The 57,671-nt window shown below is 45.9% G+C and carries 53 protein-coding genes (2 of these 53 cut by a window edge); 46 read left to right on the top strand and 7 right to left on the bottom strand.

The window, feature by feature from the left end:
• The 9 genes from ACLTWA_RS17635 to ACLTWA_RS17595 all read left to right on the top strand — a co-directional run.
• On the top strand, positions 1-130 hold the end of the coding sequence (locus ACLTWA_RS17635; protein WP_412329212.1) for a class I SAM-dependent methyltransferase. It extends 569 nt beyond the left edge of the window; 130 of the gene's 699 nt are visible here — the last part of the coding sequence; the start codon falls outside the window, past its left edge; it ends in the stop codon at positions 128-130.
• A gap of 141 nt (positions 131-271) precedes the next feature.
• Positions 272-1,180 (top strand): amidohydrolase family protein, encoded by a 909-nt coding sequence (locus ACLTWA_RS17630; protein WP_412329211.1) that lies wholly within the window; start codon positions 272-274, stop codon positions 1,178-1,180.
• A gap of 19 nt (positions 1,181-1,199) precedes the next feature.
• On the top strand, positions 1,200-2,063 hold the full coding sequence (locus ACLTWA_RS17625; RefSeq protein ID WP_412329210.1) for an MBL fold metallo-hydrolase: 864 nt from the start codon (positions 1,200-1,202) through the stop codon (positions 2,061-2,063).
• Between the two features lie 27 nt (positions 2,064-2,090).
• Positions 2,091-4,028, top strand: coding sequence for a sigma 54-interacting transcriptional regulator (locus ACLTWA_RS17620; RefSeq protein WP_412329209.1), 1,938 nt, complete (start codon positions 2,091-2,093; stop codon positions 4,026-4,028).
• 206 nt (positions 4,029-4,234) lie between these two features.
• Positions 4,235-5,380: an enolase C-terminal domain-like protein gene (locus tag ACLTWA_RS17615; RefSeq protein ID WP_412329208.1), complete on the top strand. Its 1,146-nt coding sequence runs from the start codon at positions 4,235-4,237 to the stop codon at positions 5,378-5,380.
• Between the two features lie 20 nt (positions 5,381-5,400).
• Positions 5,401-6,339, top strand: a complete 939-nt coding sequence (locus ACLTWA_RS17610) for a carbohydrate ABC transporter permease (RefSeq protein WP_412329207.1) — start codon at positions 5,401-5,403, stop codon at positions 6,337-6,339.
• A 5-nt stretch (positions 6,340-6,344) separates the two neighbouring features.
• Positions 6,345-7,193 (top strand): carbohydrate ABC transporter permease, encoded by an 849-nt coding sequence (locus ACLTWA_RS17605; RefSeq protein WP_412329206.1) that lies wholly within the window; start codon positions 6,345-6,347, stop codon positions 7,191-7,193.
• Between the two features lie 56 nt (positions 7,194-7,249).
• The gene (locus tag ACLTWA_RS17600; protein ID WP_412329205.1) at positions 7,250-8,626 is read left to right on the top strand and encodes an ABC transporter substrate-binding protein; all 1,377 of its coding nucleotides are present in this window, start codon (positions 7,250-7,252) and stop codon (positions 8,624-8,626) included.
• A 23-nt stretch (positions 8,627-8,649) separates the two neighbouring features.
• On the top strand, positions 8,650-10,233 hold the full coding sequence (locus tag ACLTWA_RS17595) for a glycoside hydrolase family 43 protein (protein ID WP_412329204.1): 1,584 nt from the start codon (positions 8,650-8,652) through the stop codon (positions 10,231-10,233).
• 24 nt (positions 10,234-10,257) lie between these two features.
• Here the strand turns inward: ACLTWA_RS17595 and ACLTWA_RS17590 are convergent, their stop codons facing one another.
• Both ACLTWA_RS17590 and ACLTWA_RS17585 read right to left on the bottom strand, forming a co-directional pair.
• Entirely contained in the window at positions 10,258-11,598 is a 1,341-nt protein-coding gene (locus tag ACLTWA_RS17590; RefSeq protein WP_412329203.1) for an MATE family efflux transporter, read from the bottom strand.
• A gap of 24 nt (positions 11,599-11,622) precedes the next feature.
• Complete coding sequence (locus ACLTWA_RS17585; protein ID WP_412329202.1) at positions 11,623-11,949, bottom strand: ArsR/SmtB family transcription factor; 327 nt, start codon at positions 11,947-11,949, stop codon at positions 11,623-11,625.
• A gap of 368 nt (positions 11,950-12,317) precedes the next feature.
• Between ACLTWA_RS17585 and licT the strand changes: the two genes are divergently transcribed.
• From licT to ACLTWA_RS17530, 11 genes are all read left to right on the top strand, one after another.
• On the top strand, positions 12,318-13,157 hold the full coding sequence (gene licT, locus ACLTWA_RS17580) for a BglG family transcription antiterminator LicT (RefSeq protein ID WP_412329201.1): 840 nt from the start codon (positions 12,318-12,320) through the stop codon (positions 13,155-13,157).
• Between the two features lie 208 nt (positions 13,158-13,365).
• The gene (locus tag ACLTWA_RS17575) at positions 13,366-15,237 is read left to right on the top strand and encodes a beta-glucoside-specific PTS transporter subunit IIABC (protein WP_412329200.1); all 1,872 of its coding nucleotides are present in this window, start codon (positions 13,366-13,368) and stop codon (positions 15,235-15,237) included.
• A gap of 17 nt (positions 15,238-15,254) precedes the next feature.
• The gene (locus ACLTWA_RS17570) at positions 15,255-16,691 is read left to right on the top strand and encodes a glycoside hydrolase family 1 protein (protein WP_412329199.1); all 1,437 of its coding nucleotides are present in this window, start codon (positions 15,255-15,257) and stop codon (positions 16,689-16,691) included.
• Between the two features lie 73 nt (positions 16,692-16,764).
• On the top strand, positions 16,765-18,411 hold the full coding sequence (locus ACLTWA_RS17565) for a nucleoside hydrolase-like domain-containing protein (protein WP_412329198.1): 1,647 nt from the start codon (positions 16,765-16,767) through the stop codon (positions 18,409-18,411).
• An 87-nt stretch (positions 18,412-18,498) separates the two neighbouring features.
• The gene (locus ACLTWA_RS17560) at positions 18,499-18,663 is read left to right on the top strand and encodes a hypothetical protein (RefSeq protein ID WP_412329197.1); all 165 of its coding nucleotides are present in this window, start codon (positions 18,499-18,501) and stop codon (positions 18,661-18,663) included.
• A 127-nt stretch (positions 18,664-18,790) separates the two neighbouring features.
• Positions 18,791-20,419: a response regulator transcription factor gene (locus ACLTWA_RS17555; RefSeq protein WP_412329196.1), complete on the top strand. Its 1,629-nt coding sequence runs from the start codon at positions 18,791-18,793 to the stop codon at positions 20,417-20,419.
• A complete protein-coding gene (locus ACLTWA_RS17550) occupies positions 20,403-21,842 on the top strand; it encodes a sensor histidine kinase (protein WP_412329195.1) in 1,440 nt (479 codons plus the stop codon). The genes ACLTWA_RS17555 and ACLTWA_RS17550 overlap by 17 nt, the downstream gene beginning before the upstream one ends.
• A gap of 157 nt (positions 21,843-21,999) precedes the next feature.
• Complete coding sequence (locus ACLTWA_RS17545) at positions 22,000-23,073, top strand: substrate-binding domain-containing protein (RefSeq protein ID WP_412329194.1); 1,074 nt, start codon at positions 22,000-22,002, stop codon at positions 23,071-23,073.
• Positions 23,074-23,229: 156 nt separating this feature from the next.
• Positions 23,230-24,750, top strand: a complete 1,521-nt coding sequence (locus ACLTWA_RS17540) for a sugar ABC transporter ATP-binding protein (protein ID WP_412329193.1) — start codon at positions 23,230-23,232, stop codon at positions 24,748-24,750.
• Entirely contained in the window at positions 24,743-25,798 is a 1,056-nt protein-coding gene (locus tag ACLTWA_RS17535; RefSeq protein ID WP_412329192.1) for an ABC transporter permease, read from the top strand. The genes ACLTWA_RS17540 and ACLTWA_RS17535 overlap by 8 nt, the downstream gene beginning before the upstream one ends.
• Entirely contained in the window at positions 25,799-26,812 is a 1,014-nt protein-coding gene (locus tag ACLTWA_RS17530; protein WP_412329191.1) for an ABC transporter permease subunit, read from the top strand.
• A gap of 14 nt (positions 26,813-26,826) precedes the next feature.
• Here ACLTWA_RS17530 and ACLTWA_RS17525 read toward each other — a convergent pair whose 3' ends face one another.
• Positions 26,827-27,519: a response regulator gene (locus tag ACLTWA_RS17525; RefSeq protein ID WP_412329190.1), complete on the bottom strand. Its 693-nt coding sequence runs from the start codon at positions 27,517-27,519 to the stop codon at positions 26,827-26,829.
• Positions 27,512-29,107 carry an ATP-binding protein gene (locus tag ACLTWA_RS17520; RefSeq protein WP_412329189.1) on the bottom strand — a complete coding sequence of 532 codons (1,596 nt, stop codon included), beginning with the start codon at positions 29,105-29,107 and terminating at the stop codon, positions 27,512-27,514. The genes ACLTWA_RS17525 and ACLTWA_RS17520 overlap by 8 nt, the downstream gene beginning before the upstream one ends.
• A 183-nt stretch (positions 29,108-29,290) precedes the next feature.
• Between ACLTWA_RS17520 and ACLTWA_RS17515 the strand changes: the two genes are divergently transcribed.
• From ACLTWA_RS17515 to ACLTWA_RS17415, 21 genes are all read left to right on the top strand, one after another.
• Complete coding sequence (locus ACLTWA_RS17515) at positions 29,291-30,463, top strand: NADP-dependent malic enzyme (RefSeq protein ID WP_412329188.1); 1,173 nt, start codon at positions 29,291-29,293, stop codon at positions 30,461-30,463.
• A 31-nt stretch (positions 30,464-30,494) separates the two neighbouring features.
• A complete protein-coding gene (locus ACLTWA_RS17510) occupies positions 30,495-31,811 on the top strand; it encodes a 2-hydroxycarboxylate transporter family protein (protein ID WP_412329187.1) in 1,317 nt (438 codons plus the stop codon).
• A gap of 260 nt (positions 31,812-32,071) precedes the next feature.
• On the top strand, positions 32,072-32,524 hold the full coding sequence (locus ACLTWA_RS17505; protein ID WP_412329186.1) for an AraC family transcriptional regulator: 453 nt from the start codon (positions 32,072-32,074) through the stop codon (positions 32,522-32,524).
• Positions 32,525-32,963: 439 nt separating this feature from the next.
• Positions 32,964-34,349: an MATE family efflux transporter gene (locus ACLTWA_RS17500; protein WP_412329185.1), complete on the top strand. Its 1,386-nt coding sequence runs from the start codon at positions 32,964-32,966 to the stop codon at positions 34,347-34,349.
• A 507-nt stretch (positions 34,350-34,856) separates the two neighbouring features.
• The gene (locus tag ACLTWA_RS17495; RefSeq protein WP_412329184.1) at positions 34,857-35,807 is read left to right on the top strand and encodes a LysR family transcriptional regulator; all 951 of its coding nucleotides are present in this window, start codon (positions 34,857-34,859) and stop codon (positions 35,805-35,807) included.
• Between the two features lie 82 nt (positions 35,808-35,889).
• Positions 35,890-37,533, top strand: coding sequence for a nickel ABC transporter substrate-binding protein (nikA, locus tag ACLTWA_RS17490; RefSeq protein ID WP_412329183.1), 1,644 nt, complete (start codon positions 35,890-35,892; stop codon positions 37,531-37,533).
• Positions 37,508-38,569, top strand: coding sequence for a nickel/cobalt ABC transporter permease (gene opp1B / locus ACLTWA_RS17485; RefSeq protein WP_412329182.1), 1,062 nt, complete (start codon positions 37,508-37,510; stop codon positions 38,567-38,569). Before nikA ends, opp1B begins: the two co-directional genes overlap by 26 nt.
• A 1-nt stretch (position 38,570) precedes the next feature.
• The gene (gene opp1C, locus ACLTWA_RS17480; RefSeq protein WP_412329181.1) at positions 38,571-39,395 is read left to right on the top strand and encodes a nickel/cobalt ABC transporter permease; all 825 of its coding nucleotides are present in this window, start codon (positions 38,571-38,573) and stop codon (positions 39,393-39,395) included.
• Positions 39,395-40,225 carry an ABC transporter ATP-binding protein gene (locus ACLTWA_RS17475; RefSeq protein WP_412329180.1) on the top strand — a complete coding sequence of 277 codons (831 nt, stop codon included), beginning with the start codon at positions 39,395-39,397 and terminating at the stop codon, positions 40,223-40,225. The genes opp1C and ACLTWA_RS17475 overlap by 1 nt, the downstream gene beginning before the upstream one ends.
• Positions 40,222-40,596 carry an ATP-binding cassette domain-containing protein gene (locus ACLTWA_RS17470; RefSeq protein WP_412329179.1) on the top strand — a complete coding sequence of 125 codons (375 nt, stop codon included), beginning with the start codon at positions 40,222-40,224 and terminating at the stop codon, positions 40,594-40,596. The genes ACLTWA_RS17475 and ACLTWA_RS17470 overlap by 4 nt, the downstream gene beginning before the upstream one ends.
• Positions 40,586-41,041: an ABC transporter ATP-binding protein gene (locus ACLTWA_RS17465; protein ID WP_412329178.1), complete on the top strand. Its 456-nt coding sequence runs from the start codon at positions 40,586-40,588 to the stop codon at positions 41,039-41,041. The genes ACLTWA_RS17470 and ACLTWA_RS17465 overlap by 11 nt, the downstream gene beginning before the upstream one ends.
• Positions 41,038-42,006, top strand: a complete 969-nt coding sequence (locus tag ACLTWA_RS17460) for a M14 family metallopeptidase (protein WP_412329177.1) — start codon at positions 41,038-41,040, stop codon at positions 42,004-42,006. Before ACLTWA_RS17465 ends, ACLTWA_RS17460 begins: the two co-directional genes overlap by 4 nt.
• 122 nt (positions 42,007-42,128) lie before the next feature.
• Positions 42,129-44,330, top strand: coding sequence for a DNA topoisomerase III (locus ACLTWA_RS17455; protein ID WP_412329176.1), 2,202 nt, complete (start codon positions 42,129-42,131; stop codon positions 44,328-44,330).
• Positions 44,331-44,492: 162 nt separating this feature from the next.
• Complete coding sequence (locus ACLTWA_RS17450; protein ID WP_412329175.1) at positions 44,493-45,467, top strand: LacI family DNA-binding transcriptional regulator; 975 nt, start codon at positions 44,493-44,495, stop codon at positions 45,465-45,467.
• Between the two features lie 49 nt (positions 45,468-45,516).
• Positions 45,517-46,626, top strand: coding sequence for a phosphate/phosphite/phosphonate ABC transporter substrate-binding protein (locus tag ACLTWA_RS17445; RefSeq protein WP_412329174.1), 1,110 nt, complete (start codon positions 45,517-45,519; stop codon positions 46,624-46,626).
• A gap of 83 nt (positions 46,627-46,709) precedes the next feature.
• A complete protein-coding gene (gene phnC / locus ACLTWA_RS17440) occupies positions 46,710-47,465 on the top strand; it encodes a phosphonate ABC transporter ATP-binding protein (protein ID WP_412329173.1) in 756 nt (251 codons plus the stop codon).
• On the top strand, positions 47,462-48,283 hold the full coding sequence (phnE, locus tag ACLTWA_RS17435; protein WP_412329172.1) for a phosphonate ABC transporter, permease protein PhnE: 822 nt from the start codon (positions 47,462-47,464) through the stop codon (positions 48,281-48,283). The genes phnC and phnE (ACLTWA_RS17435) overlap by 4 nt, the downstream gene beginning before the upstream one ends.
• 12 nt (positions 48,284-48,295) lie before the next feature.
• Complete coding sequence (gene phnE, locus ACLTWA_RS17430) at positions 48,296-49,105, top strand: phosphonate ABC transporter, permease protein PhnE (protein WP_412329171.1); 810 nt, start codon at positions 48,296-48,298, stop codon at positions 49,103-49,105.
• A 4-nt stretch (positions 49,106-49,109) separates the two neighbouring features.
• Positions 49,110-50,630 carry a bifunctional metallophosphatase/5'-nucleotidase gene (locus ACLTWA_RS17425; protein WP_412329170.1) on the top strand — a complete coding sequence of 507 codons (1,521 nt, stop codon included), beginning with the start codon at positions 49,110-49,112 and terminating at the stop codon, positions 50,628-50,630.
• A gap of 214 nt (positions 50,631-50,844) precedes the next feature.
• Entirely contained in the window at positions 50,845-52,080 is a 1,236-nt protein-coding gene (locus ACLTWA_RS17420; RefSeq protein WP_412329169.1) for an ammonium transporter, read from the top strand.
• A gap of 17 nt (positions 52,081-52,097) precedes the next feature.
• A complete protein-coding gene (locus ACLTWA_RS17415; protein ID WP_412329168.1) occupies positions 52,098-52,439 on the top strand; it encodes a P-II family nitrogen regulator in 342 nt (113 codons plus the stop codon).
• A 495-nt stretch (positions 52,440-52,934) separates the two neighbouring features.
• Here the strand turns inward: ACLTWA_RS17415 and ACLTWA_RS17410 are convergent, their stop codons facing one another.
• Positions 52,935-53,726, bottom strand: coding sequence for an amidohydrolase family protein (locus tag ACLTWA_RS17410; protein WP_412329167.1), 792 nt, complete (start codon positions 53,724-53,726; stop codon positions 52,935-52,937).
• A gap of 117 nt (positions 53,727-53,843) precedes the next feature.
• Between ACLTWA_RS17410 and ACLTWA_RS17405 the strand changes: the two genes are divergently transcribed.
• Positions 53,844-54,200 carry a winged helix-turn-helix transcriptional regulator gene (locus ACLTWA_RS17405; RefSeq protein ID WP_412329166.1) on the top strand — a complete coding sequence of 119 codons (357 nt, stop codon included), beginning with the start codon at positions 53,844-53,846 and terminating at the stop codon, positions 54,198-54,200.
• Positions 54,201-54,231: 31 nt separating this feature from the next.
• Here ACLTWA_RS17405 and ACLTWA_RS17400 read toward each other — a convergent pair whose 3' ends face one another.
• Complete coding sequence (locus ACLTWA_RS17400; protein WP_412329165.1) at positions 54,232-54,762, bottom strand: NAD(P)H-dependent oxidoreductase; 531 nt, start codon at positions 54,760-54,762, stop codon at positions 54,232-54,234.
• Between the two features lie 197 nt (positions 54,763-54,959).
• Here ACLTWA_RS17400 and ACLTWA_RS17395 point away from each other — a divergent pair, with 197 nt between their 5' ends.
• Both ACLTWA_RS17395 and ACLTWA_RS17390 read left to right on the top strand, forming a co-directional pair.
• Positions 54,960-55,313, top strand: a complete 354-nt coding sequence (locus ACLTWA_RS17395) for a winged helix-turn-helix transcriptional regulator (protein ID WP_412329164.1) — start codon at positions 54,960-54,962, stop codon at positions 55,311-55,313.
• A gap of 111 nt (positions 55,314-55,424) precedes the next feature.
• Positions 55,425-55,772, top strand: a complete 348-nt coding sequence (locus ACLTWA_RS17390) for a winged helix-turn-helix transcriptional regulator (RefSeq protein ID WP_412329163.1) — start codon at positions 55,425-55,427, stop codon at positions 55,770-55,772.
• Between the two features lie 24 nt (positions 55,773-55,796).
• Here the strand turns inward: ACLTWA_RS17390 and ACLTWA_RS17385 are convergent, their stop codons facing one another.
• Positions 55,797-56,348: an NAD(P)H-dependent oxidoreductase gene (locus tag ACLTWA_RS17385; RefSeq protein WP_412329162.1), complete on the bottom strand. Its 552-nt coding sequence runs from the start codon at positions 56,346-56,348 to the stop codon at positions 55,797-55,799.
• A 196-nt stretch (positions 56,349-56,544) separates the two neighbouring features.
• Here ACLTWA_RS17385 and ACLTWA_RS17380 point away from each other — a divergent pair, with 196 nt between their 5' ends.
• Together ACLTWA_RS17380 and ACLTWA_RS17375 are read left to right on the top strand one after the other, a co-directional pair.
• Positions 56,545-56,931 (top strand): LytR/AlgR family response regulator transcription factor, encoded by a 387-nt coding sequence (locus tag ACLTWA_RS17380; RefSeq protein ID WP_412329161.1) that lies wholly within the window; start codon positions 56,545-56,547, stop codon positions 56,929-56,931.
• 111 nt (positions 56,932-57,042) lie between these two features.
• Positions 57,043-57,671, top strand: the 5' portion of a protein-coding gene (locus ACLTWA_RS17375; RefSeq protein WP_412329160.1) for a DHH family phosphoesterase. The gene runs 1,432 nt beyond the window's last position; 629 of the gene's 2,061 nt are visible here — the first part of the coding sequence; its start codon is at positions 57,043-57,045; the stop codon falls past the right edge of the window.

Below are 57,671 nucleotides of genomic sequence, written 5' to 3'. Positions count from 1 at the left end.
GGGTAGAACGGATACATTTCATATGTCAGTTCAGGAATTTGATGATATGCTGATTGATTATTTTGAAATAGAAAAAACGGAAAAAGTGGGACCCATGATACAATATTTTCTAAGATGCAAAAAGGAATAAAATGAACAAGAGGCGAGTCTTTCCTGAATTTTTATTTTATTTGAGAATGACTTGTTTCAGACGATCCATCTTCCCTACAACACAGTTGCATTTTTCACAGGCTTGTATGATAATTAAAGAAAAAAAGAAAGAGGACAAGGTATGAAGATTATCGACAGCCATGTACATCTGGTACAATACATTGCAGGCACTGGGGCGGGCGGAGAGCTGCGTTCCTGCGGGAATGGAGATGCGGTATATGCAAGCGGTGAAATCGTTCCGCAGATGATTCCGGCTCAATTCGGGGGAGAGCAGGTGACGGCAGAGCAGGTCTTGGCAATCATGGATGAAAATCAGGTAGAAAAAGCAGTGCTATTGCAGGGCAACTATTATGGGTTTCAGAACCTGTATACCTACGATGCGGTCAAACGGTATCCAGACCGTTTTGCAGGTGCAGCGTCTTATGACCCATTTTCCAGAAAGAAAGACCAGATATGCAGGCATTTGTTTGAGGAACTGGGATTTAAAATCGTAAAATTTGAAGTGAGTACAGGTTCCGGACTTATGAGCAACCACCACACCCTTCCGTTGGATGGAGATATCATGGAGGAAGCGTATTCTTATGCAGATGAAAAGGGGCTTGTTTTCGTTATTGATATTGGAAAATGCGGAAGTGAAAGCTGGCAGGTGGAGGCGCTTAGGCGGTCTGTACTGGGTCATCCGGGGCTGAAATTTGTGGTATGCCATCTTTTAGCAGCTTCCATGGCTCAGGAGGAAGAGTTAAAACGAGGGCTTGGGCTTCTGTCTCTTCCCAATGTATGGTTTGATTTAGCTTCAGTGCCTCATAACTGCGGCCCGGACCAGTATCCATATGAGAATGCCCGCTCTTATCTAAAGCTGGGAAAAGAAATCGTTGGAGCGGACCGGATGATGTTTGGTACGGATCTTCCGTCGGCGCTGAAAAAGGAAACATATGAGAATTATGTAAATTACATTGCAAAAAGTGATGTTTTTACGGAGAAGGAAAAGCAGATGGTATTTTATGATACCGCTGATAAATTGTTCTTTTAAAGAGAAGGGGCAGCAAAACATGAGATCAAAGTACGAATTTAATATAAAATCCAGGGAGGATTTTTACCGCCATCCGGAGAGATACCGGGTGGAGCCCTTCCGGATATACGGCAATCTGTATTTTGTTGGAAATAAAAGTGTGGGGGCACATTTGATTGATACCGGGGAAGGGTTGCTGCTAATCGATACCACTTATCCCACCACAGCAGCCATGCTGATCCAGTCCATATGGGAGCTGGGATTTAATCCAGGAGATATTCGCTGCATTTTACATACTCACGGTCATTTTGACCATTTTGGTGCAACGGATCTTTTAAAGGAGCTGTCGGGGGCAAAGACCTATCTGGGGGAGAGAGATGTGGTCATGTTCCGGGAGAGGCCGGAGCTTGCTCTTACAGAAGGCAGCGGCTGCCAATACTTTGGGCCTTTTGTGCCTGATGAAGCCATGAGGGACGGAGATGTGATCACATTGGGAAATACCAGTGTCAGGATCGTGACGACACCGGGGCATTCCGATGGGGTGATTTCCTTTTTTACGGAAATAGAAGAAGATGGGGTCCGCCTTACCGCAGGAATGCATGGCGGGGCAGGGATGAATACCATGTGCCGCACATTTATTGACAGATACAAAAACGGGCACTGCCGGAAGGAGTTTTTAGAAGGTCTTAACAAGGTGTATGAGGAACGGGTGGACATTATGCTGGGAAATCATACCGGGCACAACCGGACCGTGGAAAAACGCCGGTTTATGTTAGAGCATCCGGAGGAGCCAAACCCCTTTATTGATCCCGGAGAATGGAAACGGTATCTGGATTTTGTAAGAAACCGGTATGAGGTCATGCTTCAGGAAGAAGCGGAAGGAACGGATCTTGTTGAGGATTGATGGTTGCAGAAAGGTGGTAGGACAAACATGTCAGGGATTGCAATATTCGTTCCAAGCGATGAAATGTATGAACAGACAAAGGAGATCTTAAAAGAAAAAGATCATCATGTGGTAATGGTAAAGAAGATTAAAACCGAGGATGCGGTCACAGAAGCCCAGAAGGCCATATCGGAAGGGGTCAATATCATCATTGCCAGGGGGCGGCAGGCGGTTGAAATCAAGCGTCATACCAATGTGGCTGTGGCAGAGGTGGTGATGACGGCTCAGGAACTGGGACTTTTGGTGAACCGGGCCAAAAGTATTGTGGAAAAGGAATGTCCCAGAATCGGCATTTTCGGCTGGGGCCATATGCTCAGTGATACCACCTATTTCAATCAGCTGTATCATGTGGATTTGAGACGGTACATTTTAAAAGATTTTAAAGAGTGGAGAACGACCATTGAAAGGGCAACCAACGATAAGCTGGACATCATCATCGGGGGAAATGCGGCACTGGATGGAGCCTACCAGATGGGAATTCCGGGAATTTATATCTCTTCCACGGGAGAGGCCATGCGGGTCGCCTTAAACAATGCGGAATCTCTCTATTATATGGCCGAGATCGAGCAGCATAATTATGCCCAGTTCTCCACTGTTTTAGACAGCGCCTTTAACGGCATCATCAAGATCAGCGTGGCAGGGAAGATTCTGGTGCTGAACCGGGCCATGGAACAGATTCTTGGATGTACGACGGAAACATGCATCGGCAAACCTGTGGACCAGTTTCTGTGCGGGCTGGACAGGAATGTGCTGGATCAGATCTTAAAGGGAGAGATGGACAACTATTCCACATTTTTGACCTTACAGGATCAGTCAATCGTCGTATCCATGGAGCCGATCGTGGTGGGAAAACGGGTGGATGGGGCCATAATTTCCTGTAACCGCTTAAAACGGATGGATATGAACGATAAGTCGGTGATGAAGGAGCAGTACTTAAGAGGATATGTGGCTTACGGAACCTTTGATGATATCAGCAAGAATCTAAAGGATATGCGCAAGGTGGTGGAGCTTGCCAAGCTATATGCCCAGTCCTCAAGTCCTATGCTGATCGAGGCTATTTCCGGGCCGGAGCTGGAGGCCATTACCCAGGGGATTCATAATTACAGCATGAGGAAAAACGGACCGTTTATCATGATCAATATGGCGGGCCTGTCTCAGGACCAGCAGATGAGGACTCTGTTTGGCAGCTGGAGTGATGAAGAGGGGGAGAAAGAGCCGGGTGCTCTTGCACAAGCCAATCACGGCACTCTGGTCATACAGAGCATCGATAAGCTGACGCTGCCCACCCAGTATAACCTGGCAAGAGTCATCCGTACCAGGCGGCTGATGAGAAGCAGCCGGATCGAAGATACACTGCTGATCGATACCAGGATCATTGCCTGTACTGCGAAGAATCTGACGGCTCTGCGCAGAGAGTTCCTGTTCCGGTCAGACCTTTATTTTACCCTGAAATCTCTGCGTTTAAAGATTCCCAATCTAAAAGACCGCAGAGAAGACGTGGAGTATCTTCTGGACCTTTATACAAGCAAGTACATGGAGCAGTACTCCAGATATCATGTGATGACTGCCGGGGCGAGAAAGGCCCTGTTAGAGTATCCCTGGGAAGGAAACAGCATTCAGCTGGAGGCTTTTTGTGAACGGATGATCCTGACCGTGGGCAAAAGAGCCATTACCGAAGAATATGTGAGAGATTTACTGGATGAGCTGTATCACAGGGATACCAGTATCTATGCGGTGACTCTGGAGGAGGAGGAACAGCTGGCTCTAAGTCCTCATCCGGAGACAGATGAGAATCCGGAACGCCAGCGGCTGAAAGCCGTATTAAAAAAGTACAATGGAAACCGTTCCTTAAGTGCCAGAGAGTTAAATATCAGCACCACCACGCTTTGGCGAAAAATGAAGAAATTTGGCCTGGATGAAAAATAAGCGGCTGTATATTTTCAAAATGAAATGATTTTGCAATGAGAAACCCCATTAATGAAATGAATTTTAAGATAAATGAAAGGCATGCATAATATGTAGATTGTGCATGCCTTTTCTAGGTCATTCTGTCAATTGTCTGCCATAAATCATCCGGTTATACTGTGCTTAACAGATAGTAAAAATTTGAAAACAGCACGATGGAGGAACTTATGAAAGACATATTTAACTATCAGGATCCCATTAAATTTGTGAAAGCGGTTTATTATAACTTTCGGCCCATTCCACTGCCAAAGCCTTTTAAAGACGGAACCGGCGGCATGGGGAAAAACGCACCGGAGCAGGGCTGCCTGGAACTTTATGATTCGGAAGGGGCTTGTGCTCATCTGAGCGTCGGCAGAAGCTTTGTAAAGAACATTCTTCCTCTGATTTTAAACGGAGAAACCAAAAGCTACAGCCAGTGGAGAGACAGTCTGTACTGGAGGATGAGAAATTCCGGTTTTCAGAGCGGGCAGGCCGTGGAAGTGGGGCAGCTGGATCTGATGATGCTGGACATTCTGGCACAGAGAGCAGGTAAGCCTCTTCATCGTTTCCTTGGGGCGGAGAAAGACTGGGCGGCAGCCTATAAGGGCGGAGGCTCCCTTTTGCTTGAGGACGAAGAGCTGGTAGAGGATATGACCCGTTACGTGGAAGAGGGGTATAAAACAGTCAAATTTAAGGTGGGAAGTGATGACGGCACCAACATGGAACGGGATATCAGAAGGCTTGAAAAGGTAAGAAAGGCAGTAGGTCCGGACATCGGAGTTGCCGTGGATGCCAATCAGAGGTGGGAGGTGGAAGAAGCCTTTCAGTTTGCTAAGCTGGCAGAGCCTTATAATCTTGCCTGGTTTGAGGAGCCGATCCATTCCCACGATATGAATGGAATCAAACGCTTAAAAGAAATGGGAGTTTCCATGCCCATAGCATTTGGAGAGTCCATGCGGATTTACTATGCTTATGAGACTTATGTAGAAAAGGGAGTGGATCATCTGCAGCCTTCCATCGGGCGGATGACCCGGATCGATGATATCCTTAAGATCCGGGATCTGGCAAGAGAAAAAGGGGTTACTTTCTCTTCCGGCGGAAGAATATATTTAAATGCCATTTTCGGATGCCTGTACAACGAAAATGAAAAGATCGAATACCATGAGCCAATCAGCAAGCCGGTGGGAGCTTATACATTGTTCCAGCCTGAGGAGCGGGATGGAAGGTTCTATTGCCAGCCGGATCTGCCGGGGAATCCGCAGCGCATGAATATAGAGAAACTGGAGAGGGACGGTCTTTTAGAGAGCAAACAGATTTTTATGGCTGATAAGTAAAAATTAGGGGAGGGATTACGATGGGGGTTAATCGTAAAACAACAAAAGCAATACAGGTTCCCAGATACAAAAATCCAAGGGATTTTTTCAAGAAAAATTTTGGTTTTCTGTTTATCCTGCCTTGGTGGATCGGGTTTGCAATATTTAAACTTTATCCATTTATGGCCTCGTTCATGTATAGCTTTCATGAATACAATCTGTTTCGCCTTCCTGTGTTTGTGGGCTTACAGAACTATATGACCATTCTTGGCGACAAGATGACAATGAAGGCCTTTGGTCAGACCTTCAAATACGCATTTATCACAGTACCCTTTGAACTTTCCTTTGCGCTTTTTATTGCATACATATTGAATTTTAAGATTCGGGGGGTCAACTTTTTCCGTACGGCATACTACATTCCTTCCATTCTCGGAGGCTCCGTATCCATTGCTGTATTGTGGAGATTCTTATTTAAGACCGAAGGTCTGATCAATATGATCTCCGCCAGATTCGGGCTGGAGCCCTTTAACTGGCTGGGAGATCCAAACGGAGCCTTTTTTGCTATAGTGCTGCTTCGTATCTGGCAGTTCGGTTCTCCAATGGTCATCTTCCTGGCTGCGTTAAAAGGGGTCTCCCAGGAACTGTATGAGGCCGCTTCCATCGACGGAGCGGGAAAATGGAGGCAGTTTTTCAGTATCACAGTTCCTTTGATCACACCGGTCATCTTTTATAACTTTGTCACACAGCTTTGTCACAAGTTCCAGGAGTTCAACGGGCCGTTCATCATTACTCAGGGAGGACCTCTCCGTTCCACCACCCTGGTGTCACTGCTGGTCTATAACAATGCATTTAAGAGTTATGAAATGGGTATGGCAAGTGCCATTGCATGGCTGCTGTTCCTTATTATAACCACATTTACAATTATCGCATTTATGAGCCAGAAATACTGGGTGTATTACAGTGACGAGGATGGGAGGTAGGCAAGATGACTAAGGAAACCAGATTGATAATCAATACCTGTTTGAGATACTTCGTGCTGGTTGCGGTGGGAATCGTTATGGTCTATCCGCTGATCTGGATGTTCGGGGCTTCATTTAAGACCAATTCGGAGATATTTTCAAGCATAGGCTTCATTCCTCTTGCTCCGACCCTTGAGGGATATATCCGGGGATTTAAAGGCTATGAAGGGATGACGCTGCTGTTTTTTATGGCGAATACCTATAAGTTCGTAATTCCAAAGGTAATCGTAACCGTTGCATCTGCCGTATTTACGGCATACGGATTTGCAAGATTCAACTTCCTGGGCAAAAGATTTTCCTTTGCAGTCTTATTATCTACCCTGTTTTTGCCGCAGGTAGTGTTAAACGTACCTCAGTACATCCTGTTTGATCAGATCGGATGGCTGGATTCTTATTTTCCGCTGGTGATACCGTCTCTTTTTGCAGGCGATACCTATTTTGTATATATGCTGATCCAGTTTCTCCGGGGGATTCCAAAAGAACTGGAGGAAGCGGCAAAAATTGATGGGTGTAATGTCATGCAGACCCTTTGGTATGTGATCGTTCCCATGCTGAAGCCGTCTATCGTATCATGCGCATTGTTCCAGTTTATGTGGGCGTCCAATGATTTTATGGGTCCCCTCATTTACGTGAACACGGTTGCCAAGTATCCGGTATCCATTTTCCTTCGGATGTCCATGGATGCAGATGTGGGGTTTGAGTGGAACCGGGTTCTTGCAATGTCGTTAATTGCAATCCTTCCGTCACTTGTGGTATTTTTTGCGGCACAGAATTCTTTTGTGGAAGGGATTGCAGCAGGGGGAGTAAAAGGCTAGGAGAAGGCTGAAAAATGAGCATCAGGCAAAAACAAGAAGGTTGGAGGGGTAAAGAAATGAAACAGAGCAAATGGAAACGGGGAATTGCACTTGTACTTGCAGGGGCCATGACTGCATCTTTGGCAGGCTGCATGCCGACCCAGAAGGTGGAAACCACTGCAGCACCGGGCTCGGCACAGGGCAATGAAAGCGCAGGGCCTGCAAAGGCAGAAGGACTTACGGTAAATACCAAAGATCCCATCACGATCCGTATGAACTGGTGGGGCGGAGACAGCAGGCATCAGGCGACTCTGGAAGGAATCAAGGCATTTGAAGCAAAGTATCCGAACATCAAGGTTGAGGCAGAATATGAATCCTTTACGGGTCATGAGGAAAAGGTGGCTCTGGCATTAAAATCCGGGAATGCAGCAGACGTGATCCAGCTGAACATGGACTGGGTATTTAATTATTCTCCTGACGGGAGTATGTTTTATGATCTGAATAAGCTGTCGGATATTATTGATCTGACTGCTTATGATAAGTCGGATATTGATTATTATACAACAAATGGTGTGCTTCAGGCACTGCCTGCCAGCAATACCGGACGGGTATTCTTCTGGAATACCACCAGATTAAAGGATGTGGGCGTGGAGATTCCTACGACCTTAGAGGAACTGTATGCGGTAGGAGATGCATTTGCAGCCTATGAGGACGGAACTTATTATCCCCTCATCTTAAATGCCCTGGACCGTATGACCCTGATGGTATATTACCTGCAGAGCGTTTATGGAAAACCGTGGGTGATTGATAATGAGCTTCAGTATACCAGAGAGGAAGTGAAAGAAGGTCTGGATTGGCTGACAAAGCTGGAAGAACGCCATGTCATACCAACGCTGGAGGTTCTGGCTGGTGACGGCTCTGAGCTTGTGGATACCAACCAGAGATGGATCGACGGCCACTATGCCGGTATGTATATCTGGGACAGCAACTTGAAAAAGTATGTGCAGGCAGCTCCCGGATTTGAGTTTGAGGTAGGGGATTACATCAAAATGGGTGATTATAAGGGGGGAATGACAAAAGCCTCCATGGTATTTGCAATCCCAAAGTCTACCCAGCATCCGGCAGAAGCGGCAGCGCTGATTCAGTTCCTGTTCGGTGAACCGGAAGGGGCAAAGCTTTTAAAGGATACCCGGGGCGTACCTGCCAACAAAAACGGTCTTGCAGCTCTGGATCTGTCTGACAGCATTACGGCGGTAGCCAATAAAAAGGTCATGGAGTGGACCACCTTTAAATTCGATCCTGTTTTTGAACGGTCCGCACTGAAAAATCCCGATGGGACGTACTATATGGCAATGCAGATGCTCAGCTACGGAGAAGATGATTCGGACGGGGTTGCAGACTATTTGATCAGTGATATCAACAAGCAGCTGGAACTGGCGAAGAAAACCCAGTAAAAGAAGGGATATGGTAAAAGGCAATGAACAAGCAGCTGATCAATCCTTTGCTGCCCGGATTTTATCCCGATCCATCGGTGTGCCGGAAGGGAGAGGACTATTATCTGGTGACTTCCACCTTTGAGTACTTTCCGGGGATACCCATCTTTCACTCCAAAGATTTTGTTCACTGGCATCAGCTTGGCCATGTGCTGGCCAGACCGGAACAGCTTTCATTGGATGGAGTGGGTCCTTCCAGGGGGATCTATGCTTCCTCTATCTTCTATCATGAGGAGAAAGACCGTTTTTATGTGATCACAACATTGGTCAGGAATGAAAATTATCATGAAAATGTAAACTTCTATGTCCATGCCAGGCATCCGGCTGGACCATGGTCTGACCCGGTCATTGTAAAGGGAGCGGAGGGCATTGATCCGTCTCTGGTTTTTGAAGGCCAAAAGACTTATTATCTGGGAAACTGCCGCCCATTTCCCGGACAGCCGGAAAGAGGCCGCCATATCTGGCTGCAGGAAATGGATCTGGAAACCGGGGAATTGACCGGGGAGAGGCATGTACTTTTAAAGCAGGGAGCCTTTGTAAATGCGGCGGCTCCCGAAGGCCCTCACATATACCATATTGGTGACTGGTATTATCTTCTGATTGCGGAGGGAGGGACCTTCCGCAATCATGCGGCCACCGTATTCCGCAGCCGGTATCTGACCGGCCCTTATGAGTCTGATCCCAGAAATCCGTTGATCACGCACCGGAATTTAAGAAGAGACTATCCCATTAATAATCCGGGACATGCGGATATGATACAGCTCCATAACGGAGAGTGGTGGGCAGTTCTGCTGGCGGTCCGGCCGGTGGGCGGACGTTTTGACTGTCTTGGCAGGGAAACCTTTGCAGTTCCGGTCCTATGGGAAGAGGAATGGCCGGTATTCAGTCCGGATACGGGGCGGGTGGAGTTTTCCTATCCCGCCCCGGAGCTTGAGGAGCATATCTGGGAGAAAGAGCCGGAGCGTGATAACTTTGACACCTCCCGGCTGTCACATGCCTGGATCTCCATCAGAACATCCGGATATAAGAGTTTCAGCCTGACAGAGCGTCCCGGTTTTTTGCGGCTGTTTGCTGGCACTGGTGTGATAACAGAGGAAGGTTCTCCTTCCTTTCTGGGACGGAGGCAGCAGCATATGTGCTTTGAATTCAGCACTTCTATGGAGTTTGAACCAAAGCAGGAGGGGGAAACATGCGGAATCGTACTGCTGATGAACCACCGTTACCATCTGAGGATGGAATACGGAATCTTTAAGGGCAGGAAGGAAATCCGCCTGACCCGGTGCGTTCACGGACAGGAGGAAGTGGCAGCAAGGAGACCCTGGGAGAATACACGGATCTATTTAAAGGTGGAAGCCAGGTATCAGAAATTGGATTTTTTCTATTCGGAAGAGGGAAAAGCGTTCTGCCAGATGGCAAAAGAAGTGGATGGAACATTTTTGAGCAGAGAAGCTGCAGGAGGATATACCGGTACCATACTCGGCTTATATGCCTCCGCCGGCAAAAATGAGAGCAGTAATTATGGAGATTTTGACTGGTTTGAATATAAAGAGATAAAAGACAAGGGATAGGCCGGGGGGCCTGTCCCTTGTCTTTTATCTGCTGATGCTGAGTGTTTTCCACTTCCCCGTCCGGTATTGGCAGAAGGAGATCAAAAGATTCACCATCCAGCCCATGGGAACCGCATACCATACCATAAAAACGCCGAAGCGTGGTGCCATGGTAAGCGCAATGATGACCCGCAGCGCCAGGTTTGCCAGGTTTGCAATGGTAAACATCTTCATGTCGGCTGCGCCGCGGAGCAGTCCGTCGGTGCTCATCTTAAGTCCGATCAGAATGAAAAAGAAGCCCATAAACCGCAAATATCCGGTTCCTGTCTGAAAAGCCAGTTCTGTTCCGCCGCCCCCTAAGAATAAACCTACTATCGGTGTATGGAAACATTCCAGTATGATGCAGGTTATAACCGCAAAGAATAGAATATATCCATTGGCTGCACGGAATCCTTTCTGTACCCGGTCCTGTTTGCCTGCGCCAAGATTCTGCGCGGTGAAGGAGGACATGGCATTTCCTATGGCTACCATGGGAACGATAAAGAGACTTTCCACACGCATGGCGGAGGAGAAGCCGGCCAGTACTTCACTTCCGAAACTGTTTACCACAGACTGGACCAAAAGCATGCCGATCGCCACGGTAGACTGTTGGAGAATGGAAGGCAGCGCCACCTTTGACATCTCCTTAAAGCTGTCTGTATCAAAAGCAGTTTCCAGATAGGATGAGTATTTTTTAAATTCCCGTACCAGCAGGAAAAGAGAAAGCACCACGGATAGGCCCTGTGCTGTAAAGGTGGCCCAGGCAGCACCTTTTACGCCCAATCCCAGGCTGTATACCATAAAAACAGCCAGAGCAATGTTTAACAGAGAGGAAAAAATCAAAAGGTATAAAGGAATCCGGGATTTTCCGATGGCATTAAAAATAGCGGATATTACATTATACATAAACAAAAACGGAAGTCCCCAGAAATAAATTTCAAGGTAATCGGAAGCCATATCCAGTATATTTTCAGGAGTGTTCAAATAAGCCATAAAAGTCCGGCCAAAGACCAGGCCCACTGCGGCTAAAACAATGCTTAATATAAGAAATGATATCATCGCGGTACAGGCGGACTGTATCATTTTCTTATAATTGCGCGCCCCTAGATAATGGCTGGTAATAACGGTTGCCCCCACGCCGCCGCCAATGGCAATGCAGATAAACACGTTGGTAAAGGAATAGGAAGCTCCGATTGCCGCAAGGGCATCTTCACTTACAAAACGGCCGACGATAACAGAATCGGCCATGGTATAAAACTGTTGGAACAGGTTGCCTATGATCATTGGCAGGGTAAACAGAGCCAGTGCTCTGGCAGGTTTATCGTTGATTAAATAATCTTTGTCCATGTTAGACTCCTATCATTGGTTCTATTAATGTTTTCTTCCGCATTCATATTCGCAGATACATTCCGTTGTCAGTGTTTTTTCTGGTTTGACGGAATTGATCTCTTTTGCAAATTGTTCAAAGATCTGTTTCACGAAATCAACATTTACAAGGTAATGCATGTGGTATCCCATCTTGGAACCTGTTATAATACCGGCTTTTTTCAGGATGTTCATCTGCTGAGAGACAGCCGGTTCACTGATTCCAAGTTTTTTGGAGATTGCCCGGACACAGTAATGCCGCTCCATTAACAGACGAATGATCTGGTATCTGGTAGGGTCTGTGATCACATGCAGCGCTTGAATAAAATCCATGATGCCTCCCTTCTTTTCTACTGTAAAATTTAATTAAGTAATTGCTTAATCAGAATAACGCTGTTCCATTGGTTTGTCAAGAAGGTTTTAATAAATTCTAGACTTGTAATAACTTTTATGGTAAACTGAATATGGAAGTGCGGATAAATTTTAAGTAATTTTTTGTGTATATTGCACAAAAATAACCGGCTATATTGAACGTATTATCAATAGACTTCTATATTTATTCGTGTTATACTTTTTTTACAAAATAGATATGTAGTTTGTGACTGGTCAGGCAGGCAAGATCTACAGGGTTGTTATCACGTATCAGTTTTTTATGTGATGTCCTCTGTGCTTGTCTTTTTTTGATTTACTTGAAGGGGCTTATGAAGATTGAGAAAGTACTGAATAATAATATGGTATTATCTTATAATACTGAGGGGAAAGAAGTGATTCTAAAGGGAAAATCCATCGGCTTTGGCAGAAAAAAGGGCGATGAGGTGGACCGCAGGCTGGTGGAGCGGATTTTTGTCCAGAATGATAAAAAGGATGCCCGCCATTTTGAAGAATACTTTGCAAAGCTGCCCCAGGAATATTGGGAAATCAGTGAACAGACGGTGGATTATGCAAAAAGTGAGTATGGGATGCAGTTAAATGAACGAACCATTCTGACGGTGTGTGACCACATTGCGGGAGCAGCAGACCGTTACCGGAATGGAATCATACTTCGCAATGCCATGATCTGGGAAGGAAAAAGATTTTACCCCAATGAGTTTAAGGTTGGCCAGTATGCCCTTGATTTAGTGAAAAGAAGACTGAATTTGACCATGGAAGAAGATGAAGCCATGTTTTTAGCTTTTCATTTTGTCTATGGGCAGTTAAACAGAAAAGAGCCTGAGAATCTTGAACTGATTACAAAGATCATCAAAGATATCGTGGATATTGTGGAAGCCTCTTATCAGGTGAAGTTAAATACGGAATCCTGGGATTACAGGCGGTTTGTCACCCACATTCGTTTTTTCGCCCAGCGTATGCTGCAGAATAAGCAGTATGAGACAACCGATGAGGACTGGTTTCATGTGTTAAAGGATAAATACCGAAATTCGTATAACTGCATTGTAAAAATAGCCAATTATATCCATGACCGGTACTATTATGAAGTGGACCGGGAAGAGATGATGTATTTAATGATTCATATAGAGAAAGTTACCAGAGATTTGCATTAAAACAGAAAGTCATGGGATTGTTACCGGACCTTATGCTGGTCTGGGCAGGACCCTGTACATAAGGCAGGCTGCAGAGAGATTCTGCAGGCTGCTTGTGGCAGGGTTCTTTTTTTATCCTATTATTATGAATGCAAAGGCATACGCGGACAGCGGATCGGCCTTTTCAGATAGAAAACACGATAAACCTTACATGAAGGGGGAAATAATTATGGCATTTGATTATGCAAAGACTGCCAGGACCGTTCTCGAAAAAGTAGGCGGAGAAAAAAATGTGGCAGGTCTTACACACTGTATCACTCGTCTGCGTTTTGTCTTAAAAGACAGCAGCATTCCAAAAGACAGTGAAATTGAGAAAGTTCCCGGTGTGATCCGGGTCGTCCGTCAGGGCGGACAGTATCAGGTGGTCATCGGTAATGAGGTGTCCAATGTATACAATGAACTGGTAAAGCTGGGACATTTTGAAGAGACAACGGGATCAAAGAACGACGGACCGAAAGAAAATCTGTTCTCCCGCCTGTCAGGTTTTGTGGCAGGCTGTATGACTCCTCTGCTTCCGGCCATGCTTGGCTGTGGTATGATCAAGGTGGTTTTAACCCTTCTTACGACATTCAACCTGGTAGATACCACTGGAAGTACTTATGTGATCTTAAATGCAGCCGGAGACGCATTTTTCTACTTTATGCCGATACTTCTGGCGATGACTACAGCAAAACGTCTTGGCTCTAATATTTACCTTGCAATGGTAGTAGCCGCGTTTTTGATCCATCCAAACTTAAATACATTGCTGGCAGCAGGCAACACCACTTATTTCGGACTTCCGGTAACGTCTGCCACCTATTCATCCTCCGTATTGCCGGTACTGTTAATGGTGCCGCTTATGGGCTATATTGAACGTTTTGCAGATAAGATCTGTCCGAGTCTTGTAAAAGTATTTTTAAAGCCTCTGATCGTCATATTCATATCCATTCCGGTTGCACTGGTTATCGTGGGACCGATTGGAAGTATTCTTGGTAATTATCTGGCCTCTGGCATTAATCTGTTATACAGCAAAGCAGGCTGGCTTGCCATTATGGTGCTTTCCGCTGCAATGCCGTTTATCGTTATGACAGGTATGCATTATGCGCTGCTGCCGATTTCGACTATCAGCCTGGCAAGCTTTGGGTTTGATGCCATTTTGATCGTTACCATGTTCTGCTCGAATCTGGCTCAGGGCGCGGCTTCTCTTGCCGTAGCGATCAGGAACAAGGATAAAGATGTAAAATCGACCGCATCCGCAGCCGGAATTTCAGCCATTGTGGCCGGTGTGACTGAGCCTGCCATGTACGGTGTGACTCTTAAGTATAAAACGCCTATGATTGCCAGCGTAATTGGTGCAGGTATTGCAGGACTTTATGCTGGAATCACCCATTTGGTGGCCTATTCCATGGGAGGTTCTCCTTCCTCCTTATCCTTAATACAGATGATCGGTGGAGAGGGATTTGGAAATATGATCAATGGTGTGATCGCTCTTATCATCGCACTTGTTGTAAGCTTTGTTCTGACGCTGATTCTGTATAAGCCGGAGATAAAAGAAGAAGAGTCCGCTTCAATACCGGATTCTTCTGCAGAGGAAAAAAAGCCTTTGGTGGAAACCATTGAACTGTCCAGTCCCCTTACAGGAAACGTAATTCCTCTGGCAGATGTGGAAGATGCCGTGTTTGCAGGCGGAGTCCTTGGAGAAGGGCTTGCAATTTTGCCGGAGGAAGGAAAGGTATATGCTCCCGCAGACGGAATCATCAGTGCGGTGACTGATACCAGGCATGCGGTAGGAATGACCACAGATCAGGGAGTGGAGGTTCTCATCCATGTGGGGCTCGATACGGTGCAGTTAGGAGGAAAAGGATTTACTCTCCACTGCAAGACCGGGGATAAAGTGAAAAAAGGAAGCCTGCTGCTGGAATTTGACATGAAGATAATCAAGGAAGCGGGATTGTCCCTGACCACTCCGGTCCTTGTATCCAATATGATGAATTTCATCAGCCTGAAACCCAGTGAGGAAAAACAGGTGAAAGCCGGAGATACTTTATTAACCATTGTATAATTGGAAAGAGGTGCGATATGTCAGTATTTTGTGATAACTTTTTATGGGGAGGCGCAGTAGCAGCCAACCAGTGTGAAGGTGCCTGGAATGAGGCGGGAAAGGGAGTTTCCACTTCCGACGTATGTACCGGAGGTTCCCATACAAGATCCAAACGGATCACCAGGACCATAGAACCGGATACATTTTATCCAAGCCATGAGGCCATTGATTTCTATCATCATTACAAGGAAGACATCGGGTTATTTGCTGAGATGGGCTTTAAGGTATTCCGTTTTTCCATCGCATGGACCAGAATCTTCCCTACCGGAATGGAAGCCGAACCAAATGAAGCGGGGCTGGAATTTTATGACCGGGTGATTGATGAGTGCTTAAGCCATAACATGGAACCTCTTATCACCATTTCCCATTATGAGATGCCTTTTGCCCTTACGGAGAAATACAACGGCTGGTCCTCCAGAGAATGCATTGACTTATATGTGAAATATGCAAAGACTTTATTTACCCGCTATAAAGGAAAGGTGAAATACTGGCTGACCTTTAATGAGATAAACTCCGGAACCATGCCTTTGGGCGGCTTTCTGTCTCTTGGTATTTTAAATGAAGGAACTACGGATTTTAACAATCAGGTGGATATTCCCCAGCTCCGCTTTCAGGGGCTGCATCATCAGTTCGTTGCCAGTGCATTGGCCGTAAAAGCCGGTCATGAGATCGATCCGGACTGTAAGATCGGCTGTATGATCGTTCAGCTCACAACGTATCCGCTGACCTGTAATCCGGATGACATTTTAGAAGCCCAGCAGCAGAACCAGATTTTAAACCAGTTCTGCGGCGATGTTCAGGTCCGCGGCGAATATCCTTATTTCATGAAGCGCTATTTTAAGGAGCATCAGATTGAAGTTGCCATGGAACCGGGAGATTTGGATATTTTAAAAGAGGGCTGTGTGGATTATTACACCTTCAGCTACTATATGTCCAACTGTGCCACTGCTTCAAAAAACGAGGCTAAGAGCTCCGGCAATATCATGGGTGGTGCAAAGAATCCTTATTTAGAGGCGAGCGACTGGGGTTGGCAGATCGATCCGAAGGGACTTCGTTACACCTTAAACGAGCTTTACGGACGTTACCGGATTCCTCTTATGGTGGTGGAAAACGGACTGGGAGCTTATGACAAGATCGAGGAAGACGGAACCATTCAGGATGATTACCGCATTGACTATTTAAGAAAGCACATCAGGCAGATGGCAGAAGCAGTGGCTGACGGTGTGGATCTGATGGGATATACGCCATGGGGCTGCATTGATCTGGTGAGCGCTTCCACCGGGGAGATGGCAAAGCGTTACGGTTTTATCTATGTGGAGAAATACGATGACGGAAGCGGAGATTTATCCAGAAGGAAAAAGAAGTCCTTTGACTGGTATAAGAAAGTCATTGAAACCAACGGAGAAGTATTATAAAAACTAAAAATCCAGGGCGTATATGAAAACATATATGCCCTGGTAAAAGTACAAGATCAGAGAGGAATCAATTATGACGAATAAAAGGTGGTTATCAGTCATTTTGCCAAGCATCCTGTGCCTGAGTATTTCGATATCTGGCTGCGGGAGGAATCAGGAAGCAAAACTGCCGCCTGAATCCGATGCCTTGACCAGTGATACAGAAAAGAAGGAGAGTTCAAACGTAAAAACCGAGCCTAAAACTGTAAAAAGTAAGGCGAGAACAGTCATTACTACGGATGGTGAAGTGGATGATATGAATTCAGTCATTCGTTTCCTTTTGTATTCAAATGAAATGGATTTGTCAGGCATTGTATTAACCAGTTCCATGTATCATTATGCCGGTGACAAGGAAGCGGGGATCGAACCGTTTCGGTGGACTGGGACAAAATGGCTTTATGATATGCTTGATGCCTATGAGGAAATCTATCCCAACTTAAGTAAGCATGCAGAGGGATATCCGGATGCTCAAACGCTCAGAAATATCACGAAGATTGGAAATATTACCAATAAGGGCGAGATGGAGAAAGAAACAGATGGCTCAAAGTTTTTACAGGGCTTATTTTTAGATGATGACCCCAGAGACCTGTATGTACAGACCTGGGGTGGTACAAATACCACAGCCAGAGCGCTCAAATCCATTGAGGAGCAATATAAAGATACGGATCAATGGGAACAGATAAGAAAAAAGGTGAGCGACAAGCTGGTATTGTACATTATTCTTGATCAGGACGAAAGTTATAATGAATATATTGCGAAAAGCTGGCCGGACATCCGCATCATTAATGACCAGTCAAACTTCTGGCATTTTGCGTATGCATGGAAATATCATACGGATGAAGTGAACAGCCGCCTGCAGGGAGAATGGAATTATAAAAATATTTTGACAGGACATGGCAAATTGCTGGAAATGTATGCTCTGATAGGAGATGGTAAAGTAATCGATGGTGAACTTTCAGAGGAACAGAGGGGCAGCGAGGAGTACTTGAAGAATAACCCGCAATATAACCGGTATGACTTTATTTCAGAAGGTGATTCGCCCTCCTTTTTCTATCTGATCGATAATGGCCTGCGCAGTATGGAAGATCCGTCTTATGGAGGCTGGGGCGGACGGTTTGGAGTGGTTAATGACAAACTTTACCGTAATAATGTGTTGGACTTTAATCCATTTACCGGCCGGTACGAAGCGGAATATTCGTTAATGCGCTGGTTCGATGACATTCAGGATGATTTTGCAGCCCGCGCGGATTGGGCGGTGGCGGAAAATTATGAGGATGCCAACCATAATCCCTCTTTAACGATCAAAGAAGGCCTTGATCTTACAGCGAAACCTGGTGAAAAGATAACTTTAACTGCCCAGGGTGAAGATCCGGATGGGGACGAGCTGACTTACCGGTGGTGGAGGTATTTTGAAGCTGACACCTATGAGGAAGTAAAAGGGGAGGTTCCTGAGGCAGAGGCAGAGATAGCCGGAGATATGCAGCTTGGTCTGCATCGGGATTTGATTGAGGGTGAGCAGACGGACACAATCCAGCTGGAGGGAAAGGATACCCAAACGGTAAGTTTTACGATTCCTGCGGATGCCAGAACTGGAGATACGATTCATATGATTGCTGAGGTTCAGGATAATGGGGAGCATAATCTGAAGCATTATCAGCGTGTAATTATTACTGTAAAATAGTAGAATTGGATAATTGGTACCAATATATTTTAAATGTGTATCATGACTGGTACCAAATAATCAAACAGGGGAGCATGCATTATAAAAATGTGGTATTCAGCCGTGGAAGAAAAAGATGTGAGCACCACGTATGATGCTGTCATATCTCTGAAAGAGAAAATGATTAAACATGTATTGAACGGACGCTGGTTTTGCAGCGTTCTGGATGAAGCATATAACAATAAAAGCCTGTGGGATGACGGGGAATCCTAAAAGAAATCCGGCGCCTGAAACTCTTTTTAATGAGGAGTTTCAGGCGCTCTTTTTTTGTGGTAGTATTAGTATATATCGATGAATTGCAGAATCAAGTCTTAGGGGTACATGAAACGGAGGGGGCGGCATGATTAAAATTTTTCTTGCAGAGGATGAAAAAATAGTCCGGGAGGGCATCAAGAACGGGATTCCATGGGAAAAGTATGGATTTGAGTTTGCCGGAGAAGCGCCGGATGGGGAACTGGCATATCCGCTGATCTTAAAGTCAAAACCGGACATTCTGCTTACAGATATCCGCATGCCTTTTGTGGATGGGCTGGAGCTGGCAGAAATGGTAAAAAAGGAGCTGCCGGAACTGCATATCATGTTTTTCAGCGGGTACGATGATTTTGAGTATGCAAAGCGGGCCATTAAGATCGGAGCCGCTGATTATCTTCTTAAGCCTGTAAGCAGCAGCCAGCTTTTAGAGGCTTTGGAGCGCATGAGTGAGACGATTATGCAGGAGAAAAGCGAGAAGGGCTATAAGCAGGCATTTTGTGAGCAGCAGGAGGAGCGGAAACGGATGGAACGGGACCGGCTGTTTGATATGATTGTGTCAGGGAAGCTGAGCCTTTCAGAACTTTTAAAAAAGGGACGGGAGCATGGTCTGTCCCTTAGTGCGCCCATGTATAATCTTATCCTGTTTCAGGCGAGAGTATCGGATAGCCAGGAGCAGTATTCGGATGAAGGGGTCCTGTTTGATAAACGGATGAAAAAGGAGCTTGAGGGCAGGACAGATCTTGTAGGGTTTAATCGTCTGACAGAGGGGTATGCCTTTCTGGTCATGGGAAATGATCCTGGGGATCTGGAGGAAAAGATCCAGGAGTTTTCCAGGTACCTGGCAGACCTTGTGAAGAACGTTCCGGGAATGGAGTATTTCGGGGGAATCGGAACTCCGGTCTGCAGGCTCAGCGAGATCAGGACCTGTTTTAAGGCGGCCAGCCGTGCCTATGCCAGCCGGTATATGCTTGAGTACAACCAGATGCTGACGGCAGAAGATGCAGCCAGGCTTTCCCTGGATTCCGGAAGCATCAGCCTGAAAGGAATGGATATGAGCAGACTTGGCCGGGATATCGTTCCGGATTTTCTCAAAAGCGGTTCTGCTCCGGAGGTAAAGTATTTTGTAGAGGAATACTTAGAAGCCTGCGGCAGCAATTTTGAATCCCTTCTCTTCCGGCAGTACATATTGATGGACGTTTATCTGGCGGTCAGCGAATTTGTGACCGGACTTGGCATGGAACAGGAACAGATCATGAGAGAATTCGGAGATGCCAGGACCCTTCAGCCCTGTGCAGGGTCAAAAGAAGCGGCTGCTAAGTATGCCAGAGATATTCTGACGAAAGCGGTTGCCCTGCGCACGTCCTGCTCCCGAAAAAAATACCGTCAGGTTCTTGATAAGGCCAGAGAATATATTGCGGGGCATTACAGGGATGAAGATATTTCTTTAAATGTGGTTGCTTCCTGTGTCAATATCAGTCCCAATCATTTCAGCACCATTTTCAGTCAGGAAATGGGGATTACATTTGTGGAATATTTAACAAAGGTTCGGATGGAAGCGGCCAGAGAGCTCCTTTTAAAAACAGATCTCCGGGCATCAGAGATCAGCTATCAGGTCGGCTATAAGGATCCCCATTATTTCAGTTATCTGTTCAAAAAGATCCATGGAATTACGCCAAAGGCATTCCGGTCAGGAGGAGCGCATGAAATACAGACATGAATCCATCAAGGCCCATATACGTTTCATGCAGGCAATCGTATTTATCCCGGTCATCATCATGATTGGGATATTGCTGTATATGATGGCCTGGCAGAACCGCCAGTACCGGCAGAGCATAAGGAATCTGACCATGGCTACAGAGTTTAATTTTGATTTCAAATCCAACATTGATTATAAGATGTACCGGATCGTCATTGGAGCCGATACCTTTGAGGCTTTAAATCCTTATGAGGACCTTGATAATTCCAGAAAGATCTTTGAACAGCTGAAAGATTCCACCCCGGAGGAGACCAGTAAAAAGGGGCTTGACGGTCTTCTTCAGCTCATCGGTATTCTGGAGAAACGGATCGATGACATCAGAACCAGTAATATCTTCGGGAATTACGACCGGAACATCGAACGGCTTGACAAAGACATTTATGTGACCACCGATCTTATCGAAGAATCCATGTCCAATTATATCTACAATGAAACCAAGAACCTGGAACTTACCCGCCAGAAGCTGGATTCCCAGACGAAGCAGCTGATTGCCCTGTGCATCGCAGTTTCAGCCTGTATTATGGTTTTTCTGATGGCATTTGTTTCCTCCTTTGGAAAGAAGATCATAAAGCCCATGGAGGAGCTGTGCGGTTATACCATGAAGCTGGTGAACGGAAGTTTAAAGGTCCGCGCGCCAAAAAGCAATATCCGGGAGATACAGATGCTGAGCGACCAGTACGATCAGATGGTGGTGCGGATCGGGGAACTGATCGAGCATATCAAAGAGGAGCAGGAGCTGAAACGGAAAACAGAATTAAAGCTTTTGCAGGCTCAGATCAATCCTCATTTCCTTTATAACACTCTGGATACCATTGTGTGGCTGGCGGAGGGGAAGCGGCATGAGGAAGTGGTAAAGATGATTACGGCTCTTTCCTCCTTTCTTCGGAGGGGGCTTAACAATGGCCGTGATTTCATCACGGTCCGGGGAGAGGAGGAGCATATCAAAAGCTATCTCCAGATCCAGCATTTCCGCTATGAGGACATTATGGATTATGAAATCGACCTGGATGAAGAGATAAAGGATTATTCCATGTTAAAGCTGACCCTCCAGCCCATTGTGGAGAATGCCCTGTACCATGGCATTAAGAATTGCAGGAAAAAGGGATTTTTAAAGATCAGCGGCTGGCAGGAGGAAGGGGATATCTTTCTTAAGGTGGAGGACAATGGAATCGGTATGAAGCCGGAAGAACTGGAAAAGATGCGGCGGTTGGTCTGCCGGGGCGGGGAAGATGTGGACCAGAGGGAAGGGTTTGGAATTGCCAACGTAGCGGAGCGTATCCGCCTTAACTTTGGCGGGGCCTATGGACTTCAAATGGAAAGTGAGTACGGGGTGGGAACAAAGGTTACGGTAAAGATTCCTGCAGTTTTAAAAGCAGATAAATAAAAAAACCAACTTTTTTCCTAAGAAAACCAACCTTTTTGAGGAATACGGAAAAAACCGGAAGAAACTCAACTGTTTCCAGAAGATTTTGCATTGAAGGAAATACCGGCAGACGGTATGATACAGGCAGCAGAAACGATATCAAATGGAGGGCAAGGATATGAAGAAAAGGGTTTTAAGTGTATTGTCGGCGGCAGTTATGGCGGCAGCCATGATTCTTACCGGATGCAGCGGTTCTAAGGCTTCGGCAACCACGGCGGCACCTGCCGGTACAGAAAGCAAGTCTGAGGCAGCAGCCACAGCGGCAGGGACCGAAGCAAAAGCAGAGGAAACAAAGGAGGCGATTGTGGTAGGCTTCTCCCAGGTAGGAGCGGAATCTGACTGGAGGACAGCAAACACAGAATCCATGAAATCCACATTTACAGAAGCAAACGGCTATCAGCTGATCTTTGACGATGCGCAGCAGAAGCAGGAAAACCAGTTAAAGGCAGTCCGTAATTTCATTCAGCAGGATGTGGATTATATCGTGATCGCACCGGTTACGGAAACCGGCTGGGATACGGTATTGCAGGAAGCAAAGGATGCAGGGATTCCGGTCATCATCGTTGACCGTATGATCGATGTCTCTGATGACTCCTTGTATACCGCATGGGTCGGTTCCAACTTCCTGCAGGAAGGTTATGATGCGGTGGCATGGCTTGATGAGTATTTGAAGAAAAATAACCGTGCAGACGAGGAGATCAATCTCGTGACCATTCAGGGGACCATTGGTTCTTCTGCACAGATCGGAAGAACCGACGGTGTGGAAGAAAAGATGAAGGAACATCCAAAGTGGAAGATGTTAGAGCGCCAGTCCGGTGAATTCACCCAGGCAAAGGGGCAGGAGGTTATGGAATCCTTTTTAAAGACCTATGATGACATCGATGTTGTGATTGCGGAAAATGACAATATGGCATTCGGTGCCATTGATGCCATTAAGGCAGCAGGAAAGACCTGCGGTCCCAACGGGGATATCATCATCATTTCTTTCGATGCGGTCGCTGCAGCCTTTGATTCTATGATTGCAGGAGATATGAACGTGTCTGTTGAGTGCAATCCCCTTCACGGACCGCGGGTAGCAGAGATCATTCAGAAACTGGAAAAGGGTGAAAGCGTCGATAAGATCGCTTATGTGCAGGAAAGCGTATATCCGGCAGATACCGCAGCCGCTGAGAAACCAAAACGGGCATATTGATCGAACAAGGACCGGTGATGCCGGAAACAGGTGAAATGCCGGATAAACAGGTGTAGGGTCATGGAGGACTGAAAATTTGGTCCTCCGCTCCACATCTTTTTTTATCCTCAAAATCCTTATAAAGGCAGATACGCAAAGGAAAGGAAGGAATCATTTATGCCAGAGGAAGCCGTATTGACCATGCGAAACATAACAAAAACATTCCCGGGTGTCCAGGCATTGAGCCATGTGGATTTTACACTGCGCACCGGAGAAATCCATGCACTGATGGGAGAAAACGGAGCAGGAAAATCGACACTGATTAAGGTCCTGACCGGAGTGGAGGAGTTTGAATCAGGAGAAATCCGCCTGTCTGGAGTTTCAGGAACCCTGATCAATCATTCCCCCCAGGAGGCCCAGGCCCGGGGAATCAGTACCGTTTACCAGGAAGTCAATTTATGCCCCAACTTATCGGTGGCGGAAAATCTGTATATCGGAAGGGAGCCGAAGCGGGCGGGCCTGATCGACTGGAAGACCATGAATAAGAAAGCAGGAGAGCTGCTTTTAAGCCTGGATATTGAAATTGATGTGACAAAAGCCGTTGAAAATTATTCCATTGCCCTTCAGCAGATGTTTGCCATTGCAAGAGCCGTAGATATGTCGGCCAGAGTCCTCATTTTGGATGAACCTACCTCTTCTCTTGATGACAATGAGGTCGGTAAGCTTTTTAAGCTGATGAAGCGGTTAAAGTCAGAAGGGGTCGGAATTATTTTTGTGACTCATTTTCTGGAACAGGTCTATGAGGTCTGTGACAGGATCACGGTGTTAAGAAATGGAAGTCTTGTAGGGGAATATAAAACAGATAGTCTTCCGAGAGTGCAGCTGGTGGCCAGAATGATGGGAAAGGATTTTGATGACCTGGCAGCAATTAGGAAAGAAAAAGAAGAAGCAAAGGTCTTAAAGGAAGTGGTCATAGAAGCAAAGGGACTTGGCAGACATGGAACGATTAAGCCTTTTGATTTGAAGATCCATAGGGGAGAAGTGATCGGACTGACCGGGCTTTTGGGCTCCGGCCGTTCTGAGCTTGCAAGAAGCCTTTACGGTGCAGATAAGCCAGACAGCGGAGAGCTTCTGGTAAATGGAAAGGCGGTTGCTGTCAAGGCCCCCTTAGATGCCATGATGGCCGGGATGGCATATTTACCGGAAAACCGGAAAGAGGAAGGAATCGTTGCAGACCTTTCTGTCAGGGAGAATTTAATTCTGGCGCTGCAGGCGAAACGGGGAATGTTTCATCTGATCGGCAGAAAAGAACAGGAGGCGCTTGCAGAAGAATATATCAGGCTTTTGCAGATAAAAACAGCGGGAATGGAGGCTCCCATCAAAAGCCTGAGCGGAGGAAACCAGCAGAAGGTTATACTAGGAAGATGGCTGCTGACCGACCCGGAGTTTCTGATCTTAGACGAACCCACCAGAGGGATCGACGTAGGAACAAAGACAGAGATCCAAAAGTTGGTGGTAAAGCTGGCAGAACAGGGAAAGGCAGTGATGTTCATCTCGTCGGAGGTGGAGGAGATGCTTCGGACCTGTACCCGCATGGCGGTACTTCGGGATGGAGAAAAGGTGGGAGAACTTAAAGAACATGAGCTTGACCAGAATCAGATCATGAAGGCGATCGCAGGAGGTGGGAGAGATGAATAAGTGGATGCTATTTATAAAACGACTGAAAGGCACCCGGCTGTTTCTGCCTTTGTTCTGCCTTCTTCTGGTGCTTTTGTCAAACCTGATCAAGACGCCTGCCTTTTTTGAAGTGACCATGAAAAACGGAGTTCTCTACGGATATATCATCGATGTCATCAACCGGGCCAGTGATTTGGTGATCCTGGCGGTGGGAATGACCCTTGTTGTGGCTGCTTCCGGAGGAACGGATATCTCCGTGGGCGCAGTCATGTCGGTGGCCGGGGCCGTCTGCTGCTACATTCTGGCGGGCGGACAGCAGACGGTGAATGCCTTCCAGAATCCGTACCTGCTTGGCGTACTGGCTGCCATTGCTGCAGGGATTTTGTGCGGCTGCTTCAATGGGTTTCTGGTGGCAAAGATGAAGATCCAGCCCATGGTGGCAACCCTGATCTTATTTACCGCAGGCCGGGGAATTGCGCAGCTTATCACCAAAGGGCAGATCACTTACATCCGCGTGGAATCCTATAAAAGGCTGGGGGCAAGCATTCCGGGAATCCCCATTCCCACGCCTGTATTCGTGGCCCTCCTTGTGGTGCTCTTAACCTATGTTCTTCTTAAGAAAACCACTCTGGGACTTTATGTCCAGGCCGTAGGAATCAACCCCAGGGCTTCAAAGCTCATGGGGATCAATTCCGCCAGGATCATTTTCCTTTCCTACGTATTCTGCGGCCTTTGCGCCGGGATATCCGGTCTGGTAGCATCTTCAAGAATTTATTCGGCAGATGCCAATAACATCGGCCTGAATCTGGAGCTTGATGCCATTTTAGCAGTGGCCCTGGGAGGCAACAGCCTGGCAGGGGGGAAATTCTCTCTTCTGGGCAGCGTAATCGGTGCCTATACCATTCAGGCGCTCAGTACGACCTTGTATGCCATGGGGGTGTCACCGGATCAGATTCCGGTGTATAAGGCAGCCGTAGTGGTCATTATCGTTGCCCTGCAGTCGACGGAATTAAAACGAATGGTTAAACGGTTCCAGACGGTCCGTACAGATGGAAAGAAGGTGGCATAGATGAAAAAAGGGAAAATAGACGGAAAGGTTTTTCTGCTGATCATTACAATCGTTCTTTTTGCTGTCATGTATCTGGCCGGAATCCTTATCTTTCAGAGCAAGGGCTTTGCAAAGCCCCAGGTATTTTTAAATCTCTTTATCTCCAATGCCGGTCTGATCGTTATTGCAGCCGGTATGACCATGGTCATGATTACGGGTGGGATTGATATTTCGGTCGGCTCTGTGGTGGCCCTTACCTGTATGATGCTTGCCTGGATGATGGAGGTAAAAGGGGCGGGTGCGGTTCCGGCCCTTATAATTGTCCTGATTATGGGAATTCTTTTTGGCCTTGTCCAGGGATTTTTGATTGCGTATCTAAAGCTGCAGCCATTTATCGTCACTCTGGCAGGCATGTTCTTTGCCAGAGGCATGACCGCCATCATCAGCCAGGAAATGATCAGTGTGAAAAATGAAATGTTCCTTCGGTGGGCAAAAAGCAAGATCAACTTAACCTTTCTGGGAGGAACGGTCAATAAAAAGGGGGCGGTAAATTATCCCTTCCTCTATCCCAGCGTGATCATCGCCCTTGTGGTTCTGGTTCTGGTGTTCGTGCTGTTAAAGTATACGAAATTCGGCCGCGCTATTTATGCAGTGGGGGGAAATGAACAATCCGCTCTGATGATGGGACTTAATGTAAGGCGGACCAAGCTTCTGGTCTATGTGATCAATGGCTTCTTATGCTCCTTAGGCGGGTTTCTGTTTGCCTTAAATACCTGTGCAGGCTTTGTGGAGCAGGCAAAGGGCTTTGAGATGGAGGCCATCGCTTCGGCGGTCATTGGAGGGACCCTGCTTACGGGAGGTGTGGGAAATGTGTTCGGAAGTTTGTTTGGGGTCTTAATTAAGGGGACCATTGAAACTTTTATCACCTTTCAGGGCACACTTTCCTCCTGGTGGACCAAGATCACCATTGCCGCGCTTCTGGCATTTTTCATCATTCTGCAGAGCCTGTTTGCAAAGGCAAAGGAGAAAAAGTAAGAGGAATTAAAGTCTCAATCCTCATACCCATGATTGGAATACTCCACTCTGGGCCTGCCGCCGGTGGAGTAATCCACCCGGCTGCTGGCCTCATTGTTTTCAATGAGATAGTTCATATATCTTCGGACTGTGACCTTGGAAAGTCCGGTTTCTGCAGAGATCTGTTCACTGGTAAGGTATTCCCCCTGATGGGACTGAAGACAGATATGGATCCGGTTGAGTGTCTGGCGCTGTACGCCTTTTTGCAGTTCCATCTCCCTGCTTTGGGGGGATGGGCGCCGGACACTGACCAGCTGGTCAATATCCTCCTGGGTAAACTCCATGCCGTTTTCCATGACCGCCCGTTTTAACAAGTACTTATCCATGGCCTGCGCAAACCGTTCATACCGGAACGGCTTGATTAGATAGTCCACGATTCCCAGCCGAAGCGCTTCTTTAATATGAGGTGCATCGTTAGCAGCGGTAATCATAATCACATCAGCATCGTCGTTCTTTCTGCGAAGCTCTTCCAAAAGCTCCAGCCCTGAAAATTCCGGCATGTAAAGGTCTAAAAGGAGCAGATCCACCTTTGTTTTTTCCAGAAATTCCAATGCGTTCTTTCCATTATAAAAGGTAGCAATTACCTGGATTCCAGGTGTTCTGGCTGCAAATTGGCTGTTAATGGAAGCCACCATGCGGTCATCTTCCACAATAACCGTTTTAATCATCGCTGTTTCCCCCCTCCATTTGAACTCTCTTTTTATCAATCATAATGGTAAAGGAGGTCCCTTCTCCCGGTTCTGATTCGATTTCCAGATACCCTTCATGCTTATGTACAATCTCCTGGACCAGGTGCAGTCCGATGCCGTGTCCTTCTTCTTTGGTGGTATACTGCCGGTCAAACACCTTACCGGTCTGCTCCTTTGTCATTCCGCATCCCGTATCATCGACCACAATGGTAATTCCTTTATCATCAGAAGCAAGGAATAGCTCTATCTGCCTCATATCCTGTTTTTTTCTGACCGCTTCCAGTGCATTTTCCAGCAGATTTCCAATAATAGTGACCAGTTCTCTGGTGGAAAGATAATCCGTGTGTTCGCTTAGATAACTGTCTTTGCGGAGCGTGAAATGAATATCCAGCTCTTTTGCCCTGCTTTGTTTTCCAAAAAGCAGGGCTGCAACCGCCTTGTTTTTGACCTGGCGGATAATAGTATGGTAGCCACTCTCCGTTTCAGAGGCTTCTCCGGTAATGAACCGGACTGCTTCCTTAACCTCTCCGATCTGGAGAAGTCCGGAAATGACGTGAAGCTTATTTAAGTATTCATGGGTATTTGCTCTCAAGGCTTCCACAATGTGATTCATGCCGGTCAGCTGTTCCGCCATCTGCACCACTTCGGTCCTGTCCCAGGTAATGAGCAGGATGCCCTCGGTCCTTCCTTCCTTTATGAGGGGAATCAGATTCACTAAAAGCATATTTTCGTGGATCTCAAAAAGCATTCCTGTGCGGGGAAGTCCCGATTGAAAGCATTGCTTTATAAGCCCGTGGACCGGAAGCTGGTCAGACATTTTTTCCTCAGGAAAGAAGGTTCTGGCTGACTGGTTCCGGTACAGGAATTCTCCGTCTTTTCCCACCGCGGCGATTCCCTCGTTTAAATTATCAAGGATCTCTTCTCTCTGCAAGTACATCCGTACAAAGGTTCCGGGCTCAAAACCCAGCAGGGACCTGCGAATGCTTTGGGAAATAACATATGCGAAGAAAATACCCAGACCCAGTATGGCTGAGAATATGAGGAGAAAGTGGAAGATGACCAGTCTTTGTGCGCGGTGGATGGTGTCAAGGCTGGCACTTACCATTGTAAAGCCTATGATCTCGCCTTCTTTATTCTTGATCGGGTGGAACGCCCGTTTCTGAACGTCAAAGGTTCCCTGAGCTTCTGTAAAATAGGGCCTGGCTCCTTTGAGGATGGCTTCCTCGTCATCGCCTGCAAAAGTCATTCCTATCCGGCTGTGTATGGGATGGTACAGCCGGATGCGGTCAGTGCCTGCGATTACAATATAGTCGATATCCGGCGATTGTTTTACCAGTTTGTCCAGCTTGTCTTCCTTTTCCCTGGAGAATTTTTTCATCTCCACCGCCTTTATGATTCCGTCATCCTCAGAGATCAGCCTGGCGGTCCATGAAATCTTATCTTCCAGATTGATATCCATGTTCCGTAATTGAAGGGGAAGAATATAAATGCTCATAAGAGCCATAAGCCCTAAGATCAACAGACTGTAGCCCAACAGTAACTTTTTCATCAAAGATAACCGGTTCATTCCTGTTCCTCCTGATTCCAGGCAATCCATAGCTGTTTTCTCCATTATATATAATTACTTTTTGTATTTCCACTTTTTTTACTTTCTAAAGTCTTTCTTTATTTAGCAAAACTTTTCATTATTTTGAACTGTGATAAAGTGGGAATATAAACCAAACTGTTAAAAGAGAAAGGGGAATGAATCATGGATTATAATGAACTGGCACTGAAAATGCACGAGGAACACAAGGGAAAAATTGAGGTAAGATCCAAGGTTAAGGTAGAAACCAGAGAGGATTTAAGCACTGCGTATACTCCTGGAGTGGCAGAGCCATGCCGGAAGATCCGGGACAACAAAGAGGAGGTGTACCGCTATACGGCAAAGGGAAACCTGGTTGCAGTCGTATCAGACGGTACGGCGGTTCTGGGATTAGGAGATATCGGGCCGGAGGCGGCCATGCCGGTCATGGAAGGAAAGTCCATTCTTTTTAAAGCCTTTGCAGACATAGATGCGTTTCCCATCTGTCTTAACACTAAGGACTCGGAAGAAATTATTGAAACGGTAAAGCGGATTGCCCCCACCTTTGGAGGAATCAATCTGGAAGATATTTCTGCCCCCCGCTGCTTTGAAATTGAAAGGCGGTTAAAAGAAGAACTGGATATCCCGGTATTTCATGATGACCAGCATGGAACTGCCATTGTGGTTTCCGCGGGGCTGGTAGGTGCCCTAAAGCTGGTGAAAAAGAATATTCATAAGGTGAAGGCAGTGATCAATGGGGCTGGTTCGGCCGGAATCTCCATCTGCAGGCTGCTTTTGGAAATCGGAATTGGAGATGTGATTTTAGTAGATAAGAATGGAATTCTGGCACCGGGAGAAGCATGGATGAATCCGGCTCAGAAGGAGATGGCGGATAGAACCAATCAGGAACAGCTTCATGGGAACTTAAAGGATGCCATGAAGGGCAGAGATATATTCATTGGAGTATCCGCCCCCGGCGTAGTTACGGCAGAGATGGTATCCACAATGGCAAAGGATGCAATCGTATTTGCAATGGCAAATCCGGTACCGGAGATTACTCCGGACGAGGCAAAAAGGGGAGGGGCAAGAATCATTGCCACAGGCCGTTCCGATTTTCCAAACCAGATCAATAACGTTCTTGTGTTCCCGGGAGTGTTCCGGGGTGCCCTTGATGCAAGGGCAAAGGATATTACAGAAAAGATGAAGATTGCTGCGGTTTACGCCATTGCGGATATTATTCCGGAAGAGGAACTTACGGAAGAGTATATCATTCCGGGAGCCTTTGATAAGAGGGTTGTAAACCGGGTGGCCCAGGCAGTGGCAAAGGCGGCAGACGAAGAAGGCATATCCAGAAGATAAAAAAGTCCGCTGGGAAATTTAGGAGGAAAAAATGATGGATGCACAAGCATTAAATAAACCGGCTATAAAAAGAAATTCGTTTGAAGGCCTTACGGTTATGGGGATGTCACTTCCGGTCTATGCTCTGGTCAGCCTTCTGATCTTATTTGCTTCAAAGACAGAAATACTGCCTCAAAATATGGTGGGAGCTTTGGCAGTCATGATGGTACTGGGAAGCCTTTTTAACCTGATGGGAAGCAGAATTCCCATTATACGCTCTTATCTTGGAGGAGGAGCCGTATTCTGTATTTTTGCATCCTCGGCACTGGTAACCTTTGGTGTTTTGCCTGTCAGTGTTGCGGAAAACTGTAAAAGTTTCATGAATCATGTAGGCTTTCTGGATTTTTATATTTCGGCTCTTATTACCGGAAGTATTCTTGGCATGAACCGTGATCTGTTAAAAAAAGCTGCCATACGGTTTCTGCCCGTATCGTTTTTATCCATGGCATGTGCCATACTTATGGCGGGGATCATGGGAATCATTACCGGTTATGGATTTGGTGAGACCATTCTTTACATTGCCATGCCAATGATGAGCGGAGGAATGGGAGCAGGGGTAATTCCCTTGTCCGGCATTTATTCAAATGCCACCGGACTTGACAGCGCGGCAATTGTTTCAAGGATGATTCCGGCCTCCACCATAGGCAATGTTCTTGCCATAATCTGTGCGGCGCTCATTGCCAGGCTGGGCACCAGGTTTCCTGCACTCAATGGCAATGGCAGGCTTATGGAGGTTGCTGAGAGTCAGGCAAAGGAGCAGAGAAAAGCGGCCCTCAGCGTGGAGGCAATGGGAACCGGACTTGTTTTTGCTCTGGCGTTTTTTGCGGCAGGTGCCATCGTCAACCGGATATTTCCCAATATTCATGCCTATGCGTTTATGATCATCCTTGTGGTCATCTGCAAGATATCCGGAATCATTCCATCAAAATATGAGGATGCTGCCGTATCCTGGAGTAAATTTGTCATGCAGAACCTGACCAATGCGCTGCTTGCAGGAATCGGGATCGCCCTTTTGGATTTAAAGCTGCTGGCGGCGGCTCTGTCTCCCGTATATCTGATGATTTGTGTGGCAATCATCCTGACCGTTTCGGTCTGCTCCGGGATTCTTGGAAAGCTGGTAGGGTTTTATCCTGTAGAAGCCTCCATCACTGCAGGACTTTGCACCAACAGCATGGGCGGAACCGGAAACATTGCGGTGCTGTCTGCTGCTGACAGAATGGGACTGATCCCCTTTGCCCAGATGGCTACCAGACTGGGAGGAGCCTTGATTTTGATTACTGCCAGTTTTTTGGTCCGTTTGCTTTCTTAGATAGATAAAGAACTGCCATTTTAAATTAAAGGAAGATGATAAGGGAATTTATATTGTTTGATAAAGAGAACTGGAAGCGCAATGCAATGGATTTCACACAGGCAGATTTGTCAACACCTTACAGGTGTTAGCAGATAATTATGAGGAATGGCTATATACTCAAACGATATTTCTATAGTAAGTCTCATTTCAATTGCATTTGTTCATGCCATCACTTATAATTATCCCATAATTAAAAATCTATATAATGGGGGAAAAATATGGCATATGGGTTGAACGCAGTAACCATAAGAACCAATAATACAGAGGAAGGGATGAAAAAAATTGATGAGATCTGGCAAGATGTAATCAGTGGAAAACTGCCCATATTGTATGACAGCAATCACAGCTTTCGTCAGGGCGTTTCTCCCGTTTCCAGATATGATCATTATGACAATGACGAAAATGGAGATTATGACTTCAGCATATTAGGAGTAACATCTGATTTTTTTCAGGAGATGGAAAAGGCAGTCAATTCCGGTACATATAAGAAGTACGAGGAATCCGATAACAATTTGGGATTAAGTGCAAAGAAGGCGTGGGAAAAGGTTTGGAATGAACATAAGACAGGTGTTATAAAACGTGCATTTTCTAGGGATTATGAAAGCACAGTACCTGCTGCGTATACTAAGGATGGGAAAGCACATTGCTATTTATATATTGCAATCGGGTAGCTAGAGTTAAAATTAATCAAATAAATTTTCTGAAAGTACTGCTGTTTCAAGTGATTCTTCCTTTGAAACAGCAGTACTTTTTTATGTCAATATATCCTCAGCATTCGGTCATGCAAGAACAGGCTTCATGATTGTATATAAATTTTCTGCAATCTGCTGGTGTCCCGTATTAGGCAATAGGGGGTGAAGGACGCAAGCACTTTTAAATAGTTGTGGGTTTAAGCAGAAAAACATAAAAAATCAGCCGTTTTTAGGGGGGCCTTTTGGTTAATGCTTGCGCATAAGAATGTTTTTAATTATAATCAATAAAGTTGCTTAGGCGTGTTTGAAAACATCTTGTAACAAGCAGTCCTCAAACACACCCTGAAACAGACCATCTAAAACGGCAGGGCAAATAAGGAGAAATAACAGAAAAGGGTCACTTTTACTGGGAGAATTTATGAAAAAATTTATTGGAAATAAAGCATTTTATAAGATGGTATTGACCATCGCCATTCCCATTATGGTTCAAAACGGCATAACAAACTTTGTCAGCCTGTTAAATAACATCATGGTGGGAACTGTGGGAACGGAGCAGATGACAGGTGTTGCCATTGTCAATCAGCTGATGTTTGTCTTTAATATCAGCATTTTCGGCATCATATCCGGGGCGGGCATTTTTGGCGCTCAGTTTTACGGCAGCGGAAAGCATGACGGAGTAAGAAACACATTCCGGTTTAAGATCGTATGCTGTTTGATCCTTACGGCCTTTGCTGCGGCTCTGTTCTTCTTCTGCGGAAATTATCTTATTGCCATGTATCTTCAGGGAGAGGGCAATGAAGCGGAGAGAGAACTGGTCCTTGGCTACGGCAGACAGTATATGTTAATCATGCTGATCGGAATGCTGCCCTTTGGCATCGAACAGGCCTACACCAGTACCCTAAGGGAGTGCGGGGAAACGGTGGTGCCCATGAAGGCAGGCATCGTTGCCGTGTTCGTCAATGTAACCCTTAACTTTATTCTCATATTCGGAAGATTCGGAACTCCGGTGATGGGTGTTATGGGGGCAGGAACAGCAACTGCGGTGGCACGGTTTGTAGAAGCCGGCATTATCGTGGGCTGGACCCACAGTCATAAAAGAAAACACCCATTCATTGCAGGTGCCTATAAAAACTTCTCCATACCGGGAAGCCTCATAAAGAAAATCCTTATTAAAGGCACGCCTCTTATGGTCAACGAAGCTCTGTGGGCAGGCGGCATGGCGGCTTTGATGCAGTGTTACTCCATAAGAGGCCTGGTTGCGGTAGCAGGACTAAATATTTCCTCTACCATCGGTAATGTGTTTAATGTGGTCTATATAGCCCTTGGAAGCGCAGTTTCCATTATCGTAGGACAGTTGCTGGGAGCAGGAAAACTGGAGGAGGCAAGGGATACTGACACAAAGCTGATCGCTTTTTCCGTAGGTACCTGTTTGGTCGCAAGCATTGTTTTATCCATTGTGGCGCCCCTTTTCCCGATGATTTACAATACCACAGACGAAATCAAGAGTCTTGCCGTGCAGTTTATCCGGATTTTGGCACTTTGCATGCCCATGAACGCATTTATGAATGTTTCGTATTTTACTTTGCGGTCTGGCGGCAAAACCGTGGTCACCTTTTTGTTTGACAGCGTGTTCATCTGGGCGGCCAGCATTCCGGTGGCATATACACTAAGCAGATACACGGACATTCCCATTGTTCAGCTGTACTTTATGTGCCAGATGGTGGACTTACTTAAATGTGTCATTGGCTTTGTTTTGGTCAAAAAGGGAGTATGGATACAGAACATTATATTGGAGGAAGAATAGGATATAAAAATAAAAGTTATTATTGAGGAATGGTTTCAATAAACCCTCTTGATTTTTTGATTGTCCCATGATATTATATGGATAGTTAGCTAACACTAACTACGTGTGAATATTCTATACATCAGACTAACCCTCTGAGATTCTCCTTCATTGACCCGTGAAGGATCATGACTCCTAAGAAAAGGCCGTCCCTGTAACCGCATGACAGGGCCGGCCTTTTTGAATGAAGGGTGCTCATAAAAACCGAACTTCCGGCACTTTTTTTGCCTCTCTTGAAAATGAGAAACCTTTTCATCATAACAGCTTGCATTTTTGCAGCTCTTATGATATTATATTTACAGTTAGTTTTGGCTAACTGCGTGTGAATATTCTAATCAGATTAACCCTCTGATTGCATCCTTCATTTGACCCATGAAGGATCATGACTCCTGCAAATGAGCCGTTTCTGTTACCGCATGACAGGAACGGCTTTTTTGCAGCGTTCTTTTACATAGAAAAGCAGATACCATGGATAAGAAAGGGGAACAACTATTGGAAATCAAACAATTGGAATACTTTGTGGCAACCGCAGATCACGGCAGTCTTAATAAGGCGGCGGAGCAGCTCTATACTTCCCAGCCCAATGTCAGCAAGGTAATCGCAAATCTGGAAAAGGAACTGGGCGTTTCCCTGTTTGAACGTAACAGCAGAGGAATGAAAATTACGGAGCAGGGCAATCTGCTGTATGGATATGCCCGTTCCATCTTAAAAAACTCCAATATGATTCGCGCTCTGGTTCAGAAGCGCACAGGAAGTTCTTTCTGCGTTTCCGGTTATCAGAGCAGCATGCTCACCAGACTGATGGCGGACATTTATAAAAATTATAAAGACAAAGGCATTAAATTCGGTTATCGGGAGGGAACAGTAGAAGAAATCACGGATGACGTATCTGAACATGTGTCGGAAATCGGCATTGTTTATCTGGCGCATTCCCAACTTCCCTGTTTCCGCCATATCATGTGGCATAAGAAGCTGGAATACCATCCCCTTGCTGACCTGGGCATCTGCATCTATATGGGAAGAAACCATCCCTGGTATCACAGAGACTATCTGGAATTTGATGAATTAAAAAAACTGAAGTTCATTGAGGGAACAGAAGACTTTTTTGCAATGGAACATCATATTGAACGCATCAGCGTGGGCGCAGTCCAGATGGAAAATTTGAATAACGCAGTCTGTACCAACAGCGATTATATGATCAATAATATGCTAAAGCATACCGATGTCTGCTGTATGGGGGTTGATTTTGTTTTAAAAGATTATGAAATCCATGAGATAAAGGCATTGAAGGTTAAAAATTGTGAGAAATTTTTGACCTTCGGGTATGTAAAGCAAAAGAAAAAGGATATGTCTCCGGAAGCCTTGTTTTATATTAGCAAATTGAAAAGTAAACTGGAGGGGTATAACGAATCGTTATAATGAATCCTCACTGATTTGGAATTAGTAAGCTGTAACTAACTATGCTATAGTAGATACCGTGATAAAATCAGGAGGTGCTATTATGAAAAGAAAGTTGTTATATACATGTTTTGCAGGCGTTTTGGCAGCAGCAGTTCTAACCGCATGTTCAAAGCCGGCTGCGGGAGGTAAAGAAACGGCAGCAGAGGGAACGGCAAAGACGGAAGAGAGTCAGGCAGCGGGTTCCGCTGGAGCGGTGAAAGAAGAACTGGTATTTGTAAACTACCGGGATATCAGAGACTTGAATCCCCATCTTTATGCCGGTGAGATGTATGCCCAGGAAATGCTTTATGAGACCCTGGTAACCATAACAGAAGACGGATATGCGCCTTGTCTGGCAGAGAGCTGGACCATCAGCGGGGACGGCAAGACCTATACCTTTAAAATCCGCAAAGGAGTGACCTTCTCCGACGGTGAGGTTTGCGATGCCAATGCCATCAAAGCCAATTTTGACGCCATTATTGAGAACAAGGACCGGCATACCTGGCTGGAGATGATGAATCTGCTGGTAAGTGTTTCCGCACCGGATGCTGAGACCTTTGTCATCGAGCTTTCCAAGCCTTATTACCCGATGCTTACAGAGCTTGGAGTTACCAGACCGTTTGCTATGATTTCTCCGAAAGCAATGAAAGACGGAAGCACAAAGGACGGGGTAAAGGAATACATTGGAACCGGAGCGTATGTACTTACGGAATCCGTGACGGATGAATACGCCATTTTTGAAGCCAATGAGAATTACTGGGGAGAACAGCCTAAAGTGAAAAAGATCACTGTAAAGGTAATTCCGGACAACCAGACCAGAATTCTTGCTCTTGAAAAGGGAGAAATCGACTTGATTTTCGGCAAGAACATGATAGATGCCGATGCGGTGAACAAATATAAAGAAGGCGGTAAATTTGAAGTAGCCTTATCCAATCCTACTTCCACCAGACAGATCGTACTTAACACCAGCAACGAGATCTTAAAGGATACGGCGGTACGCCAGGCACTGCAGCACGCAACCAACCGCCAGGCCATTTCAGAAGGCGTATTTTACGGTCTGGAAGCTCCTGCAGATACTTTGTTTGCAACCTCTATTCCTTACTGCAACATCGGTTTAAAGGCATATGCATACGATGAGAAACAGGCAGGAGAAATGCTTGATGCAGCCGGCTGGGTCATGGGAAGCGGCGGTGTCCGTGAAAAAGACGGAAAAGCCATGAGGCTTAACCTGTTATACAACAGTGACAGCGTAACGGAAAAGACCATTGCGGAATACTTACAGTCCGAATACGGCAAGCTTGGGATCGGTCTGGAGATCAAGGGCGAAGAGGAACAGTCTTACCGGGATAACATGAAGGCCGGCCATTTTGACATGGTATTTAATATCTGCTGGGGGACTCCCTATGATCCTCAGTCCTCTCTGGCAGCCATGAGACAGCCGGTATACGGTGACTTTGCAGCCCAGCAGGGGCTGGCAGACAAAGCAGAGATCGATGAGGCCATTACGGAGATCCTTGTTTCCACCGATGAGACAAAGCGTCAGGAGCTGTACTCCTTCGTGCTTACCAGGCTTCATGAGGATGCAGTATACATTCCTCTGACCTATGAATGCAATAAGGCTATTTATACGTCAGACTTAAAAGGAGTTGGATTTACCCAGACCCAGTATGAAGTTCCGTTTGGACAGATGTATTTCGGGGAATGACAAAGGATCAATGACTTTTGCCGGAATCCGAAGGGAAAACCGCAGAGGGGGGACCAGAGGCTGGTTCCCCCTCATTGATATTGGAGGTAATGAGATGAAGTCTTATATTGTTAAGCGAGCGCTCTCAGCCATACCGTTGCTGCTGCTTATATCGTTCTTGTGTTTTGTATTTATTAATTTAATCCCGTCTGATCCGGCAGAGGTGGCCTTAAGGGTCCGCCAGACACCGGTAATTACCCAGGAAGCCATTGAACAGGTAAGGGAGGAAATGGGGCTTAATGACCCCTATCTGGTCCGGTATTTCCGCTGGGTGGCAGATTGCCTTAGGCTGGATTTCGGAGTCAGCTATACCAATCCTTCAAGAACCGTACTGGGAGAAATCACCCGCTGTCTTCCTGCGACCTTTACCCTTTCCATGGCCTCTTTGGGGTTTGTTATCCTGTTAAGCCTTCCCATTGGCTTTTTGTGCGCCGTATATAAGGACAGCCTGTTTGACCGGGTGGTGCGGGGGATTGTCTTTATGACCACGGCCATGCCCGCTTACTGGATCGGGCTTTTGCTTATCTGGCTGGTCAGCATCAAATGGGATCTTCTGCCTACCAGCGGCAGCGGAACCATAAAGCATCTGATTTTGCCTGCATTTACGGTCTCTCTCACCTATATTTCTACCTACATCCGCCTCATTCGGAATAACATGCTGGAAAATATGAAGGAAGATTACGTGCTGTACGCCAACGCCAGAGGATTGAAGCAGCGGACCATTCTGGTAAAACATATTCTTAAGAACTCCTTGCATACCTGTATCGTAGCCATCGGTATGAGCGTTCCCCAGCTTATGGCCGGAACCATTGTAGTGGAGAATGTGTTTGCATGGCCGGGGCTTGGAAAGCTTTGCATTGCGTCTATTTTCAACCGGGATTATCCGGTCATCCAGACCTACGTGCTGTTAATAGGAACCCTGTTCGTGGTATTCAATCTTTTATTTGATATTATCCAGTGCATCGCCGATCCGAGACTTAGAAGGGAGGTATCTTAAGATGTGGAAACGGCTGTTTAAAAATAAGATGGCAGTGATCATGATGAGCCTGATCGCCCTGGTGGCGGTTCTTGGGATTTTCGCTCCATTGTTTGCCCCAAACGACCCGTATGAGAACAATATTTTAAATAAGTTTGCTGGTTTTAGTGCCCAGTACCCCCTTGGTACGGATCAGCTGGGCCGCTGCATTCTTTCCAGAATGATCTACGGAATCCGCCCTACGTTGTTTCTATCTCTCATCACCATGGCAGGAACCATAGGACTGGGCTGCATTATGGGTCTGCTGGCCGGATATTTTCGGGGACCTGTGGATGAGATCATCATGCGAGCGGTAGATGTTATGATGTCATTCCCCAGCCAGATCATGGTATTTGCTGTGGTAGCCCTTTTGGGAATTGACGTCAGAAATGTAATCCTTGCAAATGTGCTGATCAAATGGGCCTGGTACGCCCGTATGATCCGTACCAATGTTATGAAATACCGGGATAAGAATTTTGTGCTTTTTTCCAGATGCATCGGAAGCGGGGAAGGGTTTATCATGGTCCGCCACCTTCTTCCCAGTGTAGCGGCAGAAATGGCTGTGCTTGCCACTCTGGACATTGGCTGGGCCATTTTAAATATCTCCACCCTTTCGTTCCTGGGGCTTGGCGTACAGGCACCGACGCCGGAGTGGGGAGCCATGCTCAATGAAGCCAAAAATGTAATGACCACCAATCCGGTGCAGATGATTGCGCCCGGACTTGCAATCGTAATTCTTGTGGCAGCGTTTAATCTTTTGGGGGATGCTCTGAGAGATGCTCTGGATCCGAAGGAGGTGCAGGCATAGTGAAAGCAGTATTAAAGGTAACTGACTTAAAAGTGGAATACCGCACAAAGAAGAACGTCACCCCCATTGTCCACGGAATTGATTTTGAGGTAATGCCGGGGCAATGCCTTGGCATTCTGGGAGAGAGCGGCAGCGGGAAAAGCATGAGCTTAAAAGGAGTTATGGGACTTTTGGGCTCTGATTTTACGGTAAAGGGACAAGCCATTTTCCAGGGAGAAAATTTAATTGGGAAATCAAAGGAACAGCTTCGCCGGATCCGCGGAAAAAAGATCGGTATGATTCTTCAAAATCCCATGACCTGTTTCGACCCTCTCTACAGGATCGATGAACAGCTGGCAGAAACTTACCGGGAGCATATGAATCTGAGAAAAGCGGAAATTCTGGAAAGATCCTTGAAAGTCCTGGAATCCATGAGAATCAACAATCCTGCGGAGGTCTTAAAAAAATACCCTCATCAGTTAAGCGGCGGCATGCTGCAGAGAATCATGATCGGTCTGGCCATGTCCATGGAGCCGGAATTATTGATTGCCGATGAACCGACTACAGCCATTGATGCCATTACCCAGTATGAGATTATGAAGGAATTTGTAAGAATCAAAAAGGAATACAGAACCGCCATGATATTTATCAGTCATGATCTTGGGGTGATATCAGCCATTTCCGACCAGGTGTTAGTCATGAATCAGGGCTATGCCGCAGACAGGGGAACCTTTGCCCAGATCTATGAAAATCCCCAGGATGCCTATACCAGACTTTTGGTGGGAAAGAAAAAGGCGGTTATGGACAAATATCATCAGGCCATTGGCAGAAAGGAGAAAGTTTTTGTATGATCAGAGCCGAGCACATCAATGTCAGCTTTAAAAAGGAGAATCAGACAAAACTTTTCGGCACCGAACGGCAGCAGATCCTTCATGATGTGTCCTTTCACTTGAAAAAAGGAGACTGTCTTGGTATTCTGGGAGAGAGCGGAAGCGGAAAGAGCACTTTGGGTCGTGTCTTATGTGGACTGTTAAAGCCGGATAAAGGCAATGTATATCTGGCGGATGAACCTTTTTATCAAGGGAAAAAGAGAAAGCGAAAGACCGTTATAAGTGTGGTGTTTCAGGATTATACCACCTCTGCCAATCCCAGATTTACCGTGGGGGGGCCTAATCGGAGAGGGGCTTCGTGCCAGGGAGAGACGAGATCGGATGTCTCTTGACAGAGAAAAGGAGACCGATGACCTTCTGTGTCTGGTGGGCTTGGATAGCAGTTATAAGGACCGTCTTCCTCATGAACTGAGCGGAGGTCAGCTGCAGCGTGTCTGCATTGCCCGTGCCCTTGCCGTGGACCCGGCCGTCATTCTTTTTGATGAGGCCATCAGTTCCTTAGATGCCCATACCCAGGTGCAGATCATGGATCTATTAAAGCAGGTCCAGAGAAAAAAAGAACTGACTTATATTTTCATCACTCATGACCTTACCTCTGTCACTTATTTATGCAGCCACGTCCTTTTCCTGTATCAGGGCCGGGCCGCAGAGATACGGAGTGTGGAAACCATCGGACAAGCAGTCCATCCATACGCCAGAAAGCTGCTGCATGCAATATTTGATGTGGAGTCCATGGGTCAGGAAGAGCAGCTGCAAAGGAAGGAGGAAGTAGTATGATTCAGATAGGAATGCATCAACTGAAAAAAGGAGGCAGACTCCAGGAAATGCTTCCGGTGGTCAATCATGAACTGGAACTGCCTTTTTGTGCCGTAAGCGGAGAAAAGGAAGGGCCGGTGGTTCTCATTTCTGCCGGCATTCATGGAGCTGAATACATTGGCATTCAAACCGCCATGGAGCTGTCCAGAGAAATTAAGCCGTCGCAGGTAAACGGAACCATTATTTTTCTTTTGGTGGCAAATCCCCAGGCAGCCAGTTCCTATACGAGACTCTTTGTGCCTGAGGATGGGAAAAACTTAAACCGCATGTTTCCGGGGAAAAAAGATGGAACCCTTTCGGAGAAAATTGCTTATACCATAGAAAAGGAGCTTCAGAATCAGGCAGACTTTTACATTGATCTGCATGCCGGAGACAGTCATGAAAGCGTCATGCCATTTGTCTATTATGCCGGAGCGGCAAAGGAGAAGGTCAGCGAGGCTTCCAGAAAGATGGCAGAAGCAACGGGGATGTCCCTGCGGGTCAGGTCCTCTGCCACCACAGGTTCTTATAACTTTGCCGCCATTCAGGGCATTCCCTCCATTCTTATGGAACGGGGCGGAGGCGGTGTATTTGGGCTTAAAGAGCTGGCAAGCTACAAGCAGGAGGTAAAAAATGTGCTGGCCCACTTAAGAGTCCTGAAAGACGTTTCTCCGCCAGCAAAAAAATTTCAAACCGAAGTGCTTACGGCTTCTTACATAGATTCGGAGCATCAGGGCTTCTGGTATCCAGCCAAAAAGCCGGGGGAAACCTTTCAAAAAGGGGAACTCTTAGGAACGGTTAAAGATGTGTGGGGGAATGTGCTCCAGGCCTGTTACGGTCAATATGACGGGATCATACTATACGAGACCGTAATCATGGGAGTGAGAAAAGGAGATTCCCTGATCGCATACGGCTGTACCTCCAATCCCTGTGACCCGAACTCTTAACAGGTAAGGGGTAAGGCTGACGGAACAATCAATCAGATTTCCGTCAGCCTTACCCCTTTCGGTTGTAATAAACCGGTTGATAAGCTATAATTGGATAAGAATTGCAAGTTTGGAGGAATCACATGAAATCATTGGTAATAGCAGAAAAACCGTCGGTAGCCAGAGATATTGCCCGTGTGCTTCATTGCACCAGGAATCAGAATGGCGTCATCGAAGGAGATCAATACGCAGTGACCTGGGGGCTGGGTCATCTGGTGACTTTAGCAGACCCGGAGGACTACGATCCCAAATATAAGGAATGGAAGATGGAAGACCTTCCCATGATGCCGGAGCAGTTTAAGCTGGAGGTCATTAAGCAGACCGGAAAGCAGTATCGTGTGGTCAAATCACAGATCCACAGAAGTGATGTGGGAGAGATCATCATTGCCACCGATGCCGGACGGGAAGGAGAACTGGTTGCAAGGCTTATACTTGAAAAGGCGGGGAATAAAAAGCCAATCAAAAGGCTTTGGATCTCTTCGGTCACGGATAAAGCCATAAAAGAAGGGTTTGCCGGATTAAAAGACGGGCATGCGTACGACCATTTATACGATGCGGCCATGTGCCGTGCCGAAGCCGACTGGCTGGTGGGAATCAATGCCACCCGCGCCCTTACCTGCAAATACAATGCCCAGTTAAGCTGCGGACGGGTCCAGACCCCGACGGTTGCCATTATTGCCGCAAGAGAAGAAGAGATTAAGAACTTTGTACCCAAAGCCTACTACGGCATCAGTGTAAAATGCGCCAGTCCGGCGCTCACCTTTACCTGGCGGGATGAGAAGTCAAAAAGCTACCGCTCCTTTGACAAGGACCGGGTGGAAGCTCTTCTTGCGAAGATGAAAGGGGAAAAGGAAGCTGTAGTTACGGAAGTAAAAAGCATTCCAAAGAAGACCTATTCCCCCCAGCTTTATGATTTGACAGAGCTTCAGAGAGAGGCAAACCGCCGTTTTGACTATTCCGCAAAGGAAACCTTGAATATTATGCAGAGACTCTATGAAAACCATAAAGTCCTTACCTATCCCAGAACGGATTCCAGATATTTAAGCTCCGACATCGTCCCCTCCATCAAAGAGAGGCTGGAAGCCTGCAGCGTTGGCCCGTACCGGAAGCTGGCCGGAAGGCTGATCAATCAGAAAATCGCGGCAAAGCCCTCCTTTGTTGATGATAAAAAGGTGACTGACCATCACGCCATCATACCAACGGAGCAGTTTGTCCAGATGGATCATATGACCGTGGATGAGCGCAGGATCTATGACCTTGTGGTCCGCAGGTTCCTTGCAGTCCTTTATCCCCCTTTTGAGTACGAGCAAACGGAGCTGACTGTGGATTTAGGAGGAGAAACTCTGGCTGCACGTGGAAAAACAGTCAAGGTTTCCGGCTGGAAGGAAGTCTATGAAAGTCCGGAGGAAGAGGACGGAGAACAGGAATTAAAGGAGCAGAATCTGCCTCCTGTGAAAAAGGGAGACCGGCTGACAGAGCTTACGGTTTTCATGACCGAGGGTCAGACCAGACCGCCGGCACACTTTAATGAAGCCACCCTTCTTTCTGCCATGGAAAATCCAGTTTCCTACATGGAAACAAAGGACCGGGATATGGCAAAGACTCTGGGAGAGACCGGAGGGCTTGGAACAGTTGCCACAAGAGCGGATATTATTGAAAAGCTGTTTTCCAGCTTCTTACTGGAGAAAAAAGGAAAAGATATCTTACTGACTTCCAAGGCAAAGCAGCTGTTAAATCTGGTGCCTGAGGATTTAAAAAAGCCGGAACTGACGGCGGACTGGGAGATGAAGCTTTCCGAGATCGCGGCAGGAAAAAGAACACGCAGCGCATTTATGAAGGACATACGCCAGTATTCGGAGGCCCTGATCCGCCAGATCAAAGCCGGAGAGGGCCATTTCACCCATGACAATTTAACCAATAAAAAATGTCCGGTCTGCGGGAAACTTATGCTTTCCGTCAAGGGAAAAAACAGCGAGATGTTAATCTGTCAGGACCGGGAATGCGGTCACCGGGAGGTCACGTCAAGAACCAGCAATGCCAGATGTCCGGTCTGCCATAAGAAGCTGGAGCTTCGCGGCAAAGGAGACAGCCAGATATTTGTCTGCAGGTGCGGCTACAAGGAAAAACTATCCAGTTTCAAGGAAAGGCGGGCCAAAGAAGGGGCAGGAGTATCCAAAAAGGATGTGGCAAACTATCTGAATAAGCAGAAAAAGGAAGCGAGTGAGCCGATCAATTCTCCATTTGCTGCTGCATTTGCAAAGCTTCAAATTGACAAAAAGGATTGATATACCCAGATACCGGGAAGAAAAGACGGCTTCTTCCCGGTATTTTCGTTTTTTGGCGGCAGGAATGGAGCTTAAGTAAAACTTTAGTAAAATTTTACTTTGCTTATTGACGGTACAAGAGTGTACAATTATAATGAACTCTGAAAGGTGAGGATATAGGTTATGGCTACAATTAAAGAGATTTCACAGCTTGCGGCTGTCTCTATCACAACCGTGTCACGGGTCTTGAACCAGGATGATACCATTGTGGTAAGTCCGGAAGTGAAAAAGAGGATATTCAAAATTGCCCACGAGTTAAAATATGTCCCACCCAGGATGCGTCATACGCAGAAAAAGAGAGAGATTGTCATAGGAGTGGCTGACTGGCATATTATCCGTAAGGACAGGACAAACATCAGGCTGTCTTCCTTGGACTTAATCGTTAAGTCCATGTACGGCAACAGTGATGTGCGGTTTGAACGGCTGGATAAGGGAACGCCGGGGCAGTACGACGGAATCATGGCATTCGGTGTTTTTACCGAAGAGGAGATGGAATTTCTCCGGATGCAGAGCTACGCCATCGTATTTATTAATTCGGATCCAAAGGATTATGAATATGACAGCATTGTGATGGATTTTAACAAAGGGATCCATGAGATGCTGTCCTATCTGGTGGACCAGAAGAAATACCGGAGTGTGGGCTATATAGGCGGTCTTTATGATGAAGGACAGGTAAAGATCGGCTACCGGAGACTTGAGGGAATCCGGGCTGCTTTCACCCAGAGAGGCCTATATGAGGATTCCTATTTCTTCATCGGGGATATCAGCAGGGAAAGCGGTTATGAGCTGGCAAAGAAAGCGATGGAATCCGGCTGTCTGCCGGAGGCAGTGCTTTTAGGAAGCGAAGAAGTGGCCGAAGGTGCCATGGAGGCGTTCTGCGATGCAGGCCTGCGTATTCCAAAGGATATTGCAGTGGTGATCTATAAGGATATAGAAACCCTGGAATCCAAATGGCCCTCTTATACCAAAGTCCGTATGTTTCCGGATATTGTATGGCAGACGGCCATAAAGCTTCTGTTAGAGCAGATGAGGGAAGGCCGCAAGGACAATATGACGATTTATCTCCCGACCAAGCTAGAAGTCGGTGACAGTGCGTAATGATCCATGAACAAGAGAACCGATGAATCACACAAAAAAGGAGAGCAGTATGAGAAAAACAGTTTCTGTATTAATGGCAGCAGCACTCTGTGCAGCAATGATCGGCGGTTGTTCCGGCGGCAGCAAACAGGCAGGTGCAACAACCGCAGCTACCTCCGCAGCAGGATCAGAAAGTGCATCATCTGCAGCAGAAGAAACCGCAAAAGCAGAGAACAAAAAGATTGAAAAGCTCAATGTATACTTTGTACCTTCCAGAGAGCCACAGGAGATCGTAACCGCTACGGAACCCTTAAAGGACATGCTTAAGACGGAACTTTCAAAAGAAGGTTATGATATCGGTGAGGTAGTGATCACCGTTGGAACCAACTACGAAGCAGTTGGGGAAGCTCTTTCTGCAGGAACCGCAGATATCGGTCTTATTCCTGGAGGAACCTATGTCCTTTACGATGACGGCGCAGATGTGATCCTTACAGCCACAAGAGACGGTTTAAGCAAGAATTCTGATTCTGCAAAAGACTGGAATGACGGAAAGGCAACAGACCCTACCACCGATCAGGCAACTTCTTACCGGGCACTGATCCTTGCAGGTCCTTCTGAAAAGGGACAGGAACTGGCAGCGAAAGTCAACAGCGGCGAAGCACTGACCTTTGAAGATTTAGACGCAGCAAACTGGAGCGTTATGTCTTCCTCCTCACCGGCAGGATACATTTACCCATCCTTATGGCTTCAGGATAACTTCCAGAAGAATATATTAAACCTTTCCCATGCGGTTCAGTCTGACTCTTACGGCAGTGCATTCGCAAGACTTGCTTCCGGTCAGGTAGACGTTCTTGTTACCTACGCAGATGCCCGCAGAGACTATGTGGACAAATGGAACTCCGAATACGGCAGAACCGGTTCTATTTGGGAAGAAACCAATGTCATCGGCGTAACACCTCCGATCTTTAATGATACAGTAAGCGTAAGCAAGACTTCCAAAATCATGGATGATAATTTCAAAAAGGCTGTTCAGGACGCATTTATCAATATCGGCAATACCGAAGAAGGCCAGAAGGTCATCGCGATCTACAGCCACAAAGGGTATCAGGTAGCAGACAGTGCTGATTATGACAATGAGCGTAAGGCACAGGAGATGATTAAGGAATTGAATGCGAAATAAATAATACAACAGGCTGCGGAGGCGTCGTAAGGGAAATCTATTTGCGGCGCCTCCGCTCTTTGTGCATGGAAACGAGGAAAAGTATGATTGAATTTAATCAGGTAAGCAAAAAGTACCCCAATGGCTTTGAAGCTTTGAAAGAGATCAATTTAAAAATAGAGCAGGGAGAATTTGTGGCCATCATCGGGTTATCCGGTGCAGGAAAGTCCACCCTTCTCCGTACCATCAACCGTATGCATGATATTACAGAAGGCAGTCTTACGGTAGACGGAACCGATGTCATGCAGTTAAAGGGCTATGAGCTTCGCCGCTTCCGCCGGAAGATCGGCATGATCTTCCAGTCCTTTAATCTGGTGACCAGAACCAGGGTCATCAATAACGTGCTGATGTCAAAGGTTCCTGAGCTGTCTTTTTTTAAGGCATTGTTCGGCATTTATCCAAAGAAGGATAAGCTGGAAGCACTGGAAGCTCTTGATAAGGTGGGAATCCTTGACAAGGCCTATGTCCGGGCCGACCAGCTTTCCGGCGGGCAGCAGCAGAGAGTTGCCCTGGCAAGGACCCTGGCCCAGAATCCCCAGATCATTCTGGCAGATGAGCCGGTGGCTTCTCTTGACCCTGTAACTGCAAAACAGGTCATGGGAGATTTCTTAAGGATCAACAAAGAGATGAATATTACCATTCTCCTTAACATCCACCACGTCGACTTAGCGCTCCAGTATGCCAGCCGGGTGGTAGGCATCCGTGCTGGTGCCATCGTTTACGACGGTCCGGCAGCCAATGTCACCGAAGAGATCTTAAATGAGATTTATGAAGGGAAGCAGAAGGAGGCAGATGGATGAGCATATATGACAGAATATTCCCCCCCAGGAAAATGGAATTGTCAAATGGGAAAACCGTCTATAAACCGGCTTCCAGACTTCCTTTGATTGCCCTGATCTTAGTGTTTTTAACCGTCCTTTCGGTGAAGATCACAGGCTTTGATATGGGAGTTCTGGCGGAACGGGGGAACCAGTTCTTTATCATTTTGGGAATGATGGTCCCTCCGGCATTTTCTTACAGCTCTCAGGTGTGGGAGCCTCTGTTTGATACGGTTAAGATGTCCCTGTTGGGAACGGTGATCGGAGCGGTGGCGGTGATCCCTTTTGCCATGGCAGCTTCCACCAATATCATTAAAAACTCTTTGATCGTCAGCGGTATGCGGCTGTTCTTAAGCATTGTGAGGACCCTTCCGACTCTGGTTACGGCTTTGATCGCCACCTATGTATTCGGTCTTGGGACCCTTGCCGGAACCACGGCCATTGCGGTGTTTACCTTTGCCTATATGGGGAAAATCCTTTACGAGGAGATCGAGACGGCAGACATGGGAGCCTTTGAGGCCATGGAAGCGATCGGTGCCACCAAGATCCGGGCATTTGTAAGCGCTATCATACCACAGGTTCTTCCATCCTATATTTCCAATGGATTGTTCTGCTTTGAAGGAAATGTCCGTTACGCTGCCATCCTCGGATACGTAGGGGCCGGAGGCCTGGGACTGATATTGAATGAAAAACTTGGCTGGAGAGAATACCCAAGCGTCGGCATGATCCTCATCATGCTGTTTGTTACCGTATTCCTCATTGAATCGGTGAGCCGTTACTGCCGCCGCAAACTGGTATAGGAGGGCTTTGGAATGAATAAGCAAATTGAAAAAGCATATGCCGGACGGCCGAAAAATACGGTTTACCAGATTGTGGTTTCCGTCATTGTTCTGGCATGCATTCTGTGGTCCGGTTCAGCAATTGAGATTACAAAAGGAGGCACCGGCGGCCTTGAAATCGCAGGAAACATCTTAAGCGGCATCGTTCACCCGGATGCAAAGTTATTGTTTAACTTAACGGCTCAAGGCGTTCCTTATCTGCTTCTTGAGACTGTCTGCATTGCATTTTTAGGAACTCTGGTAGGGGCATTTCTTGCCATTCCCTTATCCTTTTTATCCGCCTCCAACTTAATGCCTGCGCCGGTGGCTTATGTGAGCCGTCTGGTGATTATGGCAGTGCGGACCATTCCGGCCTTTGTTTACGGTCTGATGTTTATCCGTGTCAGCGGACCGGGAGCATTTACCGGGCTTTTGACCATGTCTGTCTGTTCCATCGGCATGGTATCCAAGATGTACATCGAAGCCATCGAAGATTTGGACACCAGGATACTGGAATCCCTGGATGCCTGCGGCTGCACCACCTTTCAGAAGATCCGGTACGGAATTCTTCCACAGCTGATCCCTAATTTTGCATCTACGGTGATCTACCGGTTCGATATCAACTTAAGGGATGCCACAGTTCTTGGACTGGTAGGGGCCGGCGGTATCGGTGCGCCTCTTATTTTTGCCATGAATGCTTACCGCTGGAATGAAGCGGGTGCTATCTTAGTAGGCTTAATCGTTTTGGTTCTGGTCGTGGAATACATTTCCACACGGATCCGCGTGAAGCTGGCCAGGGGGTGATGAATTGGAAAAACGAGCAACCATTTACTATACTTCCGATGTTCACGGGTACTTATTCCCTACCTCATACGGAGATAAAGAAGAAAAAGCCATGGGGCTTTTCCATTGTATCGCCAATTTTAAAAAGGACGGAAATACTCTGATTTTTGATGGAGGGGATACGCTGCAGGGCTCTCCCATGGCGTCCTATATTGCGGAAAAAGGAGGAGAATTACTGGAATCCGAGCCATTTTCCCGTGTGTACAATGCTGCCGGCTACGATGCCGTTGTTCCAGGCAATCATGACTTTAATTTCGGTTATGAACGCCTTTCCCGTTATACCAATGCCCTTACCGGTGCCTGTCTCTGTGCCAATGTGAAGGATCTGGGAGGAAAGTCAAAGCTTCAGAACCGTTACATTTTTACACTGGAAAACGGACTTCGCATCGGAGTGACCGGTGTTGTCACCGATTATGTAACTGTATGGGAAAAACCGGAACATTTGGATAATATCCAAATTACCGATGCATTTACGGCAGCAAAGGAGGAGCTATATAAACTAAAGCAGGAAGCTGATGTTACCGTTTGTATATATCACGGAGGCTATGAATGCGACTTAGACACTGGTGAAGTACTGAGTACCAGCAGGGAAAATGTAGGTTACCGCATCTTAAAGGAGCTGGATTACGATGTCCTCCTGACCGCTCATCAGCATATGCCGGTCTCCGGAAGAGATCTCTTTGGAACTCATACCTTACAGGTTATGGCCAATGGGGTGCAGTACGCAAAGATAGAAATAGCTAAAGAAAATGAAACCCTTCATGTAGCGTCCTCCATCTGTCCCGCAGGAGACCGCCATGAGGAAGAACCATACCGCTCCCTGCTTCCCCTGGAGGAAGAAGTGCAAAAGTGGCTTGATGTCAGCATCGGTCAGATCAAGGCTCCCATACCGGAACAGAATAAGCTTGATATGGCCATGAACGGTTCCGGAGTGGCAGATTTCTTCAATCAGGTACAGCTTACCTATTCCGGTGCGGATATCTCCTGTGTGGGCCTGGGGAATACTCCCATGAGCCTTCCGGAGCACATCACCATGAGAGATTTAGTCCGGGTGTATCCCTTCTCCAATACCCTTGTGGTTCTTTCCGTAAACGAAGAAGTTCTAAAAAAAGCACTGGAACGCTGTGCAGAGTATTTTACGCTTAAAGATGGGGTGGTAGAGATCTCAGATGTATTTTTAAATCCCAAGGTGGAGCATTACAATTACGATTACTTTGCAGGAATCAGCTATGAGATAGATTTGCGGATGCCTGTGGGAAGCCGGGTGAAAGAGATCCGTTACAAGGGAGAGCCTTTGAACGGACGCACCTTAAGTCTTTGCATGAGTGATTACAGGGCAAGCGGAACCGGGGGATATGAGGTATATAGGGAATGTCCGGTATTAAAGCGGATCGGCGCGGAAGTACCTAAGCTGGCCCTGGATTATTTGAAAAAGCACCCGATTCTGGAAATCAAAAAAAGCGGGAGCATTCTCATTCGCCGGTAAACGGCCGTCCTCATGAAAATATCAAAAAAATACCCTTGTGACTTTAAAAATTTTACTTGACAAAATCAATTTCATGCTTTAGTCTAGCAATATACTTTTTTAAAAGAAGTTAAGGATAATTTTTATAAGGCAATGGAGCCATAACTATGTGCAGTGTCGCACAAGGTTATGGCTTAATTTTTTTACCAAAAATTAAAGAAAGAGGTGCTTTTTTATGGATCACGGAGATTTTTCATGGATGCTGATTTGTTCTGCTCTCGTATTTATTATGACCCCGGGGCTGGCATTTTTTTACGGAGGTCTGGTAAAACGAAAAAATGTTGTAAATACTATAATGTCATCAGCCATTATGATGGGCATTGGATCCGTTTTATGGGTTTTGATCGGTTTCTCTCTCTCCTTCAGCGGAGATATTGGAGGTATCATCGGAAATCTTAACTGGTTTGGTCTTAACTTCGATACCTTTGGTGACACCACACACCCTTACCCTAACACCCTTGTATTTGCCATCTTTCAGATGATGTTTGCCATCATTGCTCCGGCACTTATTACCGGTGCGGTTGCAGAGCGAATGAAATTTTCCTCTCTGGTAATATTTGTGGCATTGTGGTCTATCATTGTTTATTATCCTCTGGCTCATATGGTATGGGGCGGCGGTTATTTGTTCCAGATCGGTTCCATTGACTTTGCCGGCGGCAACGTGGTTCACATCAGTTCCGGTGTAAGTGCTCTGGTGCTTTCAATTCTTCTTGGAAAGCGCAGGAATTTAGGAAAGGCACCGTACCACCCCCACAACGTACCCTTTGTATTTCTTGGTGCAGCTCTTTTGTGGTTCGGCTGGTTTGGCTTTAACGGAGGAAGCGCCCTGGCAGCCAATGAGCTTGCCGCTCATGCATTTATGACCACCAACACGGCAGCGGCTTCTGCGCTCCTTTCCTGGATACTCATTGAAGTGGTCAAGAATGGAAAACCGACTCTGGTTGGAACTTCCACGGGTCTTGTAATCGGTCTGGTAGCCATAACCCCTGGTGCAGGGTTTGTCCCCATCTGGGCGGCAATTCTCATCGGAGCCCTGGTAAGTCCGATCTGTTATTTCTTCATCAATGTAATTAAGCCAAAGTTTGGATATGACGATGCCCTTGATGTGTTCGGCTGTCACGGAATCGGCGGGATCTGGGGCGGCATTGCAACTGGTATTTTTGCTCACACCAGTATTAATTCCGCGGCACCGTGGAATGGCCTTGTTTTTGGGGATACTACCTTATTCCTTCGCCAGATTGCAGCAATCCTTATCACCATCGTCATTGCCATCGTAGGAACCTTAGTGGCGGCTAAGATTGCATCTCTCATAACAAAGGGAATCAAGGTTTCAAACAAAGATGAGGTGACTGGTCTTGATACTTCGGAGCATGGAGAAACTGCTTATCCTGCATTTAATGGAATGGATTAATAAAGGGGGATCGTTACATGAAGAAAATTGAAGCATTTATCCGGCCGGAAAAGCTGGAAGACATTAAAGAAATTATGGATAAACTGAAATTAAACGGCTTAAGCATTATGCAGGTCATGGGCTGCGGCAATCAGAAGGGCTGGACAGAATTTGTCCGTGGCGCGGAAATAGACTATAACTTCCTTACTAAAATAAAGATCGAAATGGTAGTTCCTGATGCACAGGCAGAAGCCGTTATTGATGCAATTACAAAAAAGGCGTATACCGGAGAATATGGTGATGGAAAGATCTTCATTTCCGATATTCAGGATGCGGTCCGCATTCGTACCGGAGAGCGCGGGGAAGACGCAATTAAGTAGTTCTTAAAAAAGCTGTTTCTACTATAATAATAATAATGCCGCAGATCCTATGTTTTTAAAAAGAAGGATCTGCGGCATTATTGATGTAGTTAAAAATCAAAGGTTTTCCTATCTCATGACAAAAGGACAAAGCTGCCGTTTTCCAAAAAATAAACCACAAGGGAACTGGAGCAAGAGACCTGCGGCCATGGAAAACGTGTCACTGCAAGGATGTTGGCCTTCCATCATACATAGATGGGAGGTGGTGCGGGTGAAATAGGACTTAAAGACCTTATGGCCTTTGGTATGTTCATAGTCGCATTGACCGGTATCGGGTGGAATTTTCTATTCATACGGTTGTTCCTTTTGTAGTGCTAATATAGCATTGGTGTATTGTAAGGCCAATAGTTTTGATTGTACCCTTTATATAATTACTGCACCTGTTGAACGATGTCCTTTTTTCTTTTTATTGACCGATGCGTGTGTATATAAATCGGCTGTCTTTTTAATAAGTATCTACATTATTTTCAATAACCGTGCTATATTTTCTCCTAAAACCGCATTTGCAATGGCAGGCGTCTTTGCAAATTGTAAAATGGTGTTTTTAGATATCTGTAAATCACCAAAGGGGTGGTCTACTCCAAAGAAACATTTTTCCGGCACTTCATTGATAATGCTTGCCAGAACAAATGTGGAATAATATGCTGACGTATCCAGGTATAAATTAGAAACTTCCTTTACAAGTGCAACCGTTTCAAGCCAGTTGCTTCCTCCCAGGTGCCCTAAAATGACAGGAGTTTCAGGATAATCTCTTGCTAACTCTGAAATATCTTTTATATCCTGAAATGTCAGTGGAAAAAATGCGTGTATCCAGATTGGAAGGCTGCAAAACTCCTGGGAAGCTTTGAAAACATTTTTTAAAAGATGTATTTGCCCACTGCCGGGTGTAAATTCTCCCATTCCTGCCAAGTGGTTATTTTGAATATTTTCGGCGACATATTGAAGAGTGGGTTTTAGTTCAAGACCCGCAGGAACCGCGCCAAAACCGATATAGCGGTCGGGATATTGTTTCAATGCACCCATAAGCTCCGATACGGCCTTTTGCCGCACCTCCACCATAGAGCCTTTTTTCCCGGCCAACATCTCATGCAGAAACTCCATAGAGGATTGGACCTCGGTAAAATCTTTGGCTGCTTCCGGATGAAAGGTTGTGGAGAATAAAACAGTTTTATCAATCCCGGCTGCATCCATTGCTTTTATATGTTCCTCAACCGGCAAAGTAATGTGTGAGTGTCCGTCAATAATCATAAATATATCCTCTTTTCTGTGAGTTGAATTATCCTTTGCTTTATATTATAATAGTTTCATATGAAAAGGGAAGAACGTACTTTTTTGTAGTATACTTACGAAAAGGAGAGCTAAATCATGGCTGAAAAAATATGCTTTATAAGCAATAAGGAACCTTTTGAATATACATTATCAATTGTAAGTGGGAAATGGAAATTGAAAATTATTTATTTTCTTGCCTGTATGGCTCCGGCAAGATATAATGTTCTGAAAAAAAATATAGATAAAATTACCCATAAGATGTTAAGTACCCAATTAAAAGAATTGGAGCAAGAGGGCATTGTTTTGCGAAAAGAATACCCTCAGGTTCCTCCCAAAGTTGAGTATTCTCTCACTCCCAAAGGGGAAAGTCTTATTCCGATCGTCATGGCCATGTGTGATTGGGGCAGACAAAATACTAAATTTAAGAACCCCCAGGACAACTCCCAGGTATAATGGTCAATGCTTATAAATGTGCGTAAGCGGGTTATCTGGAATTAAATATATATTGAATATAGTCTTTTGCACTCTGATCGATCTCTTCCTCACTTGCCTGGAACGAGGAACCGAAAACGGCAAAGTATGGAAGCGCAGCCGCTCCAATGTGTATCATGCTGGCTTTGAACGGTGTAATTACTTCCTCCACCGTAAAAGAAACTGAACCGGCGGGAGAGTAGTTTTCTTTCTTATCTCCTATGGACATTGCTATGCCGAATCTTTTGCCGTTCAATTTGTTCCCCTTTGAGCCATACGCCCATCCGTGAGTAAAAACATTGTCCATCCACTTTTTTAATAAAGGCGGATAACTGTACCAATATAGGGGGAACTGTAAGATGATATGGTCATGTGCCTCCAACAGTTGCTGTTCTCTTTCAACGTCAATGTTCCAGTCGGCATATTCCTTGTGAAGCTCATGGATTTCAATTTCCTTTGGGTATCGGACTAATTCCTGCTTCCACCGTTTGTTTACCCTTGAATCGTCAATGCTGGGATGTGTTATAATGACTAGTGTTTTCATAATAATTCATTTTCCTTTCCAGGTGCTTTTAAATTTATGAATCTATTATCATTCACAAGCTCCAATTAGTAAATACATACAATAAAGTCAGTAAAATACTTACTTCAAGGTATGTATTAGACGTAGCAGAAAAAATATGTGATAATATCAGTAGCTAGTGAACCCCGGAGGTTCTTAATATATATGAGGCAGGGACAATGAAACAATATAATTTAGGGATCGAGGCAACCCTTGAAATACTCGGCGGAAAATGGAAAGCTTTAATCGTATGCTTGCTGATGTCGGGAACTAAAAGAACCGGAGAATTGCAGCGTCTTATTCCGGATGTTTCCCAAAAGGTTCTTATACAGCAGCTTCGTGAGCTGGAGAGGGATGGTATCGTAGGACGGCATGTATACAATCAAATGCCCCCAAAGGTGGAATATTATATAACGGAATATGGAATTACAGCCAATAAAATCATTGACGTTATGTGTAGCTGGGGCAGAGATAATATTAAAATGCGGCAGCAGCAGGGAGAAGCTGTAGAACTGCTGGAACACGGATTATAATAGAACCACTTTAATCCGTATGGCCGCATTGACACGGTATCCGGCACGATGGTATTATGTAGTATAAAAATAAAGTATGCTATATAAATACCGTATAGGAGAATTGAATATATGAATAATACTGGATGCGCTGTGCCGGGAACTGCTCTAAAAAATACTGGTTTTCATTATACCCTGTCAATCATCGGCGGGAAATATAAAATGACCATAATGTATTTGCTTGCGGAACACAAGGTATTAAGGCACAATGAACTTCACCGGCATATAGGAACTATTTCCTTTAAGACCTTAAGCGTTATGTTGAAAGAGCTAATGGCTGATGGCATCATTGAACGCAGGGAATACCCTCAGATTCCTCCCAAAGTAGAGTATTCCTTAACCGGGCGTGGACAATCTCTGCTCCCCATCTTAAACATGATGTGCGATTGGGGGAAGAAGAATCAGGACCCTGTCATTTGACCCTTTCTTTATCAATATTATCCCCTATATTCCCGAAATGAAGTTTAGATAGTCTTTTGCGCTTTTTTCTATCTCCTCTGCAGTAGACGTGTATTCTTCCCCGGGGATTATTTCTGAGCTGTAAAATGCAAACAATGAGCGGTAATCGGCATGGCAATAATAGCGAAAAGTGGTTTCATACGGTGCAAGTAACTGTTCAAGAGTATAACGGTATCTGCCGTTTTCCTCATAATCTTCTTTTCTAATACCGGCAGTTACAGCCAAAGCAATCTTTCGATTCGCCAGCTTATCCCCGCCATTTCTGCCATACGCCCAGCCATACGTAAGTACTTCATCAAGCCATTTTTTAAGAATGGGAGGGCCGGAGAACCAATATATAGGGAATTGAAGAATTAGGTTCCCGTGTTCTTCCACCAGCCTTTGTTCTTTCTCCACATCAATTTTTCCATCTGGATATGATGAGGATAACTCATGCACCGTATATTTTTCCGGATATTTTTCCAGTTCCATGATCCACCGTTTGTTGACGACTGATTTTGTAATATCTGAGTGGGCTGCGATGATTAATGTTTTCATTGAAATACCTCCTTATAATTTATATTTAAACTTTATTGTGTTTGTTATAATAAAACAAGAACCCACTATTTTGTGGGGTACTAACAAAATAGTTAGATACTTCGTTCCATTTCCATGGAAGCAGATCATAAATAATCGTATAACTAGGAATCTCATTGCAAAATAGAAAGAGATGTAAAGGACCCAGGGAGGCATTATGGCAATCAGGGCAGTGGTGATCGATAATTCAGAGGAATTACTGGTAAAACTGACATGCATTTTAAAGGAAATAAGAGAGGTCAAACTGTGCGGAAGCTTCACAGATGCAGTTGCAGCCATGCAGTATATAAAAGAGAATCCCATAGACCTGGTATTTTCAGATGTTGTCATGCCGGACATCAGCGGCATTACTCTTGCGGCAAAGCTTTATGAATTGCCGGACCCGCCGGAAGTAGTGCTGCTTTCCGGTATCCCCGGATTTTCCCTGGAGGCATGGAAGATCCGGGCTTATGGATTTATCACAAAACCATATACAAAAGCGCAGATTATAAAAATGGTTGAACGGTATAAACGGGAATATGGAAGGAACGGTTCGTTTTTTTAATTTGTCTAAGGTCTGTGGGAGCAGGGGTTCATTTTAATGGACGAACCACGTTTCCTATGTTATAATATGGAGATAGTGAAAAAAGACCTTTTTTTCCATAAGGAGAAAGACATGAATGAGAAGTTTAAAATAAGGGGGCAGCTGAGGACTTATATGCAGTGGCCGCTTTATCTGAGTGTACTGTGGATTGCAGCCAATGTAGTAATTGGAGCAGCAAGTGCAAAAGCGGGAATTATCATGGCCTTATTCACACTTTTGTATATTGGAATTGCATTATGGCTCTATACTTACAGGAGAAAACGTCTGCTCGGCGGCCTGGTGGAATTTTCAGCGGAATATTCCTGGATGCAGAAGAACTTTCTTACGGATATGGAACTTCCATATGGAATAGCGGATGAAGATGGACGTATTCTATGGGGAAATGCAGCCTTATCTGAGGTGCTGGGGGAAGAAAAACCTCTGAAAGTCACGAGAAAGAATCTTATGACCATATTCCCGGAGATCACGAAGGAAGCATTAAAGCTTAAGAACGGTACGGCCGTTCTTCACACCGTACGCAATGAACGAAATTATCAGATACGTTTAAAAGCGGTTTCCATGAAAGGTTCGTCACAGAATATTGCTCAGACCGTGGATATGGACGCCTCCGGAGAGATGCTGGTGGCGGTCTACCTTTTTGATGAAACGGAGATCCTTACTTATAAGAAGATGGTAGATGACCAGAAGATGGTCGCAGGCCT

Origin of the sequence: Lacrimispora sp. (assembly GCF_046972725.1) — a bacterium.
GTDB lineage: Bacteria > Bacillota > Clostridia > Lachnospirales > Lachnospiraceae > Lacrimispora.
The sequence above is the reverse complement of the archived record's forward strand: the minus strand, read 5'-3'. Positions and strand labels throughout refer to the sequence as shown.

What these genes read in the sequence shown, in the direction of transcription:
- ACLTWA_RS17385 (WP_412329162.1), bottom strand. Translation starts at nt 56,348, where the DNA reads ATGAAAACATTAATCATCGCAGCCCACTCAGATATTACAAAATCAGTC.
- ACLTWA_RS17515 (WP_412329188.1), top strand. Translation starts at nt 29,291, where the DNA reads ATGGATTATAATGAACTGGCACTGAAAATGCACGAGGAACACAAGGGA.
- ACLTWA_RS17420 (WP_412329169.1), top strand. Translation starts at nt 50,845, where the DNA reads ATGGATCACGGAGATTTTTCATGGATGCTGATTTGTTCTGCTCTCGTA.
- ACLTWA_RS17390 (WP_412329163.1), top strand. Translation starts at nt 55,425, where the DNA reads ATGAATAATACTGGATGCGCTGTGCCGGGAACTGCTCTAAAAAATACT.
- ACLTWA_RS17595 (WP_412329204.1), top strand. Translation starts at nt 8,650, where the DNA reads ATGAACAAGCAGCTGATCAATCCTTTGCTGCCCGGATTTTATCCCGAT.
- ACLTWA_RS17380 (WP_412329161.1), top strand. Translation starts at nt 56,545, where the DNA reads ATGGCAATCAGGGCAGTGGTGATCGATAATTCAGAGGAATTACTGGTA.
- ACLTWA_RS17625 (WP_412329210.1), top strand. Translation starts at nt 1,200, where the DNA reads ATGAGATCAAAGTACGAATTTAATATAAAATCCAGGGAGGATTTTTAC.
- nikA (WP_412329183.1), top strand. Translation starts at nt 35,890, where the DNA reads ATGAAAAGAAAGTTGTTATATACATGTTTTGCAGGCGTTTTGGCAGCA.
- phnE (WP_412329171.1), top strand. Translation starts at nt 48,296, where the DNA reads ATGAATAAGCAAATTGAAAAAGCATATGCCGGACGGCCGAAAAATACG.
- opp1C (WP_412329181.1), top strand. Translation starts at nt 38,571, where the DNA reads ATGTGGAAACGGCTGTTTAAAAATAAGATGGCAGTGATCATGATGAGC.
- ACLTWA_RS17535 (WP_412329192.1), top strand. Translation starts at nt 24,743, where the DNA reads ATGAATAAGTGGATGCTATTTATAAAACGACTGAAAGGCACCCGGCTG.
- ACLTWA_RS17460 (WP_412329177.1), top strand. Translation starts at nt 41,038, where the DNA reads ATGATTCAGATAGGAATGCATCAACTGAAAAAAGGAGGCAGACTCCAG.
- ACLTWA_RS17590 (WP_412329203.1), bottom strand. Translation starts at nt 11,598, where the DNA reads ATGGACAAAGATTATTTAATCAACGATAAACCTGCCAGAGCACTGGCT.
- ACLTWA_RS17615 (WP_412329208.1), top strand. Translation starts at nt 4,235, where the DNA reads ATGAAAGACATATTTAACTATCAGGATCCCATTAAATTTGTGAAAGCG.
- ACLTWA_RS17620 (WP_412329209.1), top strand. Translation starts at nt 2,091, where the DNA reads ATGTCAGGGATTGCAATATTCGTTCCAAGCGATGAAATGTATGAACAG.
- ACLTWA_RS17540 (WP_412329193.1), top strand. Translation starts at nt 23,230, where the DNA reads ATGCCAGAGGAAGCCGTATTGACCATGCGAAACATAACAAAAACATTC.
- phnE (WP_412329172.1), top strand. Translation starts at nt 47,462, where the DNA reads ATGAGCATATATGACAGAATATTCCCCCCCAGGAAAATGGAATTGTCA.
- ACLTWA_RS17585 (WP_412329202.1), bottom strand. Translation starts at nt 11,949, where the DNA reads ATGGATTTTATTCAAGCGCTGCATGTGATCACAGACCCTACCAGATAC.
- ACLTWA_RS17505 (WP_412329186.1), top strand. Translation starts at nt 32,072, where the DNA reads ATGGCATATGGGTTGAACGCAGTAACCATAAGAACCAATAATACAGAG.
- ACLTWA_RS17520 (WP_412329189.1), bottom strand. Translation starts at nt 29,107, where the DNA reads ATGAACCGGTTATCTTTGATGAAAAAGTTACTGTTGGGCTACAGTCTG.
- licT (WP_412329201.1), top strand. Translation starts at nt 12,318, where the DNA reads ATGAAGATTGAGAAAGTACTGAATAATAATATGGTATTATCTTATAAT.
- ACLTWA_RS17400 (WP_412329165.1), bottom strand. Translation starts at nt 54,762, where the DNA reads ATGAAAACACTAGTCATTATAACACATCCCAGCATTGACGATTCAAGG.
- ACLTWA_RS17570 (WP_412329199.1), top strand. Translation starts at nt 15,255, where the DNA reads ATGTCAGTATTTTGTGATAACTTTTTATGGGGAGGCGCAGTAGCAGCC.
- ACLTWA_RS17565 (WP_412329198.1), top strand. Translation starts at nt 16,765, where the DNA reads ATGACGAATAAAAGGTGGTTATCAGTCATTTTGCCAAGCATCCTGTGC.
- ACLTWA_RS17455 (WP_412329176.1), top strand. Translation starts at nt 42,129, where the DNA reads ATGAAATCATTGGTAATAGCAGAAAAACCGTCGGTAGCCAGAGATATT.
- ACLTWA_RS17610 (WP_412329207.1), top strand. Translation starts at nt 5,401, where the DNA reads ATGGGGGTTAATCGTAAAACAACAAAAGCAATACAGGTTCCCAGATAC.
- ACLTWA_RS17560 (WP_412329197.1), top strand. Translation starts at nt 18,499, where the DNA reads ATGTGGTATTCAGCCGTGGAAGAAAAAGATGTGAGCACCACGTATGAT.
- ACLTWA_RS17495 (WP_412329184.1), top strand. Translation starts at nt 34,857, where the DNA reads ATGGATAAGAAAGGGGAACAACTATTGGAAATCAAACAATTGGAATAC.
- ACLTWA_RS17530 (WP_412329191.1), top strand. Translation starts at nt 25,799, where the DNA reads ATGAAAAAAGGGAAAATAGACGGAAAGGTTTTTCTGCTGATCATTACA.
- ACLTWA_RS17405 (WP_412329166.1), top strand. Translation starts at nt 53,844, where the DNA reads ATGGCTGAAAAAATATGCTTTATAAGCAATAAGGAACCTTTTGAATAT.
- ACLTWA_RS17605 (WP_412329206.1), top strand. Translation starts at nt 6,345, where the DNA reads ATGACTAAGGAAACCAGATTGATAATCAATACCTGTTTGAGATACTTC.
- ACLTWA_RS17600 (WP_412329205.1), top strand. Translation starts at nt 7,250, where the DNA reads ATGAAACAGAGCAAATGGAAACGGGGAATTGCACTTGTACTTGCAGGG.
- phnC (WP_412329173.1), top strand. Translation starts at nt 46,710, where the DNA reads ATGATTGAATTTAATCAGGTAAGCAAAAAGTACCCCAATGGCTTTGAA.
- ACLTWA_RS17465 (WP_412329178.1), top strand. Translation starts at nt 40,586, where the DNA reads ATGTCTCTTGACAGAGAAAAGGAGACCGATGACCTTCTGTGTCTGGTG.
- ACLTWA_RS17525 (WP_412329190.1), bottom strand. Translation starts at nt 27,519, where the DNA reads ATGATTAAAACGGTTATTGTGGAAGATGACCGCATGGTGGCTTCCATT.
- ACLTWA_RS17555 (WP_412329196.1), top strand. Translation starts at nt 18,791, where the DNA reads ATGATTAAAATTTTTCTTGCAGAGGATGAAAAAATAGTCCGGGAGGGC.
- ACLTWA_RS17470 (WP_412329179.1), top strand. Translation starts at nt 40,222, where the DNA reads ATGATCAGAGCCGAGCACATCAATGTCAGCTTTAAAAAGGAGAATCAG.
- ACLTWA_RS17550 (WP_412329195.1), top strand. Translation starts at nt 20,403, where the DNA reads ATGAAATACAGACATGAATCCATCAAGGCCCATATACGTTTCATGCAG.
- ACLTWA_RS17395 (WP_412329164.1), top strand. Translation starts at nt 54,960, where the DNA reads ATGAAACAATATAATTTAGGGATCGAGGCAACCCTTGAAATACTCGGC.
- ACLTWA_RS17630 (WP_412329211.1), top strand. Translation starts at nt 272, where the DNA reads ATGAAGATTATCGACAGCCATGTACATCTGGTACAATACATTGCAGGC.
- ACLTWA_RS17415 (WP_412329168.1), top strand. Translation starts at nt 52,098, where the DNA reads ATGAAGAAAATTGAAGCATTTATCCGGCCGGAAAAGCTGGAAGACATT.
- ACLTWA_RS17575 (WP_412329200.1), top strand. Translation starts at nt 13,366, where the DNA reads ATGGCATTTGATTATGCAAAGACTGCCAGGACCGTTCTCGAAAAAGTA.
- ACLTWA_RS17545 (WP_412329194.1), top strand. Translation starts at nt 22,000, where the DNA reads ATGAAGAAAAGGGTTTTAAGTGTATTGTCGGCGGCAGTTATGGCGGCA.
- ACLTWA_RS17410 (WP_412329167.1), bottom strand. Translation starts at nt 53,726, where the DNA reads ATGATTATTGACGGACACTCACACATTACTTTGCCGGTTGAGGAACAT.
- ACLTWA_RS17450 (WP_412329175.1), top strand. Translation starts at nt 44,493, where the DNA reads ATGGCTACAATTAAAGAGATTTCACAGCTTGCGGCTGTCTCTATCACA.
- ACLTWA_RS17500 (WP_412329185.1), top strand. Translation starts at nt 32,964, where the DNA reads ATGAAAAAATTTATTGGAAATAAAGCATTTTATAAGATGGTATTGACC.
- ACLTWA_RS17445 (WP_412329174.1), top strand. Translation starts at nt 45,517, where the DNA reads ATGAGAAAAACAGTTTCTGTATTAATGGCAGCAGCACTCTGTGCAGCA.
- ACLTWA_RS17510 (WP_412329187.1), top strand. Translation starts at nt 30,495, where the DNA reads ATGATGGATGCACAAGCATTAAATAAACCGGCTATAAAAAGAAATTCG.